This is a genomic window from aff. Roholtiella sp. LEGE 12411, from assembly GCF_015206995.1.
Classification (GTDB): Bacteria; Cyanobacteriota; Cyanobacteriia; order Cyanobacteriales; family Nostocaceae; genus Komarekiella.
This window is the reverse complement of record NZ_JADEXR010000048.1, coordinates 1-41,900: the sequence shown is the minus strand read 5'-3', so window position 1 is coordinate 41,900 and position 41,900 is coordinate 1. Positions and strand designations below refer to the sequence as shown.

The window sequence follows — 41,900 nt, the reverse complement described above, 5'->3', positions numbered from 1 at the left end:
CGAATTTCTTACCTTTAGGTGTGGCTTGTAATTGAGTTATTAAATTTTCAACTTCTGTTCGTTGAATCCAACCTGACAATTTAATGTTGTCGGACTTAACGAATAAGATATTTTTCCCATTCAATAACTGACAAATTGGCAATCTAGAGAAATTACCACGGAATTCAGGGGATTTGAATGTCTCAAGTGTAACTGTCATGATTCGTTTCCAAGTGAATTGATTTACAATTTCTCAAAAGTTCAAGCGCAGCTGTTTTAATCTGGGTCAATTAGCGGCTCGACACACCCCATTGCTTCACCCAGGTAATGCAATGTATCGCCTAAATGTGTTGCTGCTTCTGGGTCAATCTGATTGGCGGCAATTAATAAGAGCCAATTCTCGTTTTGGGCGATCGCCTGAAGTTTTAGATAGCACAGGTTGAATTCTTTAAGTATTTCGATCGGTGACATTGGTACTATTTAGAAAGTCAATGAAATTGAACTAAATTTGGTAGCAAGCTACTGTTGTAGTTTTTCCTTATGCTGCTACATCTGCCCGGACTCCCAAGAACGTAATCGCCTCGTCTGCACTATTAGCAAATCTGTTCATTCCGTATGTGCGGGGTCTGGAATACCAGCCTTGGTAATTGCAACCGATGTAGCCCACTAACTGGTTATTTCGATAAAGTTTCGTGCTAAAGGATAACCAATCAATTTGGGTATGCCATAGATTGAACTTGACGCAAGCTGCTTCCAACTCATTGCTCAGACGTTCGTTGCGCTCTAGGGGTGTTTCTGGCAGAGTCGTTTTAACTTCTGCAACTCGTGTAACGAACCAGTCCCGATTGAAGGCAAGCCGTCCGCCATTCACGAATTGCACCCATACTGTAATCCCGCCTTCAATCCAGATAGTGCGGATAGTTTCGGGTACTACTTGAATAATCTCACCAATGATGCGGCGATCGCGAGATGTCAGAGGGTCTTGGGTGGGGGCTTGGGCTATGGATTGCTCATCTTGAGAGGAAGGATTAGCAACTGTAAGTGACGTGTTGAGCTTGAAGTCAGAAAGCGCTTGCTGTGTGTAAACGGATTGCGTCATAATGAAAATCTCCTGCCTCTACATGGGGTTAGGTTTTCACGAAAGGCGATCGCAAACTTTGGTCAGGGCGCGATCGCTTTTTGGTAAAGAAAAAGAGCGCTCTTGCGTTAACAAAAGCACCCTTAAAAATCGTTAATCAGCAATTTACTGTAATGACGGGTTGTTAGTCCGCTGTCTGACAATTTCAATAAACTCCTGAGAGCTTACTGTAGTACCGTTTTGTTGAATGCGTAGCACTGCTTCATGTACTGCATCTTCGTCATCACGATGTGACAATATATACTGTTGCAGTTCTTGCAGCGTCATCGCTTCAAAGTTCGGTTTGTTCATGGATACCTCACTTTGCCATTGGGGCGTATAAGAACTTGTAGCCCATCGCCAGCCAAAATGTAAACCTCTCCTGTTCTTTTATCTAATCGCACTAGATGTACCGAGAGAAACATATTGGTCAATTCACTGCATACTCTGTAGCATTCCCTAAATTGCTCTGAGGTGGGTTCCATATCTCCTTTATATTCTCGAATCTTTTTCCCCACTGTGTACTTTTGAGAAACTGTTGTTATACAAATTACTCAGCCACTAAACAGTTGTTTTGAATTATTCACTTGTCAAGGTTCTGTGGGTGCAAACCCTTGATTATGTTAGGGTGCAGGCGGTTCGCTTTTCCTTGTGCCTATAATCTAATGTTAGTACATCTATTGGTAGTAGTCAATAAGGTAGTAGTTGCTTTTAGATAGAGATTTGTAATACTACTATTGGTTGCATATAAGCAACTCTAATACCAATAGATGTAAGCTCAACATGTTTACATCTAATAGTAGTACACCTATAATAGGAGCATTATTTGGAGAGGATGGTTGTGTTTATCGCATTAAAAAAATTGAGAGAGGCTGCGGGTCTTTCTCAGAACGACCTAGCTAGAAAGACTGGTTATAGTCCTCAGTTCATCCAAAAAATTGAACAAAATAAGGTTAAATCACTCACATTGGATGCAGCAGCAAGATTCTGTGAAGCCCTCAATTGTAAACCTGGAGACTTGCTTGAGGAAGGTGAACCACCCAAAAGATTAAGGATAGAAAAAGGTGTTACCCTCAATTCCCAAGCAGAAACAGAGACTTTAGCGAATAAAAGAAGAATTCTGGACGAAAGTGCAGAAGTTGATCTGTTAAAAGCAGCGTAAAAGCGATCGCCGCCGTCCAAAGCAATGCGATCGCCTGCTCAATCCGTTAACTACAAAGTGAGCTAATTATAATGCTGACACACTTTTGGGAAAACCCGCTTCAGCAGCTCTCTGGTTCACTTTGGTTAAACTGCAACACCCTAACTTTCAAGCATTTACCATAGTGAGCAATAAATATGCTGACACTAGACCGTTCCGAAACAACCTCAACCCTTGACTACAGCAATCTCAACAGCAGCATCCAGGAAACCTTCACCGCCATCAACAGGTTCGAGTGGCAAGCGGTAGATGAAATGATGCAAATGCGGGAGCAACAACTTTACCTGCAAGCTGGCTACCAAAACTTTGAGGAATACTGCCAAGCTGAATTATCCGCCTGGGGCGGTTATCGGCGGATAAATCAGCTGCTGGGGGCGAAGACAGTCATTGACGCATCCGGCGAGTTGGGCAAGCACATCAAAAATGAACGTCAAGCCCGTTCACTGCTACGACTAGTCAAGGAACCAGAGAAACTAAAGCAAGCTGTAGCTCTTGCACTTGAAGAAAACCCCTCCCCAAGTGTTTCGGACTTTGCTGCTGCGGCAAATATTGTGGTTCCTTCCACACCACGCAAAAAGCAATCTATTCAGGAACCAATGGTTCCCAAAATTCAAGAACCAATGGTTCCTGAATCCGCTAAAGTCACAGTTTTATCACAATCACACCCAAGGTATGGGGAATCGGGAGTTATTGTTGCAGACGCGCCAAACAATTGGCAGCAGATTGTTGCTTTCCCTGACGGTGAGAGGCTATTGGTCAACAATGTGGATCTAGATGCCGCTAGTATCCCATTTCCCAGAGAGCGCACTTATCCGCCAGAATACTCTGAGGTGATCGCACAACTCCAACAGCAACATCAGCAGGAATTAGAGCGACTTTCCCAAGAACTGAGGATTGGACTACAAGCAGAAGCAGGGGCTAAAGCAGAAGCCCAAGTACAAGAACAAATCCAATCCTTGCAAAACTTGTACAAGCAGCAGAAACAGCAAAATATCCAGTTGCAGCAGCGCTTGGATGAAATGGAAGGATTGAGGAAGCTGGAGACGGAGAATCAACAACTCCTTTCTCGCATTCAGGAATTGGAACACGCCGTACAGGAACGTCCTGCCCAACAGTGGGGGAATACTCTCACCCAGCAAGCGACGAAAGCGTTAAACAAGCAGGTGAAACAGTCCCTAGAGAAAACCATTGATTTGCGATCGCTCTCGGTTGAACCGCCCAAGGAAAATGCCCAAGAATGTTTGCGCCTTATGGGTATGGCGTTGAAGCAGATCGCTACCGCTATGAATAACACCCAAGCGCTCGAAGCAGCTGCAATAATTCTGGGGAGTAGTCCCACACAAGGCGCTCTAGCCATAAGGACGGAGCAATTGTCAATGTTGCCACAGGCGGTTAGTGACATTAGAACAGTGTTGGCTAAGCCTAGGTGTACATGGCAGGACTATTGGAATGTTGCCCAAGAGTACGATGTGATTAAACAGGACTACTGGGCGGAACTGACTACCCAAGAGACAGAGTTAATCACTGCACTCCAGAACGCATCTACTGAACCTCCAACAATTGGTGTTGGTTCTATCGTGGCCCACGCTGACCCTTATCGCACTTTGTATGCGGCCAAGGGTGAGGTGGTGCAGGACTTGGGAGACGAGTTGGTTGTTGCCTGGGATCATTGGCGAAACGAGTCCAAGAAAACTGACAGGTATTTCTTGGACGAGTTGCGATTCTGGGAAGGATAACTAATTTGCTGTTCCTACCGATAACTTTTTAGACACGATTTTATAAGTACATAGGCAATGCCAAGTCCCGCGATCGCGCTAGGGGAAAATTTCGTACGTCAACATAAACAGGAGATTGTAAAATGACTGCAACTATCGCTCGTCCCAAATCCAAAAAGTCTGCTGCTCATAGCAAACAGGAATCCCCATCTAAACCTCCGCAAGGGTACTCCCGCCACAGTCGCAGACTTGGCGGTGACGGGGAATTGCGGGACTATTGAGGGGGTGACGCTCGTTCCTCGCTACCGCTTTCGCTAACAATACCCTCTCAATAGTCAGGACTGCTCTGCTTCTCAACATAAGATTTAAGCTGCTCAAGGGTAACGCCTCCACATGAGGCGACGAAGTATGCACCAGTCCAAAAGACTGGCTTGTTATAGAACTGATTAACGTGTTCATGAAACTCCTTACGGATTAAGCGACTAGAAACGGTCTTGAGATTATTGACCAACTTACTCACCTCGACATCTGGCGGGTAACTAATAACTAAGTGAACATGGTCTGACTCTCCGTTGAATTCTGTGACTTTGCTTTTCCACTTGGCACAGGTACTTTCAAATATGCTTTGTAGCCGATTAAGCATCGATTGGTTAATTACTCTTCTACGATATTTTGTCACTAACACTAAATGGATATTAAGGCTATAAACTGCTCTATGGCTTATGTTGTAACTCATTCCACTAAATGGTATTATGAGTATATGTTACTCACTTACCAGTACAAACTCAAGCCCACATCTGAGCAGGTTGTCACACTTGAAACCTGGGGAGAATTACTGCGTCGTCATTGGAACTATGCATTGGGGCAAAGATTAGACTGGTTGAGACGTACAAGGTCACAGATTGACCGATGCAGCTTGATTTGTGAACCAATAGGGGAGATACCAGACAAGGCAGACTATTACACACAGGCAAGTGACCTCAAACGAACAAAAGAGCTATTCCCCGACTACAAAAACATCTATGCCGACTGCCAACAACAAAACTTGATGAGGTTAGACAAGACATGGAAACGTTGGCTGATGCCAGATAGCAAGGGGAAGCGAGGAGGTAAACCACGATTTAAAAAGCGAGGTGATATCTGCTCTTTTACTTTCCCGCGTGTCAATTCTCCAAAAGCTGGCGCACACCTAGCAGGCAACATTCTCAAACTATCCAAGATTGGTAAAATTGAGGTTATCTTGCATCGATCAATACCGGATGGTTTTGAGATTAAGCAAGCAACGATTTTAAGTAAGGCTGATGGCTGGTATTGCAGTTTTTCTTTAGAAGATAAAACCGTTCCTGCCTTGCTGCCTATTGATGAAATCAAAACTGCTACTGGCATAGATGTTGGGTTAGAAAAATTTTTAACTACTGCTGATGGACAAAGCGTGGCCGTCCCTCAGTATTACCGCAAAGCACAGTCAACATTAGCCCGTCAGCAACGTAAGCTTGCTCGTAAAGTTAAAGGGTCTAAGAACTATCAAAAGCAAGCGAACTCGGTTGCTAGACTTCATTTGCACGTTGCCAGACAAAGGAAAGAGTTTCATTATCAAGTTGCTCATTGGTTGGTTAATTCCTATGACTTAATTGTTTTTGAAAACCTGAACATTAGAGGTTTAGCAAGAACACGACTAGCTAAATCGATACTAGATGTTGCGTGGGGTGCATTCCTCCAAATCATGCAAGCAGTAGCGGTAAAACGCGGCAAGCATACAGCAGGAGTTGACCCCAGAGGCACAAGTATCAATTGTTCGAGTTGTGGTGAGAGAGTTGAAAAAACTCTTGCAATTCGTGTTCATAGTTGTTCTTGTGGATTGGTCATTGACCGCGACTGGAACAGTGCATTGAATTTATTAAAGCGTGGGTCGGTTGGACTACCGATTCCTGGCTGTGGAGGCTTAGACAGTAGTCAGCCCGTGAAGCAGCAAGTCTCTTATGTGAATTTGAGATGCTCCCGCTATATTGCTTGCAATTAGCGGTGAGAGTTGTCACATAAGAGGCTTCATGTGATTATCCCCATCGAAGATATGCTTTGGGCATCTCAACAAAAATCCTCAGTGACGCAATTGTGGCAGGAGTGTTGGACATCTGACCCATACGGTTCTCGGTGGATGCCCCTTTCTACTGGGATGGGGTACAGTACTTTTATCTCTGCAAAGAAAATTCTCTCCGAAAGTGGGTTGTTCATTTTCAAGCCGGACAAGTCGATTCAGGATGGCCGGGAGACTGTTGGTTGGATGATTCGGAATTTGCATGGCAGTCGGATGAAAGAATTTTGGGAGGGAATAGATTCTGCGGCACAAGAACCAGATTCTCAAAAACAAGCACCAAATTCTGAAAAACGAGAACTAAATGCTGGGGATTTAGAGATAGATGCTGGTTCTGAAGAAATGGGTGCTTTGTATCAAGCACGCATTTCAGGTGAAAGTCAGTCAGAGAAAAGGTTCCAGCAAACCTCACGAACTGCTCAGAAACACCTCACGAACTCTTCAAAAGAGATCGTGAGGTGTTTCTCTGACACACAAAACGCAGATTTGCTTTTGGAGGAGACGGCGATTGCGCCTTTTAGGGGCGCATCGCCTCCAGTTTCTCAAAGCGTGTCAGAGATTGAAGTTGACTTGCCTGTGGCAACGGACTGCACGACGCTAACGCTTGTAAATGCTGTACAAAGTCAACCCGCTTCTCTACGAGACGCTGCGCGAACGTTGTCGAGTGAAAACTCTTTCTTTGGCAATAAAGTGAGAGACCTTCAAGAAGACACAATTCCCGCCGCGCCTGTTGCTCAAAATGAAAAATGCTCAACCAAATCTGAAAGCCAAGCTCAACAAAGTCAACTCACTTCGCTGATAGCTGAAAAATCAGTTCCGAGTGAGAAGCCGAGAACTGATTGTGAAGGTACATATTCCGCCGCGCCCATTGCCCAAGATAATAAATGGTCAAGTGAGGCGTTGTTTACCGCCGAAGGCATCACTGCTCGGTCAAAAATGCGACCTCAGCGTATAGAGAAGCTGAAGCTGACAGGGATGCTGGGGGAAAAACCTGCAAAAGAGTTTCTGGCGGAATGTTGGAATGATGATCCTGCTTTGCAGATTGTGATCAAGAAATTGCTGGCAAAGTTTCCGCAGTGGGGGATTGCTTGTGTGGATGGGGCGCTGGTTGATTGGGATGCTAAAGTAAAATAATGCTAGAAGACCCAGGAAAACCCAAGGAAGTCTGTGTTGACTCTGACCAACTCTCAGTCACACCCAACAAAAATTTATGACTAGAGCGATAAATCGACAGTTCCTATTAGCTGCTCGTCCCGTTGGTGATATTAAAGAAAGCGATTTTGAGTACCGAGAACAGCCAATCCCCAGCCCAAAAGATGATGAGGTGCTGGTACGTACTATATATCTGTCACTAGATCCTACCAATCGGATCTGGATGAGCGATATAGAACAGTATATGCCTCCTGTTGAAATTGGGGAAGTTATGCGTGGCGGTATTATAGGTGTCGTTGAAGAGTCTAAAAATCCTAATTTTAAAAAGGGAGATTTGGTTTCTGGGATGCTAGGTTGGCAAGATTACGCGATCGCCCTTGGAAACAGTGGCTTTTCAATCACGCGATTACCTGATCCTCTACCTTGTCCGCTCAACGCATTTACCGGGCCACTGGGAGCTACTGGTTTTACAGCTTATTTTGGGTTATTAGATATAGGACAGCCAAAAGCTGGAGAAACTGTGGTCGTTTCAGCCGCATCTGGAGCAGTTGGTTCCCTTGTTGGACAAATTGCCAAGATTAAGGGTTGTCGGGTAGTTGGTATAACTGGCAGTGATGAAAAGTGTCGTTGGCTTACAGAAGAACTTGGCTTTGATGCAGCAATTAACTATAAAACTGGAGATTTAGAAAAAGCATTAGCTCAAGCTTGTCCCAATGGAATCGATGTGTATTTTGACAATGTTGGCGGAATAATTCTTGATGCCGTCCTAACTAAAATTAATCTGCACGCCCGCCTGCCTTTATGCGGTTTAATCTCAACTTATAACGCTTCAAAGCCTGTTCCTGGCCCATATAATTACAGCCAAATTCTCATGAAACGCGCTCTCATCCAGGGATTTATCATCTTGGATTATATTCCCCGCTTTCAAGAAGCGATAGCGGAGATTGGAAAGTGGCTAAACCAGGGGAAAATTAAATATGCTCTTGAGATTGTCGAAGGCTTGGAAAATGCACCCAAGGCGATCCTAAAACTTTTCGACGGTAATAAAAAGGGAAAACTGGTTATTAAAGTCTCAAATGAACCTAAGTGAAAAATTTATGGCAAGTAACGTTGATTCTGTTGACCAACCTGCTTGTTGAGCGAAACTCTATCTCCTGCTGATTGTCCAGCAATAAATCCATCTTCTGATCTGCAAGTAGCCCTTTGACTGCGAGTTGTCAGATTCAATTTTTCCGAATATGCTCTCAACTCTGCATCTAGTTTTTCATAGAGCGATCGCATTACTATGGCTGAAACTGCTGCTGAATTTTCCGACCCTGCCATCCCTTCGCGCTTTTGTTTTTCTATCCCTTCTAAAATTCTGGTATAAAGTCGGTGTGCAGCGCCTAACTTGAAGGCATTTCTAAAGGTACGGTCGCCGTCCAATTGTTTCGCTAGACGGTCAACTGCTTGAACCAAGTACTCGAACTGCATCCGAGCAGAGTGAGTATTAACGGGTCGTCCCAGTACTATCTGCTGGATTCCGTGACGGGTTTTGCGATTAAATAAAAGACAGTAGTTGGCTTTAGAAACTGCGTTGAGCAAAATCCCCTTCCACGAGCTTGACCTTTGAGATTCACTAATGATTTGTTCTTCCACCTCTTGGGGTGTAAAATCAACCAAATCTGCCATTGATAAATTATGGCGAGTTAGCAACTCTTGGGCTTTAGAAAAAGCCGCAAGTGCCTCCGATTCATTAGGAGATTGAGAAAGGGAAAATAGCTTTTTGATTTTATCAGCAATTTTTTCCAAATCTGGTGGATAGTATGTAGCTTGATTGTGCATAATTTAACTCACAATAATAAATTAATTGTAGTTGATAAACTTGACTATTATTACTAGAGATAGCCAAGTTTATCATTAATAGCTAATACCTTTCAAAAAATCCTCAAAACTCTGATACACACTTTCGTTGGAGCGTAAATCCGTCTCCATCACTATGATAAATTGGCTCTACGCAATCCAGTACAGATTCATCCGCAATAATCTTTGTCCTTGTGCAAAGAGATGTAACCTGTGTGTCCATTTCTGGAATATCAATTCCTAACTGTTCACATATTTTTCTTATTTTTAGGTATTGAGGATGTATTTGCTCATCAATATAAGAATGGTGTCCATACCCCTCTGATTCCCAAGAACTAACAATTACCTTTGCCATAGTTTTACTCCTTCTTGAATTGATTTATCCCGATTGATCACTAACGATTATCACAACAAAAAAGCGTTCTACTGTTAACAATTAGCCAACCACTGATGATACAATTTCTGCATGTTTGACAATATATGCAAGTTCATCGCTGAATCATTCTCAACTGATTTTGCTAGTTGGCTACTGGGAGAACCTATCTCTTAGACGAACACAAAGTAATCTCACAGCATCAACAGCAATTCTAGCTGGGTTAGTATTGAACCAAGAGGTAATTCAACGTCTGTTGCGGAGAGATATCATGCAAGAATCAGTCATTTATCAATCGATTTTATCCGAAGGTGAGGAAGAAGGGAGCAATAAAAAAGCCCGTGAAATCGCTGTCAACTTATTGGCTGAGGGCATGAGTATCGACGCGATCGCACGAATCACTGGATTATCAGTAGAGATGGTGCAACAGATGCTCCCGTCAAGCGATCGCCCGATCATCTGAATAAGTCGGCTAATTAATCAAAGCCAGTACAACTGCTGGAGTTAACGGACTCCAGCGAGGTTCTTGAAATCTCTCTGTATCCCAGTTGAATTGAACTAAGGCAAAAGTTTCTTCTTCGTCATTTCTGTCGCAAGGATAGTGCTCAATAAAAATGAACTGACCACCCACATATCCTGAGTTAGGATTTAGTTGCTTGTAGCTGTACTTCTGCCATACTAAAGTAGCAAGATTCTCGACAGAATTAGTAATGCTTGTACCCGTATCTCGTTCATCAAGATCTGAACAAATAACAATATTAGGCATTGAATAAGATTTGTAAATTCTCAGCCGACATTTGCTGTCCCAAATCCGAGGATATATGCGCTCAAATTCTTGTCCTTGCCCTTTCCAAGTGAAGGTATTGTCTACTATTAAACTGGGGGAATTGAGGTTGATGTTTTGGCGTTTGGTTTTCATTTCAAAATAGTTGAAGCTGTTGTGAATTATCCTGCACCGTGGGTTTGCTATAAATCATCCCTTCAACTTCATAGCAACGAGTTATGATTTTGTTGCGATTCAGTCTTAAACTAGCTTTTTTCTTTTGATTTGGCAGAGGTGAAAATAGAAACTGTGGATGTTGGATAGTGCCTGAATCACCCAAGTATCGATAAAAGATACCATCAACTTGGTATACTTTTGAGGAGCTTAATAGCGTCGTGTCGTAGACTCTAATTAAATTGATTGACATTTGATTTATCCTGAATGCAAGGAGGCTTTCTCGCTTTTAAGAATTGCGAGGGTTACGCAACTTTTTCTCTCTGGACTGCTGTTAGCCTCGATGTGCTGCGATTCGTGGTAGCAGTTTTTGTAATCCTTCGATTTACTTTCGCAAACTGAGTTCTGATTTCTAAGTCGGCTCCTAATTCTTCTTGAAGAATCGCTACTTGCATCAAATGCTCATCAATTTCTGCCAGGATTTCTGTCTCTAATTCTTGATGCGATAATGGCTGAATCTGATTTTCCAGAATGTATTCTAATTCGTAATCATTAATTTCTAGCGCATAGTTCCACGAACCATTGCAGCACTCGATGCCAATGATTTTACCGTGTTTTGTACGTTGTCCTAGCGCAAATCTAGGTATTCCCCAGCCTCGTGGAAGAGTGATTGTTGGTTGCATGATTATTGCCCCTCAATAAATCTGCGTTTTTAATTGAAATAAGCAAACAGTTATGATGAAAGGTGGGTTTTGATGCCCACCTTTCACTCAATATTGATTCGGTAGCATCAAAGCGAAATAGCTAAAACCACAAAGTTAGAGTTTCTTTCCCTGCTTCGGATTGCCCGTTGTGGGGAGAGCGGATTTCGCTCTCTTTTAACTTGTTGCTTGCATGAGCCGCTTCTCTGAAAGAAGCCCGCTCTTCGCTAGACAAATCACCTATGAATACAGATACCCCTGTAGCTGATTCGGAAATATCTTTCCTGGCATCTTTATACTTCATGAAATACTCCTTTTGAAAAGTTTTAGAATTTTGAACAATTACACCATTACTAACTCCCGACTTTCTGGCTCTGGCTGATATTTCAACAGCCTCCGCCATTCTTCAACCGTTAGGGTCTCAAATGGCCGGTCTAACAAGTCTTCGCAAGACATAAACTGACCCATCGACAACGACCACACCGCATCCATCAAAGAGTCCCGTGTGACTCTTTGTTGATGTTCTGACCAAAATAATGGGATACAAGCCCCGTCCTTCTAGGACGGCTTTTGCTGCTACAATAGAAACAAGTCGCCATAGGGCATTGGGAGACTATAAACGGACATGGAGGGACGATAAGACCACTTAGTGGCGCATCCCAGTGAAGTGTCAAGGAATCCTCGCTCCTTCAGGACGAGGAGGTATGTCAACCACCATCTGCCGTCGGTACAGCCCACTCCCCCAAGCTTCTGATCGTGGTAGTAAATACCATCGTCGAGTAGGTCAAAATTGTACTTCTCGCATTTGATAAAGGCGATCGCATACTTTCCTAGGGCAGCGATCGCCTTTTGATTTGCACGAAATGACGCTGTGCAGGCACAACGCTCTCTCAAAAATTTCAAGCGCAGCTTTTGTTAATTGCGCTTATTGCTCGTCATATTCTTTATGACGAGCAAGGACTTCCTTCTGATAACGGACAAGGACTTCCTTTTGATAACGGATGATATTCCGTGAGCTTATTATTCCGTAAATGGTAATAGCAATACCTGAAAAGTTGATCCAAATTTTATTATTTTCGTAAAAATTAGGATTTAGTACACCTAATAAAATGAAAAGGAGAAGCCAGAGTAATAGTGAATATGAACTAATCCTAAAGTGTTTGAGTAACTTTTTATATTTCTTCATCGGAACTCCTGGCTCTGAAAAGCTTTGGTTGGAAATTTTACAAACAAAGGGAACAGGGAACAGAATTTGACACTCCCCTGGCTAAAGCCGAGGGGATTCTTAATCAAACAATTGTAAAGACAACTGCTCAAATAATATCCGCTTTTCAGGTATTACCTTAGATGTACGGTTCTTGCCCTGATCCCGTTTGCCACGAATGGCGGAATCATGTCTGACAAGCGTAACTTTCCCGCAGTCCGCAGGTAGCTTTTTTACGTCTTTAGTGACGAACTTGAAATTAGCTCTACGCAAAATTGTACGAGAAGCTTGAGTATCAGCATGGTCGATATGACCACAGTCTTCACAAATAAATTTCTCGCCATCTCTATTAGCTTGTGCTAAATGATGGCAAGCTGAACATTCTTGGGAAGTGGCATGATGTTTAAACCTTAGTTGGGTAATAAAGGCGATCGCTGCACCGTCTAAAGTCTGCGATCGCCTTTTAATTTGCGCCAGCCTCATATTTAAGGCTCAAAGCTCGTCAACTACAGTGTATTTGCTAAATACAAAAGTGGCAGAATCCACTTCCTCTTTTGTGTAGTGACGGCGATCCTCTAAACGAGGAAGCCCCCGAACGCCCATAACAATGATAGAATCACCAATCCCAAGAGAGACAATAGGCGGCTTAATAGGAATTTTGATATCCAATTTAAATCTAGAATTTGCAACCTCTACAGTTGCCGTGTGAGAACCATTACAGACTGAAACTGCTGCTTCTAGCTCTGCCTTATTTTCAACATTAAAGGGCTGCTTTTTGATCACCGCATAAAGCGGAAACATTGAGTCGGCAACCGCAAATCCAAAGTATGTAGCCATGACAAAATTCCTTTAAGCGATCTGTGCGACACTTTTTTCTTTTTCATGTTTTTTTTGTAGTCAGGCGATCGCTTATCTTGATCTCCTGACTGCTTAAATTATTTACTTTGCTGCTGCATAATTTGAATTACAGCAGGGATTAACATTGACATTGAAAGAGTACCCAAGCAGATGGAAATGTAGACAATAAATACTCCTTTTGGGATTGGGAAGGTTTTCATGACGATAGCCGTGTGTTGAAATTATTCGTGGGTGTTGAGGATCGCTTGTTTGACAGCTTCCTTACCTATTTCTGCTTCAATCTCTTTTAGCCAAATGGCAGCTTCCTCATCGCCGCCGCAAGCTCTGCGGAACAACCCAGGAATTAGATTTATTTCCCATTGTGTAGTCATAGATGTGTTCTCCTTCTAAATACATTAATATCCCGTCTATCCATAAGCGCCAATGATGCGAGATGCCAAAAGATCCCTTGGCATAATTGTAGTTTCCATTATGCGGAATAAAGGCGATCGCCCACCTGGAAAGTATACGATCGTCTTTTAATTTGCACGAAATGACGCTGTGCAGGCACAACGCTCTCTCAAAGAATTAAGCGCAGCTTTTGTTAATTGTTGATATGGCAAAAGGCAATCACCTTTTGATGTGCGCCGCGGACTCGATTTTTTGATCCAAATTGTCTATCCGACCAACCGTGGCCGTGATCTGTGCGATCACGGACTCGCATTTGTTGTTGAACTCTTCGTTTGCGGTCTTTTGCGCTTCTATTTTTTGCTTGAATTCCCTGTAATCCATAAGCTTTAGGTAGAAAGTTCTCAATTTAGATTTGGCGCAGCCTTACGATTTACGCCCAAAAAACTCCTCAAAGAACTGTTCTAGTTCGGCTAATTCGCGTTCTTGCTCAGGTGTGATGTCTGGCAAGGGACGCGCCATTATTTCAGTAAGTGTCTTTTTTCGCGGGTCTTGCGTGGGCGGCTTGGACATCAATTCTTCTAGTTCTGCTAACTCGCGTTCTTGCTCAGGTGTGATGTCTGGCAATGGTCGCGCCATGATTTCTGTAAGTGTTTTTATTTGTTTTTCGGTCATTCGCGGTATGGTGAGATATTTGCTCGTTTTGTCGCTGTCCCCTGACCAATGCGAAACGAGGTCAAGGGACTCTCCTGCACTCGCTCGCATTCTTCCCGACGCTCACCCTTCGGGTAGAGCGCGGGGCTGCTGCTGCTCAAACTCAACTTTCAAAAAGCAGCATCACGCTTTAATGGTAATTCTTTATATGTGCCACTAGATAAAGTAGCCTTACTTGCAAGAATTCTTTCAAGCTGGTAGCCAACCAAGCTAGTTCCCTCCAGACTTGGCTCTTTTTCAATGATTCTGATGATTTCCGAATCATCAAAATGTATTGTAGAAAAGCCTGACTTTCCAGTCCAATGGAAGGGAATAGAAATTAGATGTCGCCCTAGCCAAGAATAATCTAAGTAAACTGGAACTTGGTGAAATGTTGCAACAGAAATGTAAGAGAGGTTGTTTGTACCTTTTATCTCAACGGCGTAATCGCCATTTTCCAAAGAATCATCAAATTCTTTGTTATTCAGAGAAGGTGAAATTTCTTCTAACTTTTTTCTTTCAACACATTGATCCAAGAACTCATCTAATGCATCTATGGCATTTACTAATGCCATAGAATCCATTGTATTCTCGTAGTAATATTTTAAATGATTTGAAATTTTCAAAGCCAAAGAAAGCTTCTTTTCATCGGCATATCTCTGAAGTGGATCTAAAGAAGATAGATTTAGTTCAAGAATGAACTCTTCTTCTGCGATTACGCTAAAACCAAAAACATCTTCATGAAAAGCTTTGGTTGGAAATTTCACTGAAAACATGGTTTCCTCCTGTTTAATTTGATAAATTGGCGATCGCATACTTTCTCAGGGCAGGCGATCGTCTTTTAATTTGCACGAAATGACGCTGTGCCTGCACAACGCTCTCTCAAAAAATTTAAGCGCAGCTTTTCTTAAATTGCTCCTATGCCAGTGACCAGGAGCTTCCCAAGCAGGATACACAGCGTGTCAGGCGACGTGTGTGGCTTCAGAACCAACCATCGTCCTGCTGGTAATTTTTTATTAAGCGCCAATCCATTTCCCGGCTGTGTACCCCTCACCTTCTCTGGTTGCGCCAGTGCCTCGGTTACTCATCAAGCAGTCACTTTGGATTATGCTGTCAAGGTTCAGATTGCTGAAGCACCTCTATATTTAGCTGGGAGGCTGGCGCTTGTTTCCTCCCTTATGATTACTATGTTAGTACAAGTTAGTACATTTGTCAATAAAGTTAGTACAAAACCCCAGTCCAATATATTTCCTGGTAGAATAAATCGTACTAACGGCTTGTGATAACCTAAAATAAAAGGAGATTGTCTATGGCTATTGAATCTCGTCTAACGATTCGCATTGAAGAGGAGATACGAACAGCTTTTCGGTCTAAAGTCGAAGCGCAGGGCAAAACTGTTACAGATGTACTTTTAAACTTTATTAAAGAATATGTAGAGACAGAAAATTCGGAAAATAACCACGATGTAGCCCAGATTGAGCAAAGAGTTCAAAGACTTGAGTCTCTTGTAGAGGAATGCCTGGGGGAATTAGTCGCCTGAGAGAGGAGAACACCACTCTCAGGCAATGGCGTGATCACATTATTAACACTGTTATCAAGGACAAACCCGCCGATCATTAGGTGGGTTTTGTTTTTTTATAGATCACGACGTACTAACTTGTGCTAACATAATTTCTTAGTTATGTACGAGGTTATACAGTTATGAATACCACGCCATCTTTATTTGAGTCACTAGAAAACTTTATTGACATATTTACTCTTGGACTAAGTTAAAAGCGATCGCCTCCTGCCAAGAAGAACAATCGCCCAGACTAATCTTTTAGCAAAGAAATAGTATGTCTAATTTACCAGTTTTCCAGTTACTCCTCCAAGACAATCCCAACTTATTCAGCACAGAAGGTTTATCTTCACTGCTGCAAGACTGCCTTAGACTGAGATACCCCAAACGCCACAAGTTCATTTACCCTTCACTGTTAGATAGACAAGTTTACTTAGCGCTTGCCGGACTTGGAAACGGTGATGCCGAAGACGAAGAAATCGTTCACCGCATCATGGCAGACCCCAAAGGCTGGTGTCTGGATGCTGATGATGAAGTACACGAAGGGGCAAAATTCTACGACAAAATGGGCAAGATGTTTGGTTCTAACTTTGGCGCTGACCTTTTTATCTACCACAGCATTAGAGACAACATTCAAGAGCTTCAGCAACGCCTGGGTATTTCTGGAGTGAAGACGAAAAATATTTCGGTACGCGATCGCTTGTTCTCATACCCAACGGTAGATGATCAGCTAATCACCTTGGAGAGCGATCGCATCATTCTTAAGCAAGCAGTGCCAGAAATCATTAAGTATTTTGTCAGCCTTGTTCAAATGCAACCTGCATACGAACTTTCCTTGGTGAGCGAGGACGAGCAGAAGATTCCTACTTCAGTCGCCACAGTTGAAGGTTATGCGCCAATGACATTCAGCGCAGACATTTATGCGGAATCTTGTAGCTGGGAGAAATCTGGAGATAACTGTTGGCAAGGGAAAAGCACTTTCAGGAAAGACCCTGACAAAATTCGCCTATTCCTTCATTTAGATCATAATGACCAAGAATTTATCTGTTTTGAAGCTGTTCACCCAGATAAGAACAGATTCCCCTGGTTAGTCGAGACTGCTGATTGAAACCGTATTTAAAGAACTTGGAACAAACAAAATTATGTCACAAATTGAGATAACCCAAATCCTTGAGCAGATTAGGGAAGAGATTGAAGTAGACGCGTCAGGCAAAGGCAAAGCTAGCATGAAAGCCACAGCTAGGTTGGCCCAAGTCAGCGACAAAGCTATTGGGAAAGCATTAGAAAGCGCGAACCTGGAGCCATCGAAACTAGCTCAAATTCTTATGCAGCAAGGTTTTAATGCCGCGAACCTAGACAGATGGAGAACTGAAGGTATCCCAGACATCGCAATCGGTATCATCCTTCATTACTATGCTTATGAAGCTGGTCGGTACTGCACTAAACAAGCTAAGTTAGTCTGCCAGGCATTTGGGACTATTGGTGTTCGTGCATGGATGCAGGATGCTTTAGGCTGGACAAAGACCCCACAAGAAAACCCAACGCAACAGTCAGAACAAGCTCCCACCCCTGCCCTTCCCCCAGTCGAGCAGCGATTAAAAACACTGGTGGAAGCTATGACAACTTTAGCCAAATTAACAGGGGGCAGGCTCAATCCATACATGGAACAGCAAATGACGGATTACGCCGTCAACCTGTTTGCTGACCACAATAGACAAGCGCTACAACCCAGTAAAGAATGTTGGCTGGGCGTGGTCAACTTTGCAGAAAGCGAACTGGGAAAGAAAGTCCCCCTGAGTGGCCCTCACTATCGCGTCCACCTTGGAACATGGGTTCGCACATTTTACCCGCAGTTAGGTTCACGTCAGGAAAATCGTCTGGTTAACGGTACTCAGCAGGATGTTTATGTTTATCCTTGCCATGACCCAGTTGTCGCCGCAGGGTTGACCAAAGCTGTGGAAGAGTTTTTCGCACATCCAAGCCCTAGTGCAGCGCTAAAACAGGCGGGGGCATTCAGTAGAAAATCTTTAGTTACCGCTTGAGGACATTGGTCATCGGTCATTGGTCATTGGTCATCGGACAAACAGGGCATTAGTCATCGGGCATCGGGTATGACCAAATTTCCAGACAATCGAGCAACTGTGATCGCAATAAAATGAGGAGGACTAAATATGAATAAAGAACAGTGGCTAACTCATGGACAAACACTATTTGGAAAAGACACAATGCAATGGAAATTCAAGTGTCCATCCTGCGGACACATTGCTTCTGTTGAAGACTACAAAAAAACAGGCGCTCCATCTTCTGCCGTAGGATTTTCTTGTGTGGGGCGATGGCTTCCAGTTCATAAAAAAGCTTTTGACGACAAAGATAAACGCAAGATTCCCTGCAATTATGCAGGCGGCGGATTAATCAATATTAATCCTGTAGAAGTTGATGGAAAAAAGGTTTTTGAATTTGGAGTTTAAGGCAAATGAAAGCCGTGATCACAGTAGTCGAAAAAGTCACATCTGAAGCCCACATTGATATTCCAGATGGGTTATCAGAGCCAGAAATCAGGCAGCACATTGTTGATCTTTACAACAGTGGTGAAATGCAGTTCGACATGAATATTTTTCAAGCTGATTTTGAATCAATTAGCGCCAAGATTATCAAAACTCAAAGTGAGGATGAGGCATGACAGTTATAACAAAAGTAGCAATTAATTCATTCCAAGAATTAAATGTGCTTGTAGCTCAAAGCTTGGGATGGAAAGAAACGGGATTTGAACAGGAGTGTAGCCAATTCACTCCTGGCGCACAATGGCAATATAGCGGTGATTACCATGCTGTTAAAATTCAATTATTTGCACCTGATGATAATGCTACAGACGAAGATTTTGATGCAGAATGTTGGTTTGACAATTATGGCTATGTACCTGATTTTTCTAATGACTGGTCACACACACAACTACTGTTAAAGGAATGCGATCATCGCAATATTGTAATCAATTGGGTGCGCGACAGTGAATGTATGGGTTGCTCTTTCTCTGATGAAAAAAATCCTGTACGAACTACAACATTTGTTAAGCGCGTATTTTCACACTCTATAGCATTAGTAACAGTTTTGGCTTGGTTAAAATTCCGAGGTCATGACATTGAACTAAATCTAGATAAATTGGAGAAAGAAAATGAATAAAATCCTTTTTCTCGACCTCGACGGAACCGCCCGCCAGCCTAAAAGTGGCGCAACATTTATCAATAAGCCACTAGACCAAGAAATCATTCCTGGCGTAGCAGAAGCGATCGCTCGTTATCCCAATCACGTATTAATTGGTATTACCAATCAAGGTGGTGTGGCCGCAGGGAAGAAAAGTTTAGAGGATGCGATCGCAGAACAGCAATACACGATACAGTTGTTGCCTCAACTATTAGAGATATATTTCTGTCCAGATTTTGATGGCAGACAATGTTACAAGCTGACTTGTGTCGATGGCGGCGTAACGAATGACGCCATCAATTTTGAAGAAAACGATTTAAAAAGGTGGCAAGGACAATGCCGCAAACCTAACTGCGGAATGGTTGAAATAGCAATTGCTGAAATGTCTTTAAAAGTCGATAGAAAAGAAAGTTTGTTTGTCGGCGATCGCGCTGAAGATCAAGCTTGCGCTGCTGGTGCGGGAATCCCTTTTATGTGGGCTGCTGATTGGAGGGGTGAATGCGACTAACAACACTCACCGGAAAATACCAGTGCATCGTCATCGACCCACCCTGGTTTTATAGATTGCGTTCCAATGAATAACACACTATTGTTCGACAAACAACAGCTAGAACTTCAAAACTGGACAAATGACGATTGGGAGACACCTGAGAAAATTGCACTCTTCATGGCTCAACTAGTATCAATAAGTGACGAATATATTCTCGAACCTTGTGCCGGTAGTGGGCAAATTGTCAAATATATCCTCTATCCCTACATGCGAAATATCCTTTGCATGGATATCAATGATTCTAGAGTCGAGAAAGGACGATGCAACGCTCCAGATTGCACTTGGCTCGTTAGTGATTTCTTGCATTCAGAGATAGAACCACGCACAGATCTCGACCTAGTGATCACCAATCCTCCTTTCACCAAGTGCATGGAATTTATTGATCGCTCCTTGCAGATGCTCAACTTCACTAATCCAGACGCGCGGTTGCTATTTCTAATGCCATCGGATATTTTCCAAGCCAAAAGCCGATCTAGAGCATTTAGTAAACTAAACGCGCACATTCACCATATTTACCCAATAGTGGGGCGGGTAGATTATCTAATTAACGGTGTACCAGCATCCCAAACCTATGTAGAGAAAAATGGAAAACTGGTTAGACGTTCCGGTAGACAAACTTGTGATGCTATCTGGGACATTAGACCAGGGAAGCAAGGTAGCTGCACAACTTTCATTAATTAGCTCCCGTAGCCGTTTTCTGTCTAGGTAGGTGAGGAAATAATTATGTCAACAAACATTGAGTGGACTGACCAAACTGATAATATCATTCGCGTCAAAGGAGGCGGTTGGTGGTGTCATAAAGTTTCAGAGGGGTGCAAAAATTGCTATAGCGAAAAGCTGAATCAAAATTCTTTCTTCGGTGGTAACAAGTTACCCTATTCAGGGCTTGCACCAGAATTAGAATTAGATACAGAAACTATTCGCAGGTGGGGATTTCAAAGAAAAAGTAAGAATCATTTCGTTGCTTCTATGACAGATGTTTTTGGCGAGTGGGTTCCGCGCCATTGGCAGCACGAAATGTTAGATGGAATGTTCGCAGCTCCCAAGCAAACATTTCAAATCCTCACTAAGCGTCCAGAAATTATGTTGTCCAGCATGGATGAATGGCTTTCTCGTCGTGGGCTGGATAAATTGCCCTCAAATATTTGGGTGGGAACGTCAACTGAGAATCAACAGACGGCAGACAAACGTATCCCAATTCTGTTACAAATTCCCGCAGTAGTTCGGTTTTTATCCTGTGAGCCATTGTTGGGAGAGATTGACTTAAAAATAATCCCAAACTGGGTTATCTGTGGTGGTGAGTCTGGCCCAAATTCCAGACCATGCCACATCGAATGGATTAATTCAATTGTCCAACAATGTCAACAATCAAACACTAAAGTATTCGTCAAACAGTTGGGGGCAAATGCGAAATTTGGGGGACAGCAATTTCAAACCCGCGATAAGAAGGGTGGGGATATTGAGGAGTTTCCTGAACAACTAAGAATCAGAGAATTTCCGCTGTTAGTAAACGAGTAAAAGCAAATCTCTGCGCCACACTGTAAACGCACAGTTAGCAGAAATGCTTAACAGTTTTAAGACTTCTGCTCACTATGCTCTTGAACAGCTTGTTGCACCGTTTCAATATCTAACTCCAAGGCCTCGGCTATTTGTTCTACGCTCAATCCTACTTTCAACAACCGAGGTACTGTTCCTAACTTTGTTTCTAATTCAGTCTCTTCCTTGACTTCTTGATAAAACCGAGTTTGTTGCCACTGTGTTAATCCAAACATTGCCTCTAGTTCCTGCCGGCTCTTATCTGCAAACTTGTACACTAACATCCTTTCTACTAATTCTAGAAGGTTTCTCCGGCTTGGCTCAGGAGTTTGTTGCACCTGAGTAATTAAGTTTTTTGCCTTTGTTACTGCTTCACCCTCGGCAGCAACAACTAATTTAACAATTCCCAGCCCAATGGAGTCAGACGATGTATCAGCTAACTCATCTAAATACACAATTTGAATTTGACCGAGTGCCAGGGAAGTCTGATAAGCCGAAGGGACACCAGGATCAAAACCGCGTTTGCCCCAAAGCACCACAGCTTGCCATGATTTTTGAGGTCTGTACTGATTCAGGTATAAAAATGCCTCTGTTACTAACCGCCAGTACATATCATCATCCCGCTGAAACTGCACTTCCACAAAATAAATTGGATCTTGTGGAAATTCAGCTTTGGGCAGGAATAACCCATCTAAGCGGCGGGAAAGCTCTTTGATTTCTACGGAAGTGAACTGATAATGTGTCGCAACCGCAGCTTCTTGCTCCAACAATTCAAACAGAATACTGGGGAGATTTTGAAACAAGGTGTAAAAGATTGTATCTGTCTTCATTATCGGTTGCAACGCTCGTAATTCAGCGCTCTTAGGTAGGACAGATGACTAGATAGATAGATAGATAGATAGATAAAGCCTTAACTATCTTTGCCCATTTCTTCTGCTGGAAACCACTCCAATAGCTCTCCTGGTTGAATCCTATAGGTTTCGCACAGAGCTTCCAGAATCTTGGAGGAAGGAATGTAAGTAGAATCTGCCGCCAATTTATACCCCGTTGTATCAGAAATTTTGGCATCTTGAATCATTCGATAAGCTGACAGCCCTCGACTCTCTAAAAATTGCTTGATTTTGTTTCGCATTGGCATAACCTCAATACTACTATGACTATTATACCCCAAATATTATTGCTGCAATTATCGCGATACTATAAATAATATGGTAGTATGGAATCTAGAGAAAGCACTCCTGCTGTCAATCTAAAATACTTCCATCAAATAAGTGTCTGATACCAAACTTGGATGCTGTCACGCAAGCAATATTGGCTCGAACAACAGGCAGTGGACTTACTGCTTACAAAATAAATCTCTTTGTGGAGAGACTTTAATTTATGAGTTTAAACAATCTTTTGAATAGTTATTTTCTTTGACAAGAAGTTTTTTGGATTAGCACAGGAGAAACAATAGCTTATGAGTAAGGTAGTAGCGGGAAAATCTCCCAGAGGGCATTATACTCAAATTTCTAACGCACTCATTCGTAATTCTGAAATTGATGATAGTACATTCAGACTTATTTGCTGGATGACATCACATGATGAAGGCTTTGAAGTCAATTTCACTAATATTCAAATTTCTCTAGGTTACGGTCGAGATAAGTTAAGAAAAATTCTTAAAAATGCCGAGATTCATAATCACCTAATCAGGCGGAAAATTCGCACTTCATCGGGCCTATTTGATTTTGAATATCACGTTTTCAAAGACACCGAAGATGCGATCGCGTACTCGCGTGCCGAAGGTATCGCTTTCCGTGAATCCTTACCCCAAGCAGAATTAACCAGTGACTTGTTTTCAGGGGGTGGTTCAACCAGGGGTGGATTATCCGGAGGTGGTTCAACCAGAGGTGGTCAATCAACCCCTGTATATATAGAAGAACAATATAAAGAAAACCAAAAAGAAGAAGAAAAAAAGAGAGAAGAAGACTCCCCTACCCCTCAAGCCGAATCAATCGCTGTGGAGTCAGAAGATTTTTTCAAACCCGAACCACTAGTACTAAAACCCGAACCGCTGACATTAAGACCAGAAACACAAAATCCAAAACCACAACAACTCACTTTGCTGACAACACAATCAGAGTCTTCGCATCAAAAAGACAACCCCTCAAGTAGATCAACAGTTCCGGGGTTGTTCGATAATCATGAACAAGCGAACAAGTCAACTCGAAGTGAAAAAAGAGTTACCGATGAGCAAATATGCTGTTTATTCCTGGAAGCTTATAACGCCAATAAGCCCTCTAATTTCACCGAGCATCGTCAAATTAATGCAGAGCACATAAAGAAGATTAAACACCTCGTCAAGGACTTTCCAGACATCGCTATTGAAATGTTTGCTGATGCCTTGGTATGGGTGAGAGAACAAGAGGATGGTTGGTGGCGACAAAAGCAATTTTCCCTGAGCAACTTGATGACCAATGGCAAAATCCTTGATTACGCCGATAAACATGCCACTGCCATGAAGTATGACGCCAAGTATCGTGCTCGTGTAGAAGGAAAAGCGCCCTCGATGGACAAAGGACGATTCAGTGTGATTGATGACAACGGTAATGAAAGTACTGGAGCTACGGCGGACATCGCCAGACTTTACGCAACAGACCCAATGTTCAGAATGTTAATGGACGCAGGAAAATGAACAAGATTGTTAAGAGTGAAAGTAACGCATTGTCCCCTGAAAATGAGCCAGGCTTCGCACCCCATAGATCAATCACGGAGCTTAATGACTTCCCCAAAAAGCCTGGCTCATTTTCTAACGTGGAAGACCCTCGTAACGCCGATAGCCCTTTTGATCAAATTAAGCGAATTGATGTTTCAGGTAGTGAGTACTGGTTAGCAACAGAATTGTTAACGCTTTTGGGGTATCAGACGTGGAAAAGAATTAAAGACACAGTTGAAAGAGCAAAAGTCAGTGCTTTAAATTCTGGCTTAGATCCATCTCACCATCTGGTCGATGTCGTCCAAATGGCGCAAATTGGCACGTCTCAGGCATTTAGAGAAGTGCTGTCAGACTACAAACTATCACGACATGCATGTTATCTAGTCTCCATGAATGGCGATCCACGCAAACCGGAAGTAGCCACAGCGCAAAACTACTTTGCTGTTAAAACCCGCCAAGCAGAGTTAGCCCCGCAAAACTTAGAACTACTTGCTCAACTCTTAGAGAAACTTCAACAGCAGAACACAGTAATTGAAGAACAAGGCAAGGCGATCGCCGAATTACAAACCCAAGTCCAAGCCCTCCTGCCTCCTGAGAGTGATTTTATACCGCCAGAATGGGATGCCGAAATATGGCGATCGCTGCCTTCTCAAGATAAACGACACTTTAGGTTTTTGTACCGTCGCCGTAACTTTAGACCATCTGCACAAAAAGAAACATCTTCTTCACTGAGCACTCCCACCATCGAGCAGATACGAGAAAAGCAACGGGCTAAAGTTGAACAGTTGGTTGGGCAAGTTCCGTCCCAAGAGAAACGAGACTTTCAACTAGCCAAACAAGAAATATTGAGACAATTTTGGGCACAAAGCCCGGACAAAGACGTGCGTCATGAAGGTCATTTTTTAGGGGACAATGCGTCATGATTGAAAAGAATATTTTTGACTATGGTATGAATCTGTTGGATTCTCATTTCAACAAGAAATTGGACGACACGGTTAAAGGAATTTGGTTTGAGTATTTAAACGACGAACTGATGGGTGAAGAATTTCTTGCTGCTGTCAAAAATGCTTTGCTACATTCTCGTTTTATGCCTACGGCTGGTGAATTAGTCGAATTTATTTATGGAGGTAAAGAGAAGAGAGCTTTGCAAGATTGGCAAGTAATTCTTAGGGCCTCTACTAATAGTCAAGACTATAAAGGAATTGCTTACATTTCAACTCGCGCTCGTGTTGCCCTACAAGCAGTTGGTGGATTACGTGCCGTGGGAATGGCAGAAGAATTTCGCCGCAATCACATGGAAAAACAATTTATCACTGTCTACTGCCAGTGTTCTGACAAAGATGCTAAAGCTCTGCCACAAACATCAAGCGCCCCACAGCCAGAACCTATAAATGAGAATTCGGAACCTGTACCTCCACCAGCACATATTCGTTTTGAAATGGCAGCTTTAAAAGCAAAACTTTCAACAAATAAATCCAAATCACCATCGCATCTAGCAATTAAGCATGAAATATAACGAGGGACAGATATGAAAGGATTAATTTTAATTGATTTACCTAGCACGATTGAAGAGGATTATTTTTTCCGCAAGGGAGAAATTGTAGAAGCAGGATATCACATTTGTTTGGCAAATCAATCAAAGATTTACCTAGAAGTTTAGGGACGGAACCATCTGAGGAAGAATAAGCTTATTTTCCGGAGAAACTAACTAATGTATACAATAATTCGCCAATCAATCAGAAAAGTTAGAAAGCCTCATTGTTGTTGGGGTTGCGCTCAAAAATTCCCCCCTGGCACACAAATGGAGTATTCATTTGGTATTTGGGATGGTGAAATTACCGACTGCTATTGTTGTTTAGATTGCAGCAGATTTGTAGATGCCATATATAAACACACCAAACTTTACTCTGATTTTTGCGAGGGGATTGAATCAGGAGATATCGGAGATTTTAAGAAAAGTCCTCGTTACTACGGAATCCCTGAAATTGTGTTTACTGAAGTTGGATTGCCATACCCATCATTAGACGATACAAACGAGGAATCTGCTGCATGACTACCACAACCATCAAAGCCATCAGTCTGCATCAGCCCTGGGCTTCCCTCATCCCAATGAGACTAAAGAAATACGAAACTCGTTCCTGGGCTACAAACTACAGAGGCCCACTGTTGATTTGTGCTGCAAAAAAGACCAGCGCACAGCAACAACAGATTTACGCCAACATTTTCTACAAGTATCAAATTCAACTAGCCGAAACTGACAACTGGCTCGAATGGGATGATTTGCCTAAAGGTTGTGCAGTGGTTCTGGTTGATTTGACCGACTGCATACGCATGACCCCAACGTTTATTGATCAACAGCCCCAGACTGAACTTGATACTGGAGATTGGACTGTTGGTAGATTTGCCTGGAAATTTAAGAAGATCAGGCGAATCATGCCCCCGATTCAGATCATTGGCAGACAGGGGCTATTCAATGCTCTTGTGGAACTACCAGAAGAAAAACTGGAGGCGAACGCATGAAATCAGTACTCTCGCTTTTCTCTGGCATCGGCGGACTATGCCATCACGGTATTGCTTGTGCTGATTTATCCCACAAGTTCCAGGTTCAGCGATTTGTCGAAATATCTCCCTACTCCCAATCACCACTGCGTTATGAACAGCCAGACATCCCAATTCATTCAGACATCCAAAGCTACCACTGCCGCTCTTGGCAATTCGACATTATTTGTGGAGGACTGCCTTGCCAGGGTACAAGCAACGCCGGAAATCGACTTGGACTACTCGACCACAGATCAGGACTTTGGGCAGAACAATTCCGAATTATTGGTCAATGTAGACCCGCGATCGCTCTCATCGAAAACCCCACAGGTTTACTCCATCGCGGACTTGCCCAGATTATCCAAGACCTTGACCAAATCGGGTACGTGGGGGAATGGAGTTGTATCTCTGCACAGTCCGTCGGACTCCCACATCAAAGAGAACGAATCTTTATTATTGCCCACTCCAATGGCCTATTCCACAGTCAACAGCCGACCCCCTGGTCAAACCAAATTAGAAATCAGATTGCGCTCATTAGGGAGTCTCATGAAGACAGAAGCTATAAATCCGGCGTTCTTGCGGTGGCTGATGGGGTTTCCGTTGGAGTAGCCAAAGGCATCAAAGGCAATTACGATGCCCGTCGTGCTTATGGGTTGAGTTGTTCACCACGGCAAGCAGCTGTTGCATGGAAGCGAATTGATTATTTGTTCAATCTATTGTCAAATCAGGAGGCAATTGTATGACCCAACTTATCCATACCCTAGAAGAATGCTGGTATCTTTCACCACCGTGGGGCAAAGAAATCCCGCCTCTGGCTGTTGGGCTATTGGAAAGAGTTTACCTCACCACCACCAAATCCTTCGGCTACTGCTGCGGGGTAGAATGGTTGCAGCAAGAATGGAACTACGCTGTTGCCCTTAATGATGAAGTGGTTTATACCTCAGCATCACAACTTATTGGTACGGGCCAACTGCAAGCGAACATAGACAAGCCTGTATTCACGTTGGGCGAAAGAGTAGTGTTTCGTTGCAATCGAGATTTCAGCAAACTTCGTATTGTCCAAGGCATCCACAAAATAGACGATTTTTGGGCTTACACCGTGGAATGGGCCTCTCCCGAATTGTGCGAGTGTGATGGGAAATTGATTGCATCAGGCGATCGCCGAGCTTGGGTGATTGATACCGATTTGGTGAGGGTTTCTATATGAGACAATTAGGGCTTTTTGATACCAACATCATGCCTCGCACCGAAGCCTTTGAAATTACCAAGAATAACCTCAAATCCCTTTTGAGTACTGGTATTTATACTAAAATTGCTTGCGCCTATTCGGGAGGCAAAGATAGTACTACCGTTTTGACCTTACTCGCACATCTGGTAGAAACAAAACAGATTCCTCTGTTGCCGCAAGATGTACATATCTTGTTTGCTGACACCCGCTTGGAGTTACCACCACTGTACATCAATGCAATGAAGTTGTTGGGGCTACTGCGCGATCGCTGTTTCAATACTCAAGTTGTGCAAGCTTCCTTGGATGATCGCTACTTGGTCTACATTCTTGGCCGTGGCGTACCCCCTCCATCCAACACTTTTCGTTGGTGTACCAGTAAAATTAAAATTATCCCCATGATGAAGGCGCTGGACACTTTGCGTACTGATTTAGCTCCACACGAAAAGCTCTTAATGTTGACTGGTGTTCGTGTTGGCGAGTCTGCTGCTCGTGATCAACGCATTAGCACCAGCTGCTCCAAATCAAAAGCCGAATGTGGACAGGGATGGCTGCAAAACGAAACCGCACCGCAAACCGATACTTATGCACCTATTTTACCGAAAAATTGGGTCTAAAGCCCCGTCGTTCTACGACGGCTTTTTCATAATTATTGCTCATATTCATCATATAATTACGCTAGATGTAAAGGCGTAACCATGCTTGTATTTGAGGCAAAACTTAAGGGTAGTAATGAGCAATACGAAAAGCTTGATGAAGCAATTCGGACTGCTCGTTTTATCCGTAATTCTTGTCTTCGCTACTGGATGGATAACAAGGGAATTGGAAAGTATGAGTTGAGCGCCTATTGCGCTGTTCTGGCACATGATTTCCCTTTTGCTAATAGTCTCAACTCGATGGCTCGTCAAGCCAGTGCTGAACGGGCTTGGTCGGCAATTACTCGGTTCTATGACAACTGCAAGAAGAATGTAACCAAGAAGGGTTTCCCACGCTTTAAGAAGCATCAAACACATGGTTCTGTGGAATACAAAACTACAGGCTATAAGCTTTCGGATGACAAGCAAATTATCACCTTTACCGATGGTTTTAAAGCAGGAAGTTTCCGGTTGTGGGGAACCCGTGATTTGCACTTCTACCAGTTGAATCAAATTAAGCGAGTTCGGGTTGTCCGCCGCGCTGATGGGTATTATGCTCAGTTTTGCCTTGATGTTGAACGAGTTGAGAAACGAGAGCCAACGGGTAAGACTACTGGGTTGGATGTTGGTCTGGCTCATTTCTACACCGATTCTGATGGTCAAACCGTTGAGAATCCCCGACACCTGCTCCAAAGCGAGAAGTCTTTGAAACGGTTGCAACGCCGAATGTCTAAGACTAAAAAGGGTTCTAAGAATAGAATCAAGCGACGAAATCGCTTGAGCAGAAAACACCTCAAAGTAAGTAGGCAGCGTAAAGATTTTGCTGTGAAATTGGCAAGATGCGTTATCCAGTCTAACGACTTGGTTGCTTATGAGGATTTGATGGTGCGGAACATGGTTAAGAATAGAAAACTGTCCAAGTCTATAAGTGACGCGGCATGGTCGGCTTTCCGTGATTGGTTGGAGTATTTCGGCAAAGTGTTTGGCGTGGTGACGATTGCTGTTCCACCTCACTACACTAGCCAGAACTGCTCTAACTGTGGGGAAGTCGTCAAGAAGTCTTTGAGTACAAGAACTCATAAATGCCACCATTGTGGGTTTGTATTAGATAGAGACTGGAACGCCGCTCGGAACATACTTGAGCTTGGACTTCGTACCGTGGGGCACACGGGAACGCTTAACGCCTCTGGAGACATCGACCTCTGCTTAAGTGGGGAAACTCCTTTAAGTAAGCCGAGTCGTGGAAAGAGGAAGCCCAAGAAGTAATTCTTGGAATCACCGCACCTTCAGGTCGGTGAGGATGTCAACGTTGTCACGCTTTAAGTAATACCAAGACACAGTAACAGGAAATTTTAGACCACTTAAATAAACATGTTGCCTTTGTTGATGTAAATGTCGTAAAACTCTACCATCAGCTAACTTGCGACTAATAGCTACACCCCTATTTCCAACGCTACCGAATGTGTTTCTTAGGAGAAGACGGTTGCTATTGATTTTTTATTGTTTGTGAGAAATCCGGGGTTATCCATGCACCATTGTTATGTTGATATTGGATAGTATTTTGCTGGTTGTTGAACCTTGCATTTAATGTTCCATCGGCAAGTTGTACCCACGTAAGAATATCCAGTTCAGTCATCAATTGGATAAAGAAGCTTTGAACTTGTTGTGACTGGTTTCCTTGCCAAAAATCTATTCTTCCTAAACACGCTCTCAAATTAACTGCATTTCTCATAATATTGGTCACTTGACCCAAGACGTTAGACGCTGGGTCAAAAACAGGCGTTCCATCATTGCTAAATATCGATAGATGAACACCTGTAACGCGGTTAACACTTGGTCTTTGACCAATTATTGCAATACAGCTTGTCATGGCTCCAAAATTAATGATTTCAGCCTCTCCCCAGTATCGTTCGCCTACTGCTAGAGGGCTATTGCCTGTGACTTGTTGAATTTTATATGGCATCGCTTTGTTGTACCTTTTGTATGAGTAGCAATTATCAGGCTATTAATTTTAGGAAAAATCTAAGTCTTGAGACAGATATGTGTCAACGAAAGTTAACCTAAATACGAATTACGAATTAGTAATTACGAATTGGAGCGAAGCGACTTGACGCCACTTGCTATAAGCCGGGAGACCTGTCCAACGCAGTGGCTCAACTTTTCAAGACAGACATCGCTTGCTATACAAAAGCTCTAGAATTCAGAAATGGCAAATGTTTTCGGAGAGTGACAGAAAAGGGATAGACTTCAGAATCGTCAGCGTGGCAGCAGAACCCAAATCACCTTGGTGGTCACTTTAAACGAATTCATCCAGTCGCTAAAGATACTGCCAAGCGCGAGAACCGGAGATGGGAATTTCTTCTGATCGCAGGATGCGATTGTACCAGTTAGTCCTAGTCCATAGGTTCCACCGCCTTCGGCCTTGATTTGACAAGTATTGTCTTTACTCCATTGCTGATACAGCCAGCCATTGCCGTCAGTGCCGAATTCCACGGTAATGCCGGGGTTCTTCGCGGTGAGGTATGAGCTAGCATAAGGAAAACTGGGCGCGATACCCAGGAATGTTTTTTGGTTCCATTTTAAAGTCTTGTAGCTGTTTTCAAGCAGATGCTGCGCTTCCGGAATCATCATACTCCTATACCAGTAGGCAGCATTTTCTGCGGTCTTGTCATACGTGACCAGTCCCTTTCTAATCAGCTTCATCTGATTAACCGTGGTGTTTTTCGCATCTAGGACAAGATAGCCCTTGTCGACCAGTTCGACCAGCTTTTCCAAGTTGTTTCTTTCCAATGTCTTAATAATTTCCTCTTTCGACATCTCTACTGCACTGGCAGATCCGGCTGAAAATAAAATCATCAAGACCAGCGAGAATACAAGCAAGTATTTTCTAAACATTAGACTTATCCGAAAATGGTAAATGTATACGGTAAAGAAATTTCAGTGATTATAAGGGAATGTGCGATCGCTAGATTAGGTAAGCTAATCTGCTTTTAAGTTGCATAATCCTTTGCCTCGAAAAGACGCGGAGACGCACAGAAATAGAGACGCGAGGATGCAATTTGAATGATTAAGCGTACATACTTTACAATCCTTAAATCAAAAGTAGGCGATCTCTCGCAGTAAGACCGAAAAATTTACGCAACTATTTCATGAATTTGTCAAAAGCTACCTATAGATTTCATCAGCAATAATTGACGAAATTCGGGTAAATTAGCTCGTTTGAATTGATTTATTCAGTATTGTTTTTCACATGACTATTTATTTATCACCTTTTCTAGTCCGTGTAAACTTCTTTACCCAATCTTAAATACATTGCTTTTTGTAATATCTTATACGTCATGCGATAAACATCATATTAACTTTATCTTTTGCACAGATATATTTTGTTTGCTTATTGAAAATTTGACATCTTCTGAAACTTTGTTTGTTTCTTGATGAAAGCGCATTATTTTCTTGTCAAAAATGCAACTTATTTTTGTGACAGTGATGATTGTGTGATATAGATTTGTACTGAATAATACATAAATTAATTTTATATTAAAGCTAAAAATATCTCTGCACAAGTAAAAATCAGGTTTATACAAGCTTAATATAATGCTGCTAAACGATCGCGTTGTTCATCCTCAGTCAACTCAGGAACTACAACAGCAGATACATCAATGGTTACTGAAGCTGGATCTTCTGGGTTTACTGGTCGCGCTGAATTACTGGATGCGGCAGAGTTGGCTTTGTTACGCTTACGGGGTGGTGGTTTACTCATGATTCCACCCTTTCAATTTACAAGTTGCGTACCTACTCAAAGAGATTTGGGATGTTTCTTGCTCCATGAATTACTCTGACGATTTCTATCCCTTGCTCAATGAGTCGATAAAATATTAAATAATTACTTACTGGGAAACTGCGGACAAGCGGTACAATATCTATGCGCTCTCTGCCCATACCAGGATTAGCCAAAAGTTCATCAAATTTCCCTGTAATTTTGTCAATAAGGGTATCTGCTGCACTTTCATTATTTTGGGAGATGTAAAGCCAGATATCAATTAGGTCGGTCTTTGCTTGATCAGTAACTCGTAACTGCTTCATTTTTGAGTGCTTGTGTTCTGGTTCTTTTGCCGCCGCCGTCCAGTCGCCTTAATTTCGTCAGCCAGTTGATTTGACGAGGCGTAAGTAGTAAATTCTCCTTGGGATATTTGATCTATTCCTAGTTGAACCTCACGACGCAACTCTTCAAGTCTGAGTTTGCGTATGTCTTCTCGTTCCTTAAGTAGTCTTAACCCCTCGCGGATTATCTCACTCTGCGATTGATAAAGTCCACTAGCAATGAGTTCAGCGACGAACTTATCAAATGTTTCACCTAGATGTACGTTCATAAGCAATAAGCGAGAAACTGTTTTCTCTACAGATCTACTGTCAATCCTAACAATTATTGTCATTTTTTGTTAGTTACTTGAGATTCAAAATCCTCGATCTGGATCTACAATGGCTAGACCCTGCTGACTGTCCTCAACCATCTGCTTTATGCCAAATCAACCTGCACCAGAAATCGAGCTGCTGCACGCAGCTTACGCCGCCTTCAACGCGCGAGACATTGATGCCGCCTTTACCTTTATGACTCCCGACGTGGCTTGGCCCAGAGCGATTTAACACTTAGACTGGTCAATTAGGCTCTTTCAAGCCCCCACTATATCGGTACTCCGATTAGTGGTGGGTAGTTGACTGGGAGTTCTTGTCTTTTGAATCATCTCTTGGATTGTTTGGGTTTCGCCAATTTCATAAAGACTAATCAAACTATTCTCAATAGTAAAGATTTGCTGAATTGTTGCATCCGCGAGCAAATTGCCTTGCAAATCTCTGACGATTTGATGAACGGTAACGACATTTCGATTGTTTTCATCCGTCTCGAATTTTAAGGTTTCAAGCTGCACTTGAATAACCTTATATTGATTAGTCCAGTATTCGCGCACCGCGTCGCGTCCATAAACGAAACCGCCTTCCACCCCGTTCGCCCATTTCACGTCCGGGTGCATCACCGAGATGATTGTTTCAATCTCGCCTTTATTGAAGGCTTCGTATAAATTTTGCAGAAACTGCTGATTTGAACTCATAATTGTTCACCATCCAATACGAATTTGACATACTCACTGACCTAAAGGTGCGGTGATTCTTGACGGATCACAGCAACTAGCTACCGAAGTAGTCTTATGGTCGCTCCCCGTCCGTTTAAGGTCGTGCCGATGCCCCATGCCGACCATTTCTATATTTTTGGAAGCATTATCATCTCTGTCGTGTTCAGTGTTGCAGTTTAAGTCTATTTGCAGGGAAGAAATTATCACGCTTGAAGGGCAGTTTATTCATTGTAACTTCTTTTTACAACCAGGCTGTTTGCCCATACCTAAAACCCACATTCCGCACCTATAACTGTCATACCACAAAGAAACGGATATATTTAGTACATAAGAACTAATGATTGAAAAAATTGACTAGAATCTATCAGAGCTAAATAGGAATTATAATTAACAGCTAGCAGCTCAAATTCTATGGGTTCTAGTTGTATTTCTAGCTAGTTGCGACACGGAACCAACGCTCTAACAGTGAGGTGCTGAAACCTACGACGTATATAGGTTGTTTCCGGATGCGTAGGCGTAGCCCAACCTAGGCATCGCAACTAAAAAATCAGATTTTGTTGAGAATATAGAAGTGTAATTGAGAACTAAACCCCGATCTCACTATGAGCGCGTTGCTCCCAAGCGATCGCCCTTTGTGAAAACCTTACCCCTGTTGAGGCAGAATCTACTATTATGACCCCCCAACAATGGGAACGGTTACGGGAATATGAGCCGCACTTAGAGTTAGTGGCGGCGTAATTACACAAGGGCGATCGCACTTCATAATTGTTCTGTTTGTGGGACACGAGTTAAAAAATCGTTGTCTACTCGTACCCATAAATGCCATAAGTGCAAAACAGTCATGCACCGTGACCACAATGCAGCTAGACAAATACTGGCGAAAGGACTTAAAAGTACCGTAGGGCATACGGAATCTAAAGCTTGTGGACAGAACAACCTCTATCTAGGTGGGGAAACTCCTCTAGACAAGTTGACTGGGTGAAGCAAGAATCCCACGCGCTTCTAGCCGTGGGAGTGTCAACAACACCAATTTATCTACTGGAGTTTCTGCCCCAATTAGAAAATCAAGTTGTTTTGACTGAAATTATTAGCATTAAAGTTGTTAAGTGTGACTAGGGTGCTAAAATTTGCGCTGACATCAACACCATCAGTGTCGATTTGCATAAGAGTATTTGACCCGGATTTTATACCTCTGATGTAACCGTCACCAATCGGATTTGCACCTGTGTAGTTCAAGCTAGTCAATAGATTTTGCACTACTAGGACATCATCCGTGCTGCTAAAGTCGTTAATGGTATCAACCCCTTCACCCAAACTAGCAAAGACAAATCGATCATTGCCAGTGCCACCGGTTAAGCGATCGCTACCAGTACCGCCAACAAGTATATCATTACCAGCACCACCAGTAAGGGTGTCATTGCCATTACCACCATCAAGGGTATCATCCCCAGTACCACCATTGAGGTTGTCATTGTCATCGCCGCCAAATAAGTTATTATTGGCACTGTTACCAGTAATGGTATTTTTCAAGGCATTACCACTACCGTTAATCGCATCGCTACCTATAAGGATGAGATTTTCTAAGTTGTCGCCTAATGTCCAACTAACGCTAGCACGGACGGTATCAGTTCCCTCATTTGCCAGTTCTGTAATTTGGTCGCTGCTGTTATCGACATAGTAGGTATCGTTGCCAACACCGCCAATCATTGTGTCATTGCCAACACCGCCATCTAAGGAATCGTTCCCTGCGCCACCATCAAGAGTGTCGTTCCCGGCATTCCCTTTGAGGGTATCATTTTCATCACCGCCAAACAGGTTGTTATCAGCAACGTTTCCAGTGATGCTGTTTTTCAAATTATTCCCAGTACCATTAATCGCATCAGTACCTGTGAGAATTAGGTTTTCTAAATTATCGCCCAGTATCCAGGTAACACTGGTACGGACGGTATCAGTTCCCTCATTTGCCAGTTCTGTAATTTGGTCGCTGCTGTTATCGACATAGTAGGTATCGTTGCCAACACCGCCAATCATTGTGTCATTGCCAACACCGCCATCTAAGGAATCATTACCTGCGCCACCATCAAGAGTGTCATTCCCAGCATTACCTTTGAGGGTATCATTTTCATCACCGCCAAACAGGTTGTTATCAGCAATGTTTCCAGTGATGCTGTTTTTCAAATTATTCCCAGTACCATTAATCGCATCAGTACCTGTGAGAATTAGGTTCTCTAAATTATCGCCCAGTATCCAGGTAACACTGGTACGGACGGTATCAGTTCCCTCATTCGCCAGTTCTGTAATTTGGTCGCTGCTGCTATCGACATAGTAAATATCGTTGCCAACACCACCAATCATTGTGTCATTGCCAACACCGCCATCTAAGGAATCATTACCTGTGCCACCATCAAGGATGTCGTTTCCGGCTAAACCAAACAAGGTGTCATTGCCGCCTAAGCCTTGGATGTTGTCATTATTGGGTGTACCAGTCAGGGTATTGTTGGCTGCCGTCCCGACAATATTATTAATGAGATTGGTAATATTCAGTGCAAATGTATCGCTGATGCTGGCGTTACTGCTGTCGGCGGCTCTGATTGTAATGTTGAGTGTACCTGCATTGGCGTTGGTTGGTGTGCCGCTAAAGGTACGGGTAGTTGGGTTAAAGGTCAGCCAAGTTGGTAATACATTACCATTTTCTAATGTTGCGGTGTAGGTGAGTGTGTCGCCTACATCAATGTCGTTGAATGTATTGGCAGGAATGGTCAAATTAAAGGCTGTATCTTGTGTGGCTCTGACATCAGCGATCGCCACACCCAAAATAGGTGCATCATTAGTATTGGCGACTGTTATGGTGAAGATATCATCGACATTTGAGGCTGAGTTATCAGTTGCAGTAACTTTAATGCTCAGTGCAGCCACATCGTTATTCGCAGGAGTACCGCTAAATGTGCGAGTTGCGGCATCAAAGGTTAGCCAAGTTGGTAATGCGTCGCCGTTCTGTAATGTTGCGGTGTAAGTAAGGCTATCACCTGCATCACTGTCCGAGAATGTGTTTTCTGGAATAGCGAAGGTAAAGGCGGTATCTTCTGTGGCAGTTTGGTCTGCGATCGCCACACCCAAAATCGGTGTATCGTTGACTGGATTAACGGTAATGTTGAAAGTGGTGTTAGAAACCGCACCTCCTGCACCATCGGCAACGGTAAAGCTGAAACTGTCGTTAGTGGTTTCACTGCCATTGTGGGTATAATTTAGTAGGTTAATATCGATGTCTGCTTGGGTGAAGGTATCGTTAATTGCTAACGCCAAATTGTTGCGTAAAAGTGTGCCGTTATCTGGTATGTCCGTTAAGGTGTAAGTAACTTGGGTGGTGCTATTGTCAACATCTGTGACTTGCAGTTGCGTATTGGCGATCGCACCTGTAGCTTGTTCATTGAGGGTTAAACCCTGATTCAGCGCCAGGACAGGGGGAACATTAGCACCAAGAATTTGGATGGTGGCTTGAGCAGTGCTAGGAACGGCTTGACTATTGCCTGCGTTGTCACGGGCGACACTGTAGAAGGCGTAAGTGTGACCGGGTTCGCCTATGTAGCTGGCTTCGGTGAGGGTGGTGTTTTCTAGCCAGGGAGTGAAGGGGCTACCGTTGTCGGAGACGTAGATGGTGTAGTTGGCTAGGGCTGAACCGTTGGTGTCATCGCTACCTGACCAATTTACTAGAAATTCTGCGGTTTCTGTGGTGGCTGGTAGTGCATTAATTGTACTGCTGGGTGTCCCTGCGTCGATGGTGTTGAAGATGGGCGGTGTGTCAATGGGTTCTTCGGTGTTAAAGACAATTCGCGCCTCAGCGTCAATTACTGCTCCTGTTTGCACATCTCGACGGGTGCGGATGCTGTAGTTGACAAAGCCATCACCAGCACCATCTTCATTGTTGGGGGGTAGGAAACCTGCTAGGGCATCTTCTGGGATTTCTCCGGTTTCTGGGTCGATGGTGGTAATTGTCCAGAAGGCTTCACCAGTGGTGATATCGATACCTGCGCTGACATCTACATAGTAGCCTTTGGTGGCAGTGAGGTCTAGGCGATCGTTGTAGAAGGCGCGGTTGTCGGGTACGTCAAAGAAGAGGTCGCCCCAGCCGAAATCGCCGACGCGGTAGGTGCGGAAGTCGAGGTCGGGGTCTAGTTGTTGAGTGATGACGACTTGTTGGGCGGGTGCTGTGGCGGTAGCTTGGTTTTCAAAGCGGATGGTGTAGGGGAGGGTGGAGGAGGCTGTTATCCATTTTTCTTCGCCAAAGCCGGCGGGGCCGATGATGTCGTTCGGGTCAATGGCGCGGATAATTCTTGAAAATGCGCTTCCTATAATTCCTCCAAAACCACCAGCAGCAAAACCATCTTTCACCCAATCAGGAACTCTATCAATGAACCGTTTCCATTTGTTATTCAATGGATTGTTATCTTTCCAAGGTTTTGGGAAAAAGTGATGACGATCTGGATCGTTTAGAGCATGTCTCTGTGGTGAACGAAAATTGCCCATAACTTTTCCAAGTTGGCTCTTTTTCTCATCAACTAGTGCTTCGGGAATGAACCATTTTTTTTGGTCGTTGATAGTTTTTCCGCTTCGACTCAGTTCAGCCCCATACTTTCTGGCAATTGCATGAGACCATTCTTGACCAGCTTCTTTTACTAGTCCACGTCCTACACCACCAGCAAGACCACCACTAACTGCGCCAAAGGCTGCACCCCAAGCAGCAGATTCGCCAACACTTCCCCAATCAAACTTATCCTGTACTCCAGCAGCTATTGAAACTCCCTGAATGGCAGCATCAGTGACTGCTCCACTTACTGCTCCACTTCCTGCACCGATAGCTGCTGCGATCAAGAAGGGTACAAAGAAAAAATTTCCTGATGCATCAATATAACTATTCGGGTTATTGATGCTGTAGCGATAGAAATTAGTATCTCCTCCACCAATTCCGAAAGGATCAGGACTTGTAAACTTGCCTGTTGACGGATCATAAAATCTCGCCCGCATAAAATCAAGACCATTGCCTTCACGGATCACACCCCATTGACCCACATATTCAAAGGGATTAGCAACTGTCTCAACTTTAGTTAAATCCTCACCAAAAGGTAAATAACTGTACTGATTGAGATAATCGCCATCTCCACCCGTCAACCCAACAATAGACCCAATCGCATCCGCATCATAATAACTTGCTGCATTCGTCCCATCAACACGACTGACTAAACCTAAACCATGCGTATAACGAGCAATGATATTTTCATTACCACCATACTCACCAACTACATCCCCCAAACCAGTTGGATCAAGTAAATATTCAGTCCGTTGACCATTAAGAATACTCGCAATCCGATTTCCTAAAGCATCATATTCATAACTCCAATTTCCTTCAGGCGTTACCGCACCAATCAGCCGATTTTCACTGTCATAACTGTAAGTCCAAGTATTAGCGCCTTGAGTCTTAGTAATCAGATTGCCATCAGTATCATAAGTGAAAGTTGCTGCTCCGACACTGGTGTATTGGTTGAGATTGTTAGTATTGTAACCAGTTTCTACACCGCTATCTTTAACCTGAATTCTGTTACCAGCACCATCATATTGATATTCAATAATCCGCCCATTATGTAAATTAACTAAAGTCAATTGCCCAATGGAATCATACCCATAAGTTGTTGTTCCTTCTAACGTAGTCATACTGGTACGACGACCAGCATTGTCATAAGTATAATCAAAACGCGAGTTTACTATGCCATCAGATTCATAGTTAGCCAGAATTAACAGTTGTCCGACTAAATCATAGCTGTAGGTTGTATAAGTTCCATTGCCATTATCTTCACGGCTAAGACGACCTACATTATCGTAGGTATAAGTAATAATATTCGCTCCCGTTCCGTCCGTGAGACTCTTTAACTTTCCTAAAGTGTCATAGTTATAGTTGGTAGTAAAACCATCTTGATCCACCATCTGCGATCTACGACCAGCACTGTCATAAGTAAACTCTAGGAAACGGTCAGCACCATAACTTACTTTACTAATACGGTCTACACTGTCGTAAGTGTAAGTAACGGAACTATCAGAATCAGTCGCAGATAAAAGATTTCCTCGACTGTCATAGGTATAGGTGGCTGATGTGCCATCGGCAAAATCTTTACGGGTTAATAATCCTTCAGAATTGTAGGTGTAGCTAATGTTTTGATTGCGACGATTAACACCAACAGTTACATTCCCAGTAGCATCATAGCTAAATGTTTCTTTGCTGCCATCTGCATAAGATATCTGTTCTAGATTGCCCTGATTATCATAACTGTAATTCAGAGGATTACCGCGTTGATCTCGAACAGTTGCAAGTTGATTAAAGTTCGTTTCGTAAGAATATTTAATCTGCTGTCCAAGGGAATTAACAGAGGAAATAATATTGCCTAGATTATCGTAAGTGAAAGTTGAGACAGTATTATCAGCAGCAGTTAACTTAGTTAGATTCCCATTACTATCATATTGATATTGGGTAATCCGTTTGAGCGGGTCTTCAATTCTTCCTAGAGTTCCCCGGTCATTATATAACAGCTTACTCACCGCGCCAGAAGCATCAGTAACTGTAACTCCTCCAGATGAGTCATAGCTGTAGGTGATAGGTTCAGCGTTTCCGTCTAAACTTTGTTTAATGAGTCTTCCTTGATTGTCATATTCATAAAAAAGACCCGTATTATCAGAGAACCTAACCGATTTTATGGCGTGTTGGCTAGCACTAGTTGAGTTAGTTTCGTAGGTGTAATTGGTTGTTCCTTCAGGAGTTGTAATACCGAGTAAATACTCCCCGGTTATGTCATATTCATAGGTAGTCGTCCAATTATCTTGGTCTGTGGTTTGAGTAACTAGACCTTGGTCATTATAAGAAAAGGCAAGATAATTACCATCAGAATGTACTAAGCGGGTAAGCTTACCATCTGTATAATTGGCTGTAACTCGATTTTGATTCGTGTCCTCAATATAATCAAATTTGCCATCTAAGCGAAAAGCAATTAAGGTTCCATCGTCTTCTTGTAACCGATAAACACCACCATCTTGAGTTAAGGTTGCATTATCCCCAGATTGACCTTGATAACTGCCATCAATTTGCTTAGTAAATAATCTCGGAGAAGTTCCGAATAACAGGGTAACATCTCCATTAGTATCTGGAGTAACTTTAATATCCCAATCATTAACTCCACCGCGTCCAAAAGTTCCAGTGATGAAGCGTTCATCAATTGAATCGTCTTGTTTACTTCCGGCTAAAGAATTACTAACTTGTAGTAATTCAAAGCCTAATAACCGGATAGCATCATTGGTGTATTCTCCCAGTTGGCTTAAATGGTTAGCATTATCAGCTAAGATTTCCTGATAAGTACCAGCTTCATTACCAACAGAAGTAATAAAGTTTTCCCAAATTGCATCCCAAGCATCATTGGAAATGTTATTTGGTCGCGCTTGATTTTTTAAACTATCCCAATCAATTGTTTGGTCTTGTGAAGCTTGGGATACCGAAAAACTAACACTTCCATCATTAACAGTTGGGTTAAAGACCAGTGAAAAGCTACCACTTTCTCCTGGTGCAAGAATACCTGCTGGCCCTTCCGAATCAATCCCCAGAAACTGTAAGGTAGACCCTACTGACTCCGTTTGTTCTGGCAATCTTAAATTTGCATTTTCAGCCACCAAGGTCAGCAAAGGTGCAACAATATCCGTGTCCCCTGTATTGGCATAATTAACAGTAACAATTCCGCCTTGTCCAGGACGTAAGGCGCTGGGTGCATCGACACTAACTATTAAATTCCCAATTGCCCTATTGGTGACAGTGAAAGCATCATCTAAAGTTGCTGTTTGCGTACCATTTTCAACTTTGACATCATACAATCCCGTTGTCAGTCCCTGTAAGTCAAATGTCGCCCATAATTCTGTGCTATCCTTCCACCAAACACGGCTAGCAGTGCGCCCAGTTCCATCATTAGCAACTAAACTAATGACATCATCTGTGCTAAATTTCGAGCCAGAAATTGTAATGGTTGTCTGACCTAAATTACTACCCCGCTTTGTGCCAATATCCAGAATCTCAAAATCGAGAACATCAGCTTCAATGGTGTAGTCCGCAGGTGTCCCACCCACACTAGCACCATAAGCCAGAATATAGTATGTACCGCTGCGTGTCGCAGGTACTAAAATATCTTGGTCAGCAGCTAATACATCTGAGAAGCCAAAGTCAAAATTTCCGCGACTCGGCATATCGCCGTAACGAATGTACAACTCATTCGCCGCCGTAGTCGAAGCACTATCAAACTTCACCCGCAGTGTCTCACCCGCAGCCACATCAACTTTGTAATAAACCGCTTGTCCTTGTGCCAAACTGCCAGTATCCGCAGTTCCCAAATCTAATCGTTCCGCATCAGCATTAAATTGGTCTAGAGAAGCACTGAGGTTATTACTTTCATTCGACTCAGGAATTTGATTGCGAATATCGCTCTTGACGATCGCATAATAATCACCAGGAAGTACACCAGGCAATGCTGCACTTAGAGTTTCACTATAACTACCACCAATAGCCA

At 43.0% G+C, this 41,900-nt stretch carries 58 protein-coding genes; 29 read left to right on the top strand and 29 right to left on the bottom strand.

All coding sequences use genetic code 11. From position 1 onward, the window contains the following. The 3 genes from IQ246_RS13335 to IQ246_RS13325 form a co-directional block, all read right to left on the bottom strand. Positions 1-199: hypothetical protein (locus tag IQ246_RS13335; protein WP_194003748.1), on the bottom strand; the 199-nt coding region annotated here is incomplete at its 3' end. Between the two features lie 56 nt (positions 200-255). Then, positions 256-450 (bottom strand): hypothetical protein, encoded by a 195-nt coding sequence (locus tag IQ246_RS13330; RefSeq protein WP_194003746.1) that lies wholly within the window; start codon positions 448-450, stop codon positions 256-258. 67 nt (positions 451-517) lie between these two features. Next, positions 518-1,078: a hypothetical protein gene (locus IQ246_RS13325; RefSeq protein WP_194003744.1), complete on the bottom strand. Its 561-nt coding sequence runs from the start codon at positions 1,076-1,078 to the stop codon at positions 518-520. A 1-nt stretch (position 1,079) separates the two neighbouring features. Here IQ246_RS13325 and IQ246_RS30880 point away from each other — a divergent pair, with 1 nt between their 5' ends. Next, positions 1,080-1,214 carry a hypothetical protein gene (locus tag IQ246_RS30880; protein WP_255515541.1) on the top strand — a complete coding sequence of 45 codons (135 nt, stop codon included), beginning with the start codon at positions 1,080-1,082 and terminating at the stop codon, positions 1,212-1,214. A gap of 8 nt (positions 1,215-1,222) precedes the next feature. Here IQ246_RS30880 and IQ246_RS13320 read toward each other — a convergent pair whose 3' ends face one another. Both IQ246_RS13320 and IQ246_RS13315 read right to left on the bottom strand, forming a co-directional pair. Continuing rightward, a complete protein-coding gene (locus IQ246_RS13320) occupies positions 1,223-1,408 on the bottom strand; it encodes a hypothetical protein (RefSeq protein ID WP_194003742.1) in 186 nt (61 codons plus the stop codon). Continuing rightward, positions 1,405-1,614, bottom strand: coding sequence for a hypothetical protein (locus IQ246_RS13315; protein WP_194003758.1), 210 nt, complete (start codon positions 1,612-1,614; stop codon positions 1,405-1,407). Before IQ246_RS13315 ends, IQ246_RS13320 begins: the two co-directional genes overlap by 4 nt. A gap of 317 nt (positions 1,615-1,931) precedes the next feature. Between IQ246_RS13315 and IQ246_RS13310 the strand changes: the two genes are divergently transcribed. The 3 genes from IQ246_RS13310 (at position 1,932) to IQ246_RS13300 (ending at position 4,293) form a co-directional block, all read left to right on the top strand. Then, positions 1,932-2,258, top strand: coding sequence for a helix-turn-helix transcriptional regulator (locus IQ246_RS13310; protein WP_194003741.1), 327 nt, complete (start codon positions 1,932-1,934; stop codon positions 2,256-2,258). A gap of 176 nt (positions 2,259-2,434) precedes the next feature. Then, the gene (locus IQ246_RS13305) at positions 2,435-4,033 is read left to right on the top strand and encodes a hypothetical protein (protein WP_194003739.1); all 1,599 of its coding nucleotides are present in this window, start codon (positions 2,435-2,437) and stop codon (positions 4,031-4,033) included. Between the two features lie 122 nt (positions 4,034-4,155). Then, on the top strand, positions 4,156-4,293 hold the full coding sequence (locus IQ246_RS13300; protein ID WP_194003737.1) for a hypothetical protein: 138 nt from the start codon (positions 4,156-4,158) through the stop codon (positions 4,291-4,293). Positions 4,294-4,340: 47 nt separating this feature from the next. On the opposite strand, the gene tnpA is transcribed toward IQ246_RS13300, so the two are convergent. Beyond that, positions 4,341-4,748: an IS200/IS605 family transposase gene (gene tnpA, locus IQ246_RS13295; protein ID WP_194003735.1), complete on the bottom strand. Its 408-nt coding sequence runs from the start codon at positions 4,746-4,748 to the stop codon at positions 4,341-4,343. Between tnpA and IQ246_RS13290 the strand changes: the two genes are divergently transcribed. From IQ246_RS13290 to IQ246_RS13280, 3 genes are all read left to right on the top strand, one after another. After that, positions 4,728-6,032, top strand: a complete 1,305-nt coding sequence (locus IQ246_RS13290; protein WP_244142020.1) for a transposase — start codon at positions 4,728-4,730, stop codon at positions 6,030-6,032. The genes tnpA and IQ246_RS13290 overlap by 21 nt on opposite strands. A 9-nt stretch (positions 6,033-6,041) precedes the next feature. Then, a complete protein-coding gene (locus IQ246_RS30365; RefSeq protein WP_244142019.1) occupies positions 6,042-7,238 on the top strand; it encodes a hypothetical protein in 1,197 nt (398 codons plus the stop codon). 76 nt (positions 7,239-7,314) lie between these two features. Further along, positions 7,315-8,346, top strand: coding sequence for an NADP-dependent oxidoreductase (locus tag IQ246_RS13280; protein ID WP_194003731.1), 1,032 nt, complete (start codon positions 7,315-7,317; stop codon positions 8,344-8,346). A gap of 5 nt (positions 8,347-8,351) precedes the next feature. Here the strand turns inward: IQ246_RS13280 and IQ246_RS13275 are convergent, their stop codons facing one another. Further along, a complete protein-coding gene (locus tag IQ246_RS13275) occupies positions 8,352-9,080 on the bottom strand; it encodes a DUF2786 domain-containing protein (RefSeq protein WP_194003729.1) in 729 nt (242 codons plus the stop codon). Positions 9,081-9,183: 103 nt separating this feature from the next. Beyond that, positions 9,184-9,453, bottom strand: coding sequence for a hypothetical protein (locus IQ246_RS13270; protein ID WP_194003727.1), 270 nt, complete (start codon positions 9,451-9,453; stop codon positions 9,184-9,186). Between the two features lie 115 nt (positions 9,454-9,568). On the opposite strand from IQ246_RS13270, the gene IQ246_RS13265 reads away from it, so the two are divergent. Continuing rightward, positions 9,569-9,934 carry a hypothetical protein gene (locus IQ246_RS13265; protein ID WP_339379278.1) on the top strand — a complete coding sequence of 122 codons (366 nt, stop codon included), beginning with the start codon at positions 9,569-9,571 and terminating at the stop codon, positions 9,932-9,934. Positions 9,935-9,943: 9 nt separating this feature from the next. Here IQ246_RS13265 and IQ246_RS13260 read toward each other — a convergent pair whose 3' ends face one another. From IQ246_RS13260 to IQ246_RS13215, 10 genes are all read right to left on the bottom strand, one after another. Next, positions 9,944-10,390 carry a hypothetical protein gene (locus IQ246_RS13260; protein WP_194003725.1) on the bottom strand — a complete coding sequence of 149 codons (447 nt, stop codon included), beginning with the start codon at positions 10,388-10,390 and terminating at the stop codon, positions 9,944-9,946. A 1-nt stretch (position 10,391) separates the two neighbouring features. Continuing rightward, the gene (locus IQ246_RS13255) at positions 10,392-10,661 is read right to left on the bottom strand and encodes a hypothetical protein (protein ID WP_194003723.1); all 270 of its coding nucleotides are present in this window, start codon (positions 10,659-10,661) and stop codon (positions 10,392-10,394) included. Between the two features lie 52 nt (positions 10,662-10,713). Continuing rightward, positions 10,714-11,091: a hypothetical protein gene (locus IQ246_RS13250; RefSeq protein ID WP_194003721.1), complete on the bottom strand. Its 378-nt coding sequence runs from the start codon at positions 11,089-11,091 to the stop codon at positions 10,714-10,716. 121 nt (positions 11,092-11,212) lie between these two features. Continuing rightward, positions 11,213-11,512 carry a hypothetical protein gene (locus IQ246_RS13245; protein WP_194003719.1) on the bottom strand — a complete coding sequence of 100 codons (300 nt, stop codon included), beginning with the start codon at positions 11,510-11,512 and terminating at the stop codon, positions 11,213-11,215. A 173-nt stretch (positions 11,513-11,685) separates the two neighbouring features. After that, positions 11,686-12,012 (bottom strand): hypothetical protein, encoded by a 327-nt coding sequence (locus tag IQ246_RS13240; protein ID WP_194003717.1) that lies wholly within the window; start codon positions 12,010-12,012, stop codon positions 11,686-11,688. A 382-nt stretch (positions 12,013-12,394) separates the two neighbouring features. Then, positions 12,395-12,796, bottom strand: a complete 402-nt coding sequence (locus IQ246_RS13235) for a zinc ribbon domain-containing protein (protein WP_194003715.1) — start codon at positions 12,794-12,796, stop codon at positions 12,395-12,397. Positions 12,797-12,805: 9 nt separating this feature from the next. Then, positions 12,806-13,150 (bottom strand): hypothetical protein, encoded by a 345-nt coding sequence (locus tag IQ246_RS13230; protein WP_194003713.1) that lies wholly within the window; start codon positions 13,148-13,150, stop codon positions 12,806-12,808. 242 nt (positions 13,151-13,392) lie between these two features. Then, positions 13,393-13,542, bottom strand: a complete 150-nt coding sequence (locus IQ246_RS13225; protein ID WP_194003711.1) for a hypothetical protein — start codon at positions 13,540-13,542, stop codon at positions 13,393-13,395. Between the two features lie 442 nt (positions 13,543-13,984). Next, a complete protein-coding gene (locus tag IQ246_RS13220; RefSeq protein ID WP_194003709.1) occupies positions 13,985-14,323 on the bottom strand; it encodes a hypothetical protein in 339 nt (112 codons plus the stop codon). Between the two features lie 59 nt (positions 14,324-14,382). Continuing rightward, positions 14,383-15,027, bottom strand: coding sequence for a hypothetical protein (locus IQ246_RS13215; RefSeq protein WP_194003707.1), 645 nt, complete (start codon positions 15,025-15,027; stop codon positions 14,383-14,385). A gap of 183 nt (positions 15,028-15,210) precedes the next feature. On the opposite strand from IQ246_RS13215, the gene IQ246_RS13210 reads away from it, so the two are divergent. The 10 genes from IQ246_RS13210 (at position 15,211) to IQ246_RS13165 (ending at position 21,075) form a co-directional block, all read left to right on the top strand. Next, entirely contained in the window at positions 15,211-15,534 is a 324-nt protein-coding gene (locus IQ246_RS13210) for a hypothetical protein (protein WP_194003705.1), read from the top strand. A gap of 26 nt (positions 15,535-15,560) precedes the next feature. Continuing rightward, positions 15,561-15,791, top strand: a complete 231-nt coding sequence (locus IQ246_RS13205) for a hypothetical protein (protein WP_194003703.1) — start codon at positions 15,561-15,563, stop codon at positions 15,789-15,791. A 295-nt stretch (positions 15,792-16,086) separates the two neighbouring features. Continuing rightward, positions 16,087-16,917 (top strand): hypothetical protein, encoded by an 831-nt coding sequence (locus tag IQ246_RS13200; RefSeq protein ID WP_194003701.1) that lies wholly within the window; start codon positions 16,087-16,089, stop codon positions 16,915-16,917. 34 nt (positions 16,918-16,951) lie between these two features. Beyond that, positions 16,952-17,851 (top strand): hypothetical protein, encoded by a 900-nt coding sequence (locus IQ246_RS13195; RefSeq protein WP_194003699.1) that lies wholly within the window; start codon positions 16,952-16,954, stop codon positions 17,849-17,851. A gap of 129 nt (positions 17,852-17,980) precedes the next feature. Continuing rightward, positions 17,981-18,277, top strand: a complete 297-nt coding sequence (locus tag IQ246_RS13190; protein ID WP_194003697.1) for a VVA0879 family protein — start codon at positions 17,981-17,983, stop codon at positions 18,275-18,277. A 5-nt stretch (positions 18,278-18,282) separates the two neighbouring features. Then, positions 18,283-18,489, top strand: a complete 207-nt coding sequence (locus IQ246_RS13185; protein WP_194003695.1) for a hypothetical protein — start codon at positions 18,283-18,285, stop codon at positions 18,487-18,489. Beyond that, positions 18,486-18,986 (top strand): hypothetical protein, encoded by a 501-nt coding sequence (locus IQ246_RS13180; RefSeq protein ID WP_194003693.1) that lies wholly within the window; start codon positions 18,486-18,488, stop codon positions 18,984-18,986. The genes IQ246_RS13185 and IQ246_RS13180 overlap by 4 nt, the downstream gene beginning before the upstream one ends. Next, a complete protein-coding gene (locus IQ246_RS13175; protein WP_194003691.1) occupies positions 18,979-19,515 on the top strand; it encodes an HAD hydrolase-like protein in 537 nt (178 codons plus the stop codon). Before IQ246_RS13180 ends, IQ246_RS13175 begins: the two co-directional genes overlap by 8 nt. A gap of 66 nt (positions 19,516-19,581) precedes the next feature. Then, positions 19,582-20,238, top strand: coding sequence for a hypothetical protein (locus tag IQ246_RS13170; protein WP_194003689.1), 657 nt, complete (start codon positions 19,582-19,584; stop codon positions 20,236-20,238). Between the two features lie 42 nt (positions 20,239-20,280). Then, a complete protein-coding gene (locus tag IQ246_RS13165; protein ID WP_194003687.1) occupies positions 20,281-21,075 on the top strand; it encodes a DUF5131 family protein in 795 nt (264 codons plus the stop codon). Positions 21,076-21,131: 56 nt separating this feature from the next. Here the strand turns inward: IQ246_RS13165 and IQ246_RS13160 are convergent, their stop codons facing one another. Continuing rightward, positions 21,132-21,923 carry an Rpn family recombination-promoting nuclease/putative transposase gene (locus IQ246_RS13160; protein WP_194003685.1) on the bottom strand — a complete coding sequence of 264 codons (792 nt, stop codon included), beginning with the start codon at positions 21,921-21,923 and terminating at the stop codon, positions 21,132-21,134. Positions 21,924-22,003: 80 nt separating this feature from the next. Continuing rightward, complete coding sequence (locus tag IQ246_RS13155; RefSeq protein WP_244142018.1) at positions 22,004-22,225, bottom strand: helix-turn-helix transcriptional regulator; 222 nt, start codon at positions 22,223-22,225, stop codon at positions 22,004-22,006. Between the two features lie 327 nt (positions 22,226-22,552). Between IQ246_RS13155 and IQ246_RS13150 the strand changes: the two genes are divergently transcribed. The 10 genes from IQ246_RS13150 to IQ246_RS13110 all read left to right on the top strand — a co-directional run bounded on the left by IQ246_RS13150 (position 22,553) and on the right by IQ246_RS13110 (position 29,452). Continuing rightward, the gene (locus IQ246_RS13150) at positions 22,553-23,767 is read left to right on the top strand and encodes a hypothetical protein (RefSeq protein ID WP_194003681.1); all 1,215 of its coding nucleotides are present in this window, start codon (positions 22,553-22,555) and stop codon (positions 23,765-23,767) included. After that, the gene (locus tag IQ246_RS13145; protein WP_208492148.1) at positions 23,764-24,711 is read left to right on the top strand and encodes a BRO family protein; all 948 of its coding nucleotides are present in this window, start codon (positions 23,764-23,766) and stop codon (positions 24,709-24,711) included. The genes IQ246_RS13150 and IQ246_RS13145 overlap by 4 nt, the downstream gene beginning before the upstream one ends. Continuing rightward, positions 24,708-25,304, top strand: a complete 597-nt coding sequence (locus IQ246_RS13140) for a hypothetical protein (RefSeq protein WP_194003679.1) — start codon at positions 24,708-24,710, stop codon at positions 25,302-25,304. The genes IQ246_RS13145 and IQ246_RS13140 overlap by 4 nt, the downstream gene beginning before the upstream one ends. A gap of 12 nt (positions 25,305-25,316) precedes the next feature. Continuing rightward, positions 25,317-25,448 (top strand): hypothetical protein, encoded by a 132-nt coding sequence (locus IQ246_RS30875; RefSeq protein WP_255515540.1) that lies wholly within the window; start codon positions 25,317-25,319, stop codon positions 25,446-25,448. Between the two features lie 51 nt (positions 25,449-25,499). Next, on the top strand, positions 25,500-25,841 hold the full coding sequence (locus tag IQ246_RS13135; RefSeq protein WP_194003677.1) for a hypothetical protein: 342 nt from the start codon (positions 25,500-25,502) through the stop codon (positions 25,839-25,841). Beyond that, complete coding sequence (locus IQ246_RS13130; RefSeq protein ID WP_194003675.1) at positions 25,838-26,308, top strand: ASCH domain-containing protein; 471 nt, start codon at positions 25,838-25,840, stop codon at positions 26,306-26,308. Before IQ246_RS13135 ends, IQ246_RS13130 begins: the two co-directional genes overlap by 4 nt. After that, positions 26,305-27,069, top strand: a complete 765-nt coding sequence (locus tag IQ246_RS13125) for a DNA cytosine methyltransferase (RefSeq protein ID WP_194003673.1) — start codon at positions 26,305-26,307, stop codon at positions 27,067-27,069. The genes IQ246_RS13130 and IQ246_RS13125 overlap by 4 nt, the downstream gene beginning before the upstream one ends. After that, entirely contained in the window at positions 27,066-27,533 is a 468-nt protein-coding gene (locus IQ246_RS13120) for a DUF1392 family protein (RefSeq protein ID WP_194003671.1), read from the top strand. The genes IQ246_RS13125 and IQ246_RS13120 overlap by 4 nt, the downstream gene beginning before the upstream one ends. Beyond that, the gene (locus tag IQ246_RS13115) at positions 27,530-28,168 is read left to right on the top strand and encodes a phosphoadenosine phosphosulfate reductase family protein (protein ID WP_194003669.1); all 639 of its coding nucleotides are present in this window, start codon (positions 27,530-27,532) and stop codon (positions 28,166-28,168) included. Before IQ246_RS13120 ends, IQ246_RS13115 begins: the two co-directional genes overlap by 4 nt. An 81-nt stretch (positions 28,169-28,249) precedes the next feature. Then, a complete protein-coding gene (locus tag IQ246_RS13110) occupies positions 28,250-29,452 on the top strand; it encodes an RNA-guided endonuclease TnpB family protein (protein ID WP_194003667.1) in 1,203 nt (400 codons plus the stop codon). A gap of 220 nt (positions 29,453-29,672) precedes the next feature. Here IQ246_RS13110 and IQ246_RS13105 read toward each other — a convergent pair whose 3' ends face one another. The 8 genes from IQ246_RS13105 to IQ246_RS13070 all read right to left on the bottom strand — a co-directional run bounded on the left by IQ246_RS13105 (position 29,673) and on the right by IQ246_RS13070 (position 34,097). Beyond that, positions 29,673-30,149, bottom strand: coding sequence for a hypothetical protein (locus IQ246_RS13105; protein WP_194003665.1), 477 nt, complete (start codon positions 30,147-30,149; stop codon positions 29,673-29,675). A gap of 293 nt (positions 30,150-30,442) precedes the next feature. After that, complete coding sequence (locus IQ246_RS13100; protein WP_194003663.1) at positions 30,443-31,081, bottom strand: hypothetical protein; 639 nt, start codon at positions 31,079-31,081, stop codon at positions 30,443-30,445. Between the two features lie 691 nt (positions 31,082-31,772). Next, positions 31,773-31,946 (bottom strand): hypothetical protein, encoded by a 174-nt coding sequence (locus IQ246_RS13095; RefSeq protein WP_194003756.1) that lies wholly within the window; start codon positions 31,944-31,946, stop codon positions 31,773-31,775. A 32-nt stretch (positions 31,947-31,978) separates the two neighbouring features. Continuing rightward, positions 31,979-32,269, bottom strand: coding sequence for a type II toxin-antitoxin system RelE/ParE family toxin (locus IQ246_RS13090; protein WP_194003661.1), 291 nt, complete (start codon positions 32,267-32,269; stop codon positions 31,979-31,981). Next, positions 32,266-32,556, bottom strand: a complete 291-nt coding sequence (locus IQ246_RS13085) for a type II toxin-antitoxin system ParD family antitoxin (RefSeq protein ID WP_194003659.1) — start codon at positions 32,554-32,556, stop codon at positions 32,266-32,268. Before IQ246_RS13085 ends, IQ246_RS13090 begins: the two co-directional genes overlap by 4 nt. 300 nt (positions 32,557-32,856) lie before the next feature. Next, a complete protein-coding gene (locus IQ246_RS13080; RefSeq protein WP_194003657.1) occupies positions 32,857-33,291 on the bottom strand; it encodes a nuclear transport factor 2 family protein in 435 nt (144 codons plus the stop codon). A gap of 33 nt (positions 33,292-33,324) precedes the next feature. Further along, the gene (locus tag IQ246_RS13075) at positions 33,325-33,519 is read right to left on the bottom strand and encodes a hypothetical protein (protein WP_244142017.1); all 195 of its coding nucleotides are present in this window, start codon (positions 33,517-33,519) and stop codon (positions 33,325-33,327) included. 377 nt (positions 33,520-33,896) lie between these two features. Beyond that, a complete protein-coding gene (locus IQ246_RS13070; protein WP_194003655.1) occupies positions 33,897-34,097 on the bottom strand; it encodes a hypothetical protein in 201 nt (66 codons plus the stop codon). 14 nt (positions 34,098-34,111) lie between these two features. Here IQ246_RS13070 and IQ246_RS13065 point away from each other — a divergent pair, with 14 nt between their 5' ends. Continuing rightward, positions 34,112-34,294 (top strand): zinc ribbon domain-containing protein, encoded by a 183-nt coding sequence (locus tag IQ246_RS13065; RefSeq protein WP_370588491.1) that lies wholly within the window; start codon positions 34,112-34,114, stop codon positions 34,292-34,294. A gap of 74 nt (positions 34,295-34,368) precedes the next feature. On the opposite strand, the gene IQ246_RS13060 is transcribed toward IQ246_RS13065, so the two are convergent. Beyond that, a complete protein-coding gene (locus IQ246_RS13060) occupies positions 34,369-41,859 on the bottom strand; it encodes a putative Ig domain-containing protein (protein ID WP_208492147.1) in 7,491 nt (2,496 codons plus the stop codon). Positions 41,860-41,900 lie beyond the last annotated feature (41 nt).

Bases quoted from the DNA above. Each gene is read 5' to 3' on its own strand.
- IQ246_RS13330 (WP_194003746.1), bottom strand. From the start codon at position 450: ATGTCACCGATCGAAATACTTAAAGAATTCAACCTGTGCTATCTAAAA.
- IQ246_RS13325 (WP_194003744.1), bottom strand. From the start codon at position 1,078: ATGACGCAATCCGTTTACACACAGCAAGCGCTTTCTGACTTCAAGCTC.
- IQ246_RS30880 (WP_255515541.1), top strand. From the start codon at position 1,080: ATGAAAATCTCCTGCCTCTACATGGGGTTAGGTTTTCACGAAAGGCGA.
- IQ246_RS13320 (WP_194003742.1), bottom strand. From the start codon at position 1,408: ATGAACAAACCGAACTTTGAAGCGATGACGCTGCAAGAACTGCAACAG.
- IQ246_RS13310 (WP_194003741.1), top strand. From the start codon at position 1,932: ATGGTTGTGTTTATCGCATTAAAAAAATTGAGAGAGGCTGCGGGTCTT.
- IQ246_RS13305 (WP_194003739.1), top strand. From the start codon at position 2,435: ATGCTGACACTAGACCGTTCCGAAACAACCTCAACCCTTGACTACAGC.
- IQ246_RS13300 (WP_194003737.1), top strand. From the start codon at position 4,156: ATGACTGCAACTATCGCTCGTCCCAAATCCAAAAAGTCTGCTGCTCAT.
- IQ246_RS13290 (WP_244142020.1), top strand. From the start codon at position 4,728: ATGGCTTATGTTGTAACTCATTCCACTAAATGGTATTATGAGTATATG.
- tnpA (WP_194003735.1), bottom strand. From the start codon at position 4,748: ATGAGTTACAACATAAGCCATAGAGCAGTTTATAGCCTTAATATCCAT.
- IQ246_RS13280 (WP_194003731.1), top strand. From the start codon at position 7,315: ATGACTAGAGCGATAAATCGACAGTTCCTATTAGCTGCTCGTCCCGTT.
- IQ246_RS13275 (WP_194003729.1), bottom strand. From the start codon at position 9,080: ATGCACAATCAAGCTACATACTATCCACCAGATTTGGAAAAAATTGCT.
- IQ246_RS13270 (WP_194003727.1), bottom strand. From the start codon at position 9,453: ATGGCAAAGGTAATTGTTAGTTCTTGGGAATCAGAGGGGTATGGACAC.
- IQ246_RS13260 (WP_194003725.1), bottom strand. From the start codon at position 10,390: ATGAAAACCAAACGCCAAAACATCAACCTCAATTCCCCCAGTTTAATA.
- IQ246_RS13255 (WP_194003723.1), bottom strand. From the start codon at position 10,661: ATGTCAATCAATTTAATTAGAGTCTACGACACGACGCTATTAAGCTCC.
- IQ246_RS13250 (WP_194003721.1), bottom strand. From the start codon at position 11,091: ATGCAACCAACAATCACTCTTCCACGAGGCTGGGGAATACCTAGATTT.
- IQ246_RS13245 (WP_194003719.1), bottom strand. From the start codon at position 11,512: ATGGCGGAGGCTGTTGAAATATCAGCCAGAGCCAGAAAGTCGGGAGTT.
- IQ246_RS13235 (WP_194003715.1), bottom strand. From the start codon at position 12,796: ATGAGGCTGGCGCAAATTAAAAGGCGATCGCAGACTTTAGACGGTGCA.
- IQ246_RS13230 (WP_194003713.1), bottom strand. From the start codon at position 13,150: ATGGCTACATACTTTGGATTTGCGGTTGCCGACTCAATGTTTCCGCTT.
- IQ246_RS13225 (WP_194003711.1), bottom strand. From the start codon at position 13,542: ATGACTACACAATGGGAAATAAATCTAATTCCTGGGTTGTTCCGCAGA.
- IQ246_RS13220 (WP_194003709.1), bottom strand. From the start codon at position 14,323: ATGCGAGCGAGTGCAGGAGAGTCCCTTGACCTCGTTTCGCATTGGTCA.
- IQ246_RS13215 (WP_194003707.1), bottom strand. From the start codon at position 15,027: ATGTTTTCAGTGAAATTTCCAACCAAAGCTTTTCATGAAGATGTTTTT.
- IQ246_RS13205 (WP_194003703.1), top strand. From the start codon at position 15,561: ATGGCTATTGAATCTCGTCTAACGATTCGCATTGAAGAGGAGATACGA.
- IQ246_RS13200 (WP_194003701.1), top strand. From the start codon at position 16,087: ATGTCTAATTTACCAGTTTTCCAGTTACTCCTCCAAGACAATCCCAAC.
- IQ246_RS13195 (WP_194003699.1), top strand. From the start codon at position 16,952: ATGTCACAAATTGAGATAACCCAAATCCTTGAGCAGATTAGGGAAGAG.
- IQ246_RS13190 (WP_194003697.1), top strand. From the start codon at position 17,981: ATGAATAAAGAACAGTGGCTAACTCATGGACAAACACTATTTGGAAAA.
- IQ246_RS13185 (WP_194003695.1), top strand. From the start codon at position 18,283: ATGAAAGCCGTGATCACAGTAGTCGAAAAAGTCACATCTGAAGCCCAC.
- IQ246_RS13180 (WP_194003693.1), top strand. From the start codon at position 18,486: ATGACAGTTATAACAAAAGTAGCAATTAATTCATTCCAAGAATTAAAT.
- IQ246_RS13175 (WP_194003691.1), top strand. From the start codon at position 18,979: ATGAATAAAATCCTTTTTCTCGACCTCGACGGAACCGCCCGCCAGCCT.
- IQ246_RS13170 (WP_194003689.1), top strand. From the start codon at position 19,582: ATGAATAACACACTATTGTTCGACAAACAACAGCTAGAACTTCAAAAC.
- IQ246_RS13165 (WP_194003687.1), top strand. From the start codon at position 20,281: ATGTCAACAAACATTGAGTGGACTGACCAAACTGATAATATCATTCGC.
- IQ246_RS13160 (WP_194003685.1), bottom strand. From the start codon at position 21,923: ATGAAGACAGATACAATCTTTTACACCTTGTTTCAAAATCTCCCCAGT.
- IQ246_RS13155 (WP_244142018.1), bottom strand. From the start codon at position 22,225: ATGCGAAACAAAATCAAGCAATTTTTAGAGAGTCGAGGGCTGTCAGCT.
- IQ246_RS13150 (WP_194003681.1), top strand. From the start codon at position 22,553: ATGAGTAAGGTAGTAGCGGGAAAATCTCCCAGAGGGCATTATACTCAA.
- IQ246_RS13145 (WP_208492148.1), top strand. From the start codon at position 23,764: ATGAACAAGATTGTTAAGAGTGAAAGTAACGCATTGTCCCCTGAAAAT.
- IQ246_RS13140 (WP_194003679.1), top strand. From the start codon at position 24,708: ATGATTGAAAAGAATATTTTTGACTATGGTATGAATCTGTTGGATTCT.
- IQ246_RS30875 (WP_255515540.1), top strand. From the start codon at position 25,317: ATGAAAGGATTAATTTTAATTGATTTACCTAGCACGATTGAAGAGGAT.
- IQ246_RS13135 (WP_194003677.1), top strand. From the start codon at position 25,500: ATGTATACAATAATTCGCCAATCAATCAGAAAAGTTAGAAAGCCTCAT.
- IQ246_RS13130 (WP_194003675.1), top strand. From the start codon at position 25,838: ATGACTACCACAACCATCAAAGCCATCAGTCTGCATCAGCCCTGGGCT.
- IQ246_RS13125 (WP_194003673.1), top strand. From the start codon at position 26,305: ATGAAATCAGTACTCTCGCTTTTCTCTGGCATCGGCGGACTATGCCAT.
- IQ246_RS13120 (WP_194003671.1), top strand. From the start codon at position 27,066: ATGACCCAACTTATCCATACCCTAGAAGAATGCTGGTATCTTTCACCA.
- IQ246_RS13115 (WP_194003669.1), top strand. From the start codon at position 27,530: ATGAGACAATTAGGGCTTTTTGATACCAACATCATGCCTCGCACCGAA.
- IQ246_RS13110 (WP_194003667.1), top strand. From the start codon at position 28,250: ATGCTTGTATTTGAGGCAAAACTTAAGGGTAGTAATGAGCAATACGAA.
- IQ246_RS13105 (WP_194003665.1), bottom strand. From the start codon at position 30,149: ATGCCATATAAAATTCAACAAGTCACAGGCAATAGCCCTCTAGCAGTA.
- IQ246_RS13100 (WP_194003663.1), bottom strand. From the start codon at position 31,081: ATGTTTAGAAAATACTTGCTTGTATTCTCGCTGGTCTTGATGATTTTA.
- IQ246_RS13095 (WP_194003756.1), bottom strand. From the start codon at position 31,946: ATGAGTAAACCACCACCCCGTAAGCGTAACAAAGCCAACTCTGCCGCA.
- IQ246_RS13090 (WP_194003661.1), bottom strand. From the start codon at position 32,269: ATGAAGCAGTTACGAGTTACTGATCAAGCAAAGACCGACCTAATTGAT.
- IQ246_RS13085 (WP_194003659.1), bottom strand. From the start codon at position 32,556: ATGAACGTACATCTAGGTGAAACATTTGATAAGTTCGTCGCTGAACTC.
- IQ246_RS13080 (WP_194003657.1), bottom strand. From the start codon at position 33,291: ATGAGTTCAAATCAGCAGTTTCTGCAAAATTTATACGAAGCCTTCAAT.